The 57,671-nt window shown below is 46.7% G+C and carries 60 protein-coding genes (2 of these 60 only partly in view); 42 read left to right on the forward strand and 18 right to left on the reverse strand.

The genetic code is table 11. The features are described 5' to 3' along the window. The 11 genes from murJ to QTP81_RS03885 all read left to right on the forward strand — a co-directional run. Positions 1-1,204 carry the 3' portion of a murein biosynthesis integral membrane protein MurJ gene (gene murJ, locus QTP81_RS03835; protein WP_289363829.1) on the forward strand. Its footprint begins 356 nt before the window's first position, so the window shows 1,204 of its 1,560 coding nt (coding positions 357-1,560); the start codon falls outside the window, past its left edge; the stop codon is at positions 1,202-1,204. Between the two features lie 86 nt (positions 1,205-1,290). Then, the gene (ribF, locus tag QTP81_RS03840) at positions 1,291-2,223 is read left to right on the forward strand and encodes a bifunctional riboflavin kinase/FAD synthetase (protein ID WP_289363830.1); all 933 of its coding nucleotides are present in this window, start codon (positions 1,291-1,293) and stop codon (positions 2,221-2,223) included. 18 nt (positions 2,224-2,241) lie between these two features. After that, positions 2,242-5,052, forward strand: coding sequence for an isoleucine--tRNA ligase (gene ileS / locus QTP81_RS03845; RefSeq protein ID WP_289363831.1), 2,811 nt, complete (start codon positions 2,242-2,244; stop codon positions 5,050-5,052). Further along, on the forward strand, positions 5,045-5,551 hold the full coding sequence (gene lspA / locus QTP81_RS03850) for a signal peptidase II (RefSeq protein WP_289363832.1): 507 nt from the start codon (positions 5,045-5,047) through the stop codon (positions 5,549-5,551). The genes ileS and lspA overlap by 8 nt, the downstream gene beginning before the upstream one ends. Beyond that, positions 5,548-6,003 carry an FKBP-type peptidyl-prolyl cis-trans isomerase gene (gene fkpB, locus QTP81_RS03855; protein WP_289363834.1) on the forward strand — a complete coding sequence of 152 codons (456 nt, stop codon included), beginning with the start codon at positions 5,548-5,550 and terminating at the stop codon, positions 6,001-6,003. Before lspA ends, fkpB begins: the two co-directional genes overlap by 4 nt. A 12-nt stretch (positions 6,004-6,015) precedes the next feature. Further along, positions 6,016-6,960, forward strand: a complete 945-nt coding sequence (ispH, locus tag QTP81_RS03860; protein ID WP_289363836.1) for a 4-hydroxy-3-methylbut-2-enyl diphosphate reductase — start codon at positions 6,016-6,018, stop codon at positions 6,958-6,960. A gap of 159 nt (positions 6,961-7,119) precedes the next feature. Continuing rightward, entirely contained in the window at positions 7,120-7,773 is a 654-nt protein-coding gene (gene pilV / locus QTP81_RS03865) for a type IV pilus modification protein PilV (RefSeq protein ID WP_289363838.1), read from the forward strand. Beyond that, positions 7,770-8,636 carry a PilW family protein gene (locus QTP81_RS03870; RefSeq protein ID WP_289363839.1) on the forward strand — a complete coding sequence of 289 codons (867 nt, stop codon included), beginning with the start codon at positions 7,770-7,772 and terminating at the stop codon, positions 8,634-8,636. Before pilV ends, QTP81_RS03870 begins: the two co-directional genes overlap by 4 nt. After that, the gene (locus tag QTP81_RS03875) at positions 8,633-9,196 is read left to right on the forward strand and encodes a PilX N-terminal domain-containing pilus assembly protein (RefSeq protein ID WP_289363840.1); all 564 of its coding nucleotides are present in this window, start codon (positions 8,633-8,635) and stop codon (positions 9,194-9,196) included. The genes QTP81_RS03870 and QTP81_RS03875 overlap by 4 nt, the downstream gene beginning before the upstream one ends. A gap of 15 nt (positions 9,197-9,211) precedes the next feature. Further along, complete coding sequence (locus QTP81_RS03880; protein WP_289363841.1) at positions 9,212-13,306, forward strand: PilC/PilY family type IV pilus protein; 4,095 nt, start codon at positions 9,212-9,214, stop codon at positions 13,304-13,306. Beyond that, on the forward strand, positions 13,293-13,784 hold the full coding sequence (locus QTP81_RS03885) for a type IV pilin protein (protein WP_289363842.1): 492 nt from the start codon (positions 13,293-13,295) through the stop codon (positions 13,782-13,784). The genes QTP81_RS03880 and QTP81_RS03885 overlap by 14 nt, the downstream gene beginning before the upstream one ends. A 38-nt stretch (positions 13,785-13,822) precedes the next feature. Here QTP81_RS03885 and QTP81_RS03890 read toward each other — a convergent pair whose 3' ends face one another. Both QTP81_RS03890 and nadE read right to left on the reverse strand, forming a co-directional pair. Continuing rightward, entirely contained in the window at positions 13,823-14,161 is a 339-nt protein-coding gene (locus QTP81_RS03890; protein ID WP_289363843.1) for a P-II family nitrogen regulator, read from the reverse strand. Next, positions 14,162-15,010: an NAD(+) synthase gene (gene nadE / locus QTP81_RS03895; protein WP_289363845.1), complete on the reverse strand. Its 849-nt coding sequence runs from the start codon at positions 15,008-15,010 to the stop codon at positions 14,162-14,164. It lies immediately after the preceding gene. A 43-nt stretch (positions 15,011-15,053) separates the two neighbouring features. On the opposite strand from nadE, the gene QTP81_RS03900 reads away from it, so the two are divergent. Then, positions 15,054-15,692, forward strand: a complete 639-nt coding sequence (locus QTP81_RS03900) for a GspH/FimT family pseudopilin (protein WP_289363846.1) — start codon at positions 15,054-15,056, stop codon at positions 15,690-15,692. Here QTP81_RS03900 and QTP81_RS03905 read toward each other — a convergent pair. Next, a complete protein-coding gene (locus QTP81_RS03905; protein ID WP_289363847.1) occupies positions 15,689-16,171 on the reverse strand; it encodes an FKBP-type peptidyl-prolyl cis-trans isomerase in 483 nt (160 codons plus the stop codon). The genes QTP81_RS03900 and QTP81_RS03905 overlap by 4 nt on opposite strands. 13 nt (positions 16,172-16,184) lie before the next feature. Next, on the reverse strand, positions 16,185-17,144 hold the full coding sequence (gene ygfZ / locus QTP81_RS03910; protein WP_289363848.1) for a tRNA-modifying protein YgfZ: 960 nt from the start codon (positions 17,142-17,144) through the stop codon (positions 16,185-16,187). 183 nt (positions 17,145-17,327) lie between these two features. Between ygfZ and QTP81_RS03915 the strand changes: the two genes are divergently transcribed. Genes QTP81_RS03915 through QTP81_RS03925 form a run of 3 tightly spaced genes read left to right on the forward strand, consistent with a single transcriptional unit; the run spans position 17,328 to position 18,871 of the window. Next, positions 17,328-17,579, forward strand: a complete 252-nt coding sequence (locus QTP81_RS03915) for an FAD assembly factor SdhE (protein WP_289363926.1) — start codon at positions 17,328-17,330, stop codon at positions 17,577-17,579. After that, positions 17,566-17,985 carry a hypothetical protein gene (locus tag QTP81_RS03920; RefSeq protein WP_289363849.1) on the forward strand — a complete coding sequence of 140 codons (420 nt, stop codon included), beginning with the start codon at positions 17,566-17,568 and terminating at the stop codon, positions 17,983-17,985. The genes QTP81_RS03915 and QTP81_RS03920 overlap by 14 nt, the downstream gene beginning before the upstream one ends. A 7-nt stretch (positions 17,986-17,992) precedes the next feature. Continuing rightward, positions 17,993-18,871, forward strand: coding sequence for a MaoC family dehydratase (locus tag QTP81_RS03925; protein ID WP_289363850.1), 879 nt, complete (start codon positions 17,993-17,995; stop codon positions 18,869-18,871). 10 nt (positions 18,872-18,881) lie between these two features. Here the strand turns inward: QTP81_RS03925 and nadB are convergent, their stop codons facing one another. Further along, entirely contained in the window at positions 18,882-20,558 is a 1,677-nt protein-coding gene (nadB, locus tag QTP81_RS03930; protein ID WP_289363852.1) for an L-aspartate oxidase, read from the reverse strand. A gap of 184 nt (positions 20,559-20,742) precedes the next feature. Between nadB and rpoE the strand changes: the two genes are divergently transcribed. The 10 genes from rpoE to QTP81_RS03980 all read left to right on the forward strand — a co-directional run bounded on the left by rpoE (position 20,743) and on the right by QTP81_RS03980 (position 29,304). Continuing rightward, a complete protein-coding gene (rpoE, locus tag QTP81_RS03935) occupies positions 20,743-21,321 on the forward strand; it encodes an RNA polymerase sigma factor RpoE (RefSeq protein ID WP_289363853.1) in 579 nt (192 codons plus the stop codon). Positions 21,322-21,374: 53 nt separating this feature from the next. Then, positions 21,375-21,980: a sigma-E factor negative regulatory protein gene (locus QTP81_RS03940; protein WP_289363854.1), complete on the forward strand. Its 606-nt coding sequence runs from the start codon at positions 21,375-21,377 to the stop codon at positions 21,978-21,980. Positions 21,981-21,987: 7 nt separating this feature from the next. Next, positions 21,988-23,001, forward strand: coding sequence for a MucB/RseB C-terminal domain-containing protein (locus tag QTP81_RS03945; protein WP_289363856.1), 1,014 nt, complete (start codon positions 21,988-21,990; stop codon positions 22,999-23,001). A 5-nt stretch (positions 23,002-23,006) separates the two neighbouring features. After that, positions 23,007-23,492 (forward strand): SoxR reducing system RseC family protein, encoded by a 486-nt coding sequence (locus tag QTP81_RS03950; protein WP_289363857.1) that lies wholly within the window; start codon positions 23,007-23,009, stop codon positions 23,490-23,492. 85 nt (positions 23,493-23,577) lie between these two features. After that, complete coding sequence (gene lepA, locus QTP81_RS03955) at positions 23,578-25,374, forward strand: translation elongation factor 4 (protein ID WP_289363859.1); 1,797 nt, start codon at positions 23,578-23,580, stop codon at positions 25,372-25,374. Continuing rightward, a complete protein-coding gene (gene lepB / locus QTP81_RS03960) occupies positions 25,374-26,282 on the forward strand; it encodes a signal peptidase I (protein WP_289363860.1) in 909 nt (302 codons plus the stop codon). Before lepA ends, lepB begins: the two co-directional genes overlap by 1 nt. 13 nt (positions 26,283-26,295) lie before the next feature. Beyond that, positions 26,296-26,988 (forward strand): ribonuclease III, encoded by a 693-nt coding sequence (gene rnc / locus QTP81_RS03965; protein ID WP_289363928.1) that lies wholly within the window; start codon positions 26,296-26,298, stop codon positions 26,986-26,988. Beyond that, positions 26,985-27,887 carry a GTPase Era gene (gene era, locus QTP81_RS03970; RefSeq protein WP_289363862.1) on the forward strand — a complete coding sequence of 301 codons (903 nt, stop codon included), beginning with the start codon at positions 26,985-26,987 and terminating at the stop codon, positions 27,885-27,887. Before rnc ends, era begins: the two co-directional genes overlap by 4 nt. A gap of 11 nt (positions 27,888-27,898) precedes the next feature. Further along, on the forward strand, positions 27,899-28,540 hold the full coding sequence (gene pdxH / locus QTP81_RS03975) for a pyridoxamine 5'-phosphate oxidase (protein WP_289363863.1): 642 nt from the start codon (positions 27,899-27,901) through the stop codon (positions 28,538-28,540). Further along, positions 28,513-29,304: a TatD family hydrolase gene (locus QTP81_RS03980; protein WP_289363865.1), complete on the forward strand. Its 792-nt coding sequence runs from the start codon at positions 28,513-28,515 to the stop codon at positions 29,302-29,304. Before pdxH ends, QTP81_RS03980 begins: the two co-directional genes overlap by 28 nt. Here the strand turns inward: QTP81_RS03980 and QTP81_RS03985 are convergent. Beyond that, entirely contained in the window at positions 29,287-29,931 is a 645-nt protein-coding gene (locus tag QTP81_RS03985) for a hypothetical protein (protein ID WP_289363867.1), read from the reverse strand. The two genes, QTP81_RS03980 and QTP81_RS03985, sit on opposite strands and share 18 nt — an antisense overlap. Before the next feature lie 127 nt (positions 29,932-30,058). Between QTP81_RS03985 and serB the strand changes: the two genes are divergently transcribed. Next, positions 30,059-31,093 (forward strand): phosphoserine phosphatase SerB, encoded by a 1,035-nt coding sequence (gene serB / locus QTP81_RS03990; protein WP_289363869.1) that lies wholly within the window; start codon positions 30,059-30,061, stop codon positions 31,091-31,093. Between the two features lie 22 nt (positions 31,094-31,115). Here serB and QTP81_RS03995 read toward each other — a convergent pair whose 3' ends face one another. Beyond that, the gene (locus tag QTP81_RS03995; protein ID WP_289363870.1) at positions 31,116-33,629 is read right to left on the reverse strand and encodes a PilZ domain-containing protein; all 2,514 of its coding nucleotides are present in this window, start codon (positions 33,627-33,629) and stop codon (positions 31,116-31,118) included. A gap of 198 nt (positions 33,630-33,827) precedes the next feature. Between QTP81_RS03995 and radA the strand changes: the two genes are divergently transcribed. Then, positions 33,828-35,195 carry a DNA repair protein RadA gene (gene radA, locus QTP81_RS04000; RefSeq protein WP_289363872.1) on the forward strand — a complete coding sequence of 456 codons (1,368 nt, stop codon included), beginning with the start codon at positions 33,828-33,830 and terminating at the stop codon, positions 35,193-35,195. On the opposite strand, the gene QTP81_RS04005 is transcribed toward radA, so the two are convergent. Then, positions 35,188-35,940, reverse strand: a complete 753-nt coding sequence (locus tag QTP81_RS04005; RefSeq protein WP_289363873.1) for a helix-turn-helix transcriptional regulator — start codon at positions 35,938-35,940, stop codon at positions 35,188-35,190. The two genes, radA and QTP81_RS04005, sit on opposite strands and share 8 nt — an antisense overlap. A gap of 119 nt (positions 35,941-36,059) precedes the next feature. On the opposite strand from QTP81_RS04005, the gene QTP81_RS04010 reads away from it, so the two are divergent. Then, a complete protein-coding gene (locus tag QTP81_RS04010; protein WP_289363929.1) occupies positions 36,060-36,446 on the forward strand; it encodes a VOC family protein in 387 nt (128 codons plus the stop codon). A gap of 43 nt (positions 36,447-36,489) precedes the next feature. Here the strand turns inward: QTP81_RS04010 and ettA are convergent, their stop codons facing one another. Continuing rightward, positions 36,490-38,157 carry an energy-dependent translational throttle protein EttA gene (gene ettA, locus QTP81_RS04015; protein WP_289363875.1) on the reverse strand — a complete coding sequence of 556 codons (1,668 nt, stop codon included), beginning with the start codon at positions 38,155-38,157 and terminating at the stop codon, positions 36,490-36,492. 126 nt (positions 38,158-38,283) lie between these two features. Between ettA and lpxD the strand changes: the two genes are divergently transcribed. The 10 genes from lpxD (at position 38,284) to QTP81_RS04065 (ending at position 46,565) form a co-directional block, all read left to right on the forward strand. Continuing rightward, positions 38,284-39,309, forward strand: a complete 1,026-nt coding sequence (gene lpxD / locus QTP81_RS04020) for a UDP-3-O-(3-hydroxymyristoyl)glucosamine N-acyltransferase (RefSeq protein WP_289363876.1) — start codon at positions 38,284-38,286, stop codon at positions 39,307-39,309. A gap of 137 nt (positions 39,310-39,446) precedes the next feature. Next, the gene (glyA, locus tag QTP81_RS04025) at positions 39,447-40,706 is read left to right on the forward strand and encodes a serine hydroxymethyltransferase (RefSeq protein ID WP_289363877.1); all 1,260 of its coding nucleotides are present in this window, start codon (positions 39,447-39,449) and stop codon (positions 40,704-40,706) included. Between the two features lie 7 nt (positions 40,707-40,713). Next, positions 40,714-41,163, forward strand: a complete 450-nt coding sequence (gene nrdR, locus QTP81_RS04030) for a transcriptional regulator NrdR (RefSeq protein ID WP_289363878.1) — start codon at positions 40,714-40,716, stop codon at positions 41,161-41,163. A 10-nt stretch (positions 41,164-41,173) separates the two neighbouring features. Further along, positions 41,174-42,310: a bifunctional diaminohydroxyphosphoribosylaminopyrimidine deaminase/5-amino-6-(5-phosphoribosylamino)uracil reductase RibD gene (gene ribD, locus QTP81_RS04035; RefSeq protein WP_289363879.1), complete on the forward strand. Its 1,137-nt coding sequence runs from the start codon at positions 41,174-41,176 to the stop codon at positions 42,308-42,310. A gap of 27 nt (positions 42,311-42,337) precedes the next feature. Further along, positions 42,338-43,000, forward strand: a complete 663-nt coding sequence (locus QTP81_RS04040; protein WP_289363880.1) for a riboflavin synthase — start codon at positions 42,338-42,340, stop codon at positions 42,998-43,000. Between the two features lie 36 nt (positions 43,001-43,036). Continuing rightward, on the forward strand, positions 43,037-44,137 hold the full coding sequence (gene ribBA / locus QTP81_RS04045; protein ID WP_289363881.1) for a bifunctional 3,4-dihydroxy-2-butanone-4-phosphate synthase/GTP cyclohydrolase II: 1,101 nt from the start codon (positions 43,037-43,039) through the stop codon (positions 44,135-44,137). Positions 44,138-44,208: 71 nt separating this feature from the next. Then, a complete protein-coding gene (ribH, locus tag QTP81_RS04050) occupies positions 44,209-44,691 on the forward strand; it encodes a 6,7-dimethyl-8-ribityllumazine synthase (RefSeq protein ID WP_289363882.1) in 483 nt (160 codons plus the stop codon). A gap of 1 nt (position 44,692) precedes the next feature. Continuing rightward, a complete protein-coding gene (gene nusB / locus QTP81_RS04055; RefSeq protein WP_289363883.1) occupies positions 44,693-45,115 on the forward strand; it encodes a transcription antitermination factor NusB in 423 nt (140 codons plus the stop codon). A gap of 3 nt (positions 45,116-45,118) precedes the next feature. Beyond that, positions 45,119-46,090, forward strand: coding sequence for a thiamine-phosphate kinase (thiL, locus tag QTP81_RS04060; protein WP_289363884.1), 972 nt, complete (start codon positions 45,119-45,121; stop codon positions 46,088-46,090). Next, the gene (locus tag QTP81_RS04065; RefSeq protein WP_289363930.1) at positions 46,080-46,565 is read left to right on the forward strand and encodes a phosphatidylglycerophosphatase A family protein; all 486 of its coding nucleotides are present in this window, start codon (positions 46,080-46,082) and stop codon (positions 46,563-46,565) included. The genes thiL and QTP81_RS04065 overlap by 11 nt, the downstream gene beginning before the upstream one ends. Here QTP81_RS04065 and dxs read toward each other — a convergent pair. Genes dxs through xseB form a run of 3 tightly spaced genes read right to left on the reverse strand, consistent with a single transcriptional unit; the run spans position 46,562 to position 49,558 of the window. Next, positions 46,562-48,418 (reverse strand): 1-deoxy-D-xylulose-5-phosphate synthase, encoded by a 1,857-nt coding sequence (gene dxs / locus QTP81_RS04070; RefSeq protein ID WP_289363885.1) that lies wholly within the window; start codon positions 48,416-48,418, stop codon positions 46,562-46,564. The genes QTP81_RS04065 and dxs overlap by 4 nt on opposite strands. Positions 48,419-48,423: 5 nt before the next feature. After that, positions 48,424-49,323, reverse strand: a complete 900-nt coding sequence (locus QTP81_RS04075) for a farnesyl diphosphate synthase (RefSeq protein WP_289363887.1) — start codon at positions 49,321-49,323, stop codon at positions 48,424-48,426. Next, a complete protein-coding gene (gene xseB / locus QTP81_RS04080) occupies positions 49,316-49,558 on the reverse strand; it encodes an exodeoxyribonuclease VII small subunit (protein WP_289363889.1) in 243 nt (80 codons plus the stop codon). The genes QTP81_RS04075 and xseB overlap by 8 nt, the downstream gene beginning before the upstream one ends. A gap of 204 nt (positions 49,559-49,762) precedes the next feature. On the opposite strand from xseB, the gene pomA reads away from it, so the two are divergent. Together pomA and QTP81_RS04090 are read left to right on the forward strand one after the other, a co-directional pair. Continuing rightward, positions 49,763-50,527, forward strand: a complete 765-nt coding sequence (gene pomA, locus QTP81_RS04085; protein WP_289363890.1) for a flagellar motor protein PomA — start codon at positions 49,763-49,765, stop codon at positions 50,525-50,527. A 1-nt stretch (position 50,528) separates the two neighbouring features. After that, positions 50,529-51,473, forward strand: coding sequence for a flagellar motor protein MotB (locus QTP81_RS04090; RefSeq protein ID WP_289363892.1), 945 nt, complete (start codon positions 50,529-50,531; stop codon positions 51,471-51,473). Here the strand turns inward: QTP81_RS04090 and QTP81_RS04095 are convergent. Genes QTP81_RS04095 through QTP81_RS04120 form a run of 6 tightly spaced genes read right to left on the reverse strand, consistent with a single transcriptional unit; the run spans position 51,470 to position 56,382 of the window. After that, complete coding sequence (locus tag QTP81_RS04095) at positions 51,470-51,946, reverse strand: EVE domain-containing protein (protein ID WP_289363893.1); 477 nt, start codon at positions 51,944-51,946, stop codon at positions 51,470-51,472. The two genes, QTP81_RS04090 and QTP81_RS04095, sit on opposite strands and share 4 nt — an antisense overlap. A 15-nt stretch (positions 51,947-51,961) precedes the next feature. After that, a complete protein-coding gene (locus QTP81_RS04100) occupies positions 51,962-53,215 on the reverse strand; it encodes an SAM-dependent methyltransferase (protein WP_289363894.1) in 1,254 nt (417 codons plus the stop codon). Between the two features lie 2 nt (positions 53,216-53,217). Next, entirely contained in the window at positions 53,218-53,949 is a 732-nt protein-coding gene (locus tag QTP81_RS04105; RefSeq protein WP_289363931.1) for a DUF1365 domain-containing protein, read from the reverse strand. A gap of 11 nt (positions 53,950-53,960) precedes the next feature. Beyond that, positions 53,961-55,223: an NAD(P)/FAD-dependent oxidoreductase gene (locus QTP81_RS04110; protein WP_289363895.1), complete on the reverse strand. Its 1,263-nt coding sequence runs from the start codon at positions 55,221-55,223 to the stop codon at positions 53,961-53,963. Further along, entirely contained in the window at positions 55,220-55,963 is a 744-nt protein-coding gene (locus tag QTP81_RS04115; protein WP_289363896.1) for an SDR family NAD(P)-dependent oxidoreductase, read from the reverse strand. Before QTP81_RS04115 ends, QTP81_RS04110 begins: the two co-directional genes overlap by 4 nt. After that, positions 55,960-56,382: a nuclear transport factor 2 family protein gene (locus tag QTP81_RS04120; RefSeq protein ID WP_289363897.1), complete on the reverse strand. Its 423-nt coding sequence runs from the start codon at positions 56,380-56,382 to the stop codon at positions 55,960-55,962. The genes QTP81_RS04115 and QTP81_RS04120 overlap by 4 nt, the downstream gene beginning before the upstream one ends. Positions 56,383-56,533: 151 nt before the next feature. On the opposite strand from QTP81_RS04120, the gene QTP81_RS04125 reads away from it, so the two are divergent. Together QTP81_RS04125 and QTP81_RS04130 are read left to right on the forward strand one after the other, a co-directional pair. Then, entirely contained in the window at positions 56,534-57,103 is a 570-nt protein-coding gene (locus QTP81_RS04125; protein ID WP_289363898.1) for an LON peptidase substrate-binding domain-containing protein, read from the forward strand. Positions 57,104-57,162: 59 nt separating this feature from the next. Then, positions 57,163-57,671, forward strand: the 5' portion of a protein-coding gene (locus QTP81_RS04130) for a sigma-70 family RNA polymerase sigma factor (RefSeq protein WP_289363899.1). Its footprint extends 106 nt past the window's final position; the window shows 509 of its 615 coding nt (coding positions 1-509); its start codon is at positions 57,163-57,165; its stop codon lies beyond the right edge, outside the window.

A 57,671-nucleotide genomic window follows, 5' to 3' on the forward strand; every position in this document is an offset into this window, starting at 1 on the left:
GTTTATCGATTATCTCAATGATCAACCCGCGGGTGAGAAGTATGAGCTCGCGTCATTGATGTTAAAGATTACCTTTCCCTATATTGCGTTTATATCGATGGTTGGCGTTGCCGGCGCAGTATTAAATACACTGAATAAGTTTGCGGTTGCGGCTTTTACGCCGGTTTTGTTAAACCTTACAATTATAGGTTGTGCCGTGTGGATGACCCCCTATCTGTCTGAGCCGGCATTTGCATTGGCATGGGGGGTTTTTATTGGCGGTATCGTTCAACTATTGTTCCAGCTGCCGTTTTTATGGCGTGCAGGTTGTTTAGTCAGGCCGCGTTGGGGTTGGTCAGATCCGAATGTAAGCAGAGTTAGAAAGTTAATGATACCGGCGCTGTTTGGAGTCAGTGTCAGTCAGATTAACCTTTTATTGGATACCTTTATCGCAAGCTTTTTAGTCACCGGTTCTATTAGCTGGCTTTACTATTCGGACCGCTTGCTTGAGTTTCCTTTGGGTCTGTTTGGTATCGCTATAGCAACAGTTATTCTGCCAACGCTGTCGCGTGATCACGTGGCGAAAAATACGGCCAATTTTGCGGGTAATATGGACTGGGCCATACGCATGGTTTGCGTGCTTGGTATTCCCGCTGCAGTGGGTCTGTTCGTGTTGGCAGAGCCCATTCTTACAGTTATTTTTGAGCGCGGAGCCTTTACCGCAGAGACTGCCTACAAAGCGTCATTAAGTCTAATGGCATATTCGTTGGGCTTATTGAGTTTTATGTTGGTCAAGGTCCTCGCACCAGGCTTTTTCAGCCGCCAAGATACTAAAACACCGGTCAAGTTCGGGATCTGGTGTATGGCAGCAAATATGGTGTTTAACCTTATTTTGGCATTCCCCTTCGGTTATATTGGGTTGGCATTGGCCACCTCTCTGTCAGCGACTATGAATGCTGCATTATTGTACTACGCGCTGGCCAAGCAAGGGGTGTATCGCATTTCTAAAGACACGTTTTGGTTTGTTATTCGCGTACTAATAGCGGCGCTTTGTATGGCGCTTTTCGTATCTTTTTTACCGCAGTTAGCATGGGCAGATATGGCCGAGCTCGAACGCGCTCTGGCATTGTTTAAGCAAATCTTTATGGCGGGCGCGTTCTTTGTGATGACGTTGTTGCTAATGGGTATTCGACCGCGGCATCTTAAACACGCAAATCACGGTTAAAATTAATCCTTGAGTAATTGGTATTCACCGCAAGGTCGTTTATAATCGCGAGCTTTGCAATTTGCCGGCTTAAATGAGGGTTATACGTGGAGTTGGTGCACGGTTTACACAATCTGCGCGATAAACACAAAGGTTGTGTGTTAACCATAGGCAAGTTTGACGGTGTTCACCTTGGCCATCAAGCCGTTCTAGCGCAGCTCATTAAGCAAGCTAAACAACGTCAATTGCCGGCCTCGGTAATGGTTTTCGAACCTCAACCCGAAGAAGTCTTTATGCCGCATTCGGCACCTGCGCGCTTGAGTACCTTGCGCGACAAGTATGAAGCGTTGGAAGCTTTGGGTATCGACCGACTCATCTGTGTTAAATTCAATGCAAAATTTGCTAGCCAGTCAGCGCAGACGTTTGTGCAGGATCTGTTGATTAAACAGTTGGGCGTTGAGTTTCTAGTGGTGGGTGATGACTTCCGCTTCGGCAAAGCTCGCCAAGGTGACTTTGACATGTTAGTCGATGCGGGAAAACGCAATGGCTTCTCGGTTGTCAATACGCAGAGTTTGCGCATGGCTGACTGCCGAGTTAGCTCGACAGCGATTCGGGAGGCTCTCGAATCAGGCGACTTTGTTCAGGCTGAAAACATGTTGGGTCGACCTTTTTGTATCACCGGCAAAGTGGTACATGGTGAGAAAAGAGGGCGAACCATAGGTTTTCCTACTGCAAATGTATTGTTAAAGCGCATGAATACCCCCATAGCAGGTGTGTTCGCAGTGCAAGTAACAGTGGGCGCCAAAATGTATGGCGGAGTAGCTAACATTGGTCATCGACCCACAGTTAACGGCACGCGTTCGCAGTTAGAGGTACACATGTTTGATTTCGCTGAGGACGTGTATGGCAAGCGCATCGCTGTTATGCCAATAGCAAAAATACGTGACGAACAAAAATTTGAATCTTTTGAGCGCTTAAAGCAGCAAATCGAACTCGATGCTGAATTAGCCAAACAGCGCTTGGCAACGAAAACATTATAAAATTGGATTGAACAACGCATGAGTGACTACAAAGCCACACTAAACTTACCTGATACCGCTTTTCCAATGCGCGGTAACTTGGCTCAGCGCGAGCCACAGATGCTAAAAACTTGGCAGCAGAAAGAGCTCTACAAGCAAATTCGCACGGCTAAGGCAGGTAAGAAGCCGTTTATTTTGCACGATGGTCCTCCTTATGCGAACGGTAATATTCACATTGGCCACGCCGTCAATAAAATCCTTAAAGACATAATTGTTAAATCTAAGACCTTGGCTGATTTTGATGCCCCTTATGTGCCGGGATGGGACTGTCATGGGTTGCCCATTGAATTAATGGTTGAAAAGAAAGTTGGCAAACCCGGCCATAAAGTCACTGCTGCCGAATTTCGAGAAAAGTGCCGTGCATATGCACAGCGGCAGGTCGATGGTCAACTAAAGGATTTTGTGCGTTTAGGGGTTCTTGGCGATTGGGATAATCCGTATAAAACTATGGATTTCACTTCCGAAGCTAATATTATCCGTGCCTTGGCGAAGATCGTTGAAAATGATCATGTGCAAAAAGGCTTCAAGCCTGTGCATTGGTGTACGGATTGTGGCTCCGCCTTAGCTGAAGCTGAAGTTGAGTATAAGGATAAGGTGTCACCAGCCATCGATGTCGCTTTCCCAGTGGCCGATGCATCGGCCTTTGCAGCCGCATTTGACGTTGACGAATCGTCAGTGGCGGCGGCCGCTGTTGTTATTTGGACAACTACGCCATGGACCATTCCTGCTAACCGAGCGATTTCACTCCATCCAGAGCTCAACTATGCACTTGTGGAGATGCCGTTAGACAGTGGTGCGCGCACATTAATTGTTGCTGAAGACTTAGTCACAAGTTGTGCTGAGCGCTATGGTGCGCAAGACGCCAAAGTGTTGGCGAGAGCAACGGGTGCGAAGTTGGAACTATTAAAGGTTAAGCATCCATTATTGACCCTTGAAGTGCCGCTAATTTTAGGTGAGCACGTCACAACAGAGTCAGGTACCGGCTGTGTACATACCGCACCTGCTCACGGTGTTGACGACTTCAATGTGGGTAAGCAGTACAACCTAGAGGTATACAATCCAGTTGGTAGCAATGGTGTTTACGTAGATGGTACGCCAGAATTTGCAGGTCAACACGTATTTAAAGCGAATGACACCATTATTGAGGCGTTGTCTAACAGCGGTAATTTGATTCTTAACGTTAAATATAATCACAGTTACCCGCATTGTTGGCGACATAAAACACCGATCATTTTCCGTGCAACCCCGCAGTGGTTTATCAGCATGGATAAGAAAGGTTTGCGCGCCGACTCAATCAATGAGATCCATAAGACCGAATGGATCCCAGGCTGGGGTGAAAGTCGCATTGAAAGCATGGTTGAAGGTAGACCTGATTGGTGTATCTCGCGTCAGCGTACATGGGGCGTGCCCATTCCGCTTTTCATTCACAAAGTATCTGGTGAAATTCATCCTAAATCCGTTGAAATCATGGAATCTGTTGCTCAAGCGGTTGAAAAAAGCGGCATTCAAGCATGGTGGGATCTGAGCGATGCTGAATTACTGGGTGACGATGCCAATGACTATGAGAAAGTCACCGACACATTAGATGTCTGGTTTGACTCAGGCGTGACCCACCACTTTGTGGTTGATTGTCGCGACGATATGCCTGCCGCAGCCGATCTATATCTCGAAGGTTCGGATCAACATCGCGGTTGGTTTATGTCATCGTTGATGTCATCAGTGGCGATGCACGGTCATGCGCCCTACAAGCAAGTGTTGACCCACGGCTTTACCGTCGATGCTGAGGGCAAGAAAATGTCCAAGTCGCTGGGTAACGTGGTGGCGCCACAAGATGTAACAAACAAGCTGGGTGCCGACATTCTGCGTTTGTGGGTAGCCTCTACCGATTATCGCAGCGAAATCGCCGTGTCAGATGAAATTCTTAAACGATCAGCTGATGCCTATCGCCGGATCCGCAATACGGCGCGCTTCCTGTTAGCAAACCTCAATGGCTTTAATCCTGCAACAGACTTAGTTGCCGTAGAAGATATGGTGGCACTTGATCAATGGGCGGTGCAGCGCGCGTTAGATGTTCAAACCCAGATCACAGCGGCTTATGACAAGTATGATTTACTGGCTGTAACACAAGCCTTGATGCAGTTCTGTTCGATAGAGATGGGGAGCTTTTACCTCGATATTATTAAGGATCGACAATACACCGCCAAGGCGGATAGTCACGCACGTCGCTCTTGCCAATCAGCGCTTTATCACATTGTTGAGGCGCTGGTGCGCTGGATGGCGCCAATAATGAGTTTCACCGCGCAAGAAGTGTGGCAAGAGCTACCCGGAGAACATGGCGAGTTTGTGTTCACCGAAACTTGGTATGACGGGCTGAAGCCTGCGACATCATCGCTTGATAATGATTTCTGGCAACAGGTCATGGCGGTTAAGACTGCAGTGAATCGCTGCTTGGAAAATGCGCGCAAAGAATCGGTTTTAGGTGGTTCACTTGAAGCCAAAGTGACGCTGTATGTTGATGACAAGACCGAATCATTACTTAGCCAATTAGGCGATGAATTGCGTTTCGTGTTGATTTGTTCTGAAGTATCGCTGCAGAAGGGCCAACACGGCAGCGCAACCGAGACCGACGTTGCGGGCTTGAGTGTACTAGTCGAAAAAACTCAAGGGCACAAATGTGTGCGGTGCTGGCACTATACGGACGATGTTGGTTCACATTCTGAGCACTCCGAATTGTGTGGTCGTTGTGTGACTAACGTGGATGGTGATGGCGAGGCACGCCAATATGCCTAATATTATTGCCAACACGGGGTTACGCTTTGTGTGGATCTCAGTTGTAGTTTTGGTACTTGACCAATGGACTAAATTTGCGATTGTCGATTCGATGCGATTGTACGAATCAATTCAGGTCACTGGTTTTTTTAATTTGACCTACGTGCATAACTACGGCGCTGCCTTCAGTTTTTTGCATGATGCGGGTGGTTGGCAACGTTGGTTCTTCACTGCAATCGCCGTTGTAGTCAGTGCGTTGTTACTTTATTGGTTAAAACAAGCACCGAAACAACAGCTGCGATTGCCGATTGCGTTTAGTTTTATTTTAGGTGGTGCGATTGGTAATGTTTATGATCGCTTAGTGCACGGTTACGTAATAGATTTCCTAGATTTCTATTACCAGCAGTGGCATTGGCCTGCATTCAATGTTGCCGACAGCGCAATATTTATTGGCGCAGCCTTGTTGATAATCGATATGTTGTTTAGCAAAGAAAGCGAAGAGAACCGAGAATCTAAATGAGCGATGATGTAATTACAGGCGCAAGCGAAGTGTTAATGCACTTCGATTTGAAACTGGAAGATGGCAGTGCTGCAGATAGCACCAGAGTGAATAATAAGCCTGCGAAACTGGTGATGGGCGATGGTAGTTTAACTGATAATTTTGAACGCTGTTTATTGGGGTTAAAGGAAGGCGACAAAAAGTCGTTTACCCTGGCACCAGAAGATGCGTTTGGTATGCCCAATCCAGACAATATCTATCACCTTGAACGCAGCCGCTTCGAACTCGAAGAGGGCGTACAAGAAGGGATGATTATTGGGTTTTCACAGCCTGACGGCAGCGAATTACCCGGCATTATTCGCAGCGTCGCTGGAGATTCAGTCACTGTGGACTTTAATCATCCATTAGCCGGACAGACCGTAATTTTTGACGTTGAAATTTTGGCGGTGAGAAATTCGCCAACCGTTCATTGAGGAACTGAATAGATGCAAATTCATTTAGCCAACCCGCGTGGATTTTGTGCCGGTGTCGATCGCGCAATCACGATTGTTGAGCGCGCGCTCGAGCTTTTTCAACCGCCGATTTATGTGCGTCATGAAGTGGTTCACAATCGTTTCGTCGTTGATGGTTTAAAGCAGCGTGGCGCGGTGTTTGTCGATGAAATTGCGGAAGTTCCCGATGACAGTATTGTGATATTCAGTGCCCACGGGGTATCGCAGAAAGTACGCCGGCAAGCTGATGAGCGCGGGCTGAAAGTCTTTGATGCAACCTGTCCGTTGGTTACAAAGGTGCATATGGAAGTCACCCGAGCCAGTAAGCGTGGTACAGAATGTATTCTTATTGGCCACCAAGGTCACCCTGAAGTGGAAGGAACCATGGGGCAATATCACAATGAAGAGGGTGGTATTTATCTTGTCGAATCGTGTGCTGATGTTGCGTCACTAGAGGTCAAAGATCCGAGAAATTTATATTACTGCAGCCAAACAACCCTTTCGGTTGATGATACAGCCGAAGTGATTGATGCACTGCGTGAGCGTTTTCCTGATATTGAAGGGCCGCGTAAGGATGATATTTGCTACGCCACGCAAAATCGACAAGACGCGGTGCGCGAACTTTCAGCCGATTGCGATGTTGTACTTGTTGTTGGAGCACAGAATAGCTCTAATTCTAACCGCTTACGGGAACTCGCGGAGAAGATTGGTGCAAAAGCTTATTTGATCGCAGGGGCAGATTGTATTCAGCGAGAATGGTTAGAGAATGCTAATCACATCGGTGTTACCGCTGGCGCATCGGCGCCGGAGGTATTGGTACAAGCGGTAATCGCTCAATTGAAAGAATGGGGAGCGGTTAGCGCCACTGAGCGTCAAGGACGCGAAGAAAATGTTGAGTTCGCAGTGCCTAAGGAATTACGCATCAAGCATATCAGTTAGTGTTTATACCTGCACACAGGGAGTGTTTAAGTGCAGGTACGCTGTTTTTATACTTATCCCCACGTCACAATAACATTTCCTAAGTAAATTTGCGTTAACGTATACCCACTTCGTATGCGGCGCTTGCGTGTCGCAATACGAAAAAGCGATTTTAATGGAATGATTGATAGCACGGTGAGCGAAGTAACACTACCTAGCACAGGACCTACGCAGAAACAGGCAGGCGTGGGAATGATTGAAGTGCTAGTAACCTTATTTATTTTATCGGTCGGCTTGCTCGGCGTAGCATCTTTGCAATTTATTGGTTCCTTTTCTAACGCCGATGCACTCAGCCGAACCCAGGCCGTTTTAGTCGCTCAGCAAATGAGCGAGCGCTTGCGTGCCAGCGCGGTGTCATCCACACAAGGTGATGGCGTGGTAGTGAATAATGATTATTTTGATGCCAATCTTTATAACTTTACCAATTTGTCGTGTAATTCTGGCGCACAACCTTACGACTGTTTCTGCCAAGCACATCCTGCAACAATCCCAAATTGCTCACAAAATAGTTGTACTGCGGCGGAATTTGCTGCATTTGATGCCTACGAAATGTCTTGCGCCGCAGTAAATACTAATCCACTTATCGAACTCGAACTCACCTGTGTTGATAACAACGCTCTTGATACTGATGCATGTAGCGTCGGCTCCAGACATCGTATCATTTTGGCGTGGCCGGTAGAGCAGTGGCAAGGCAATAGTCGAGCACTGAATACCGATTGTTTAGTGGGGCGATCTGGCGATCACGATTGCGTGATCCTGGAGGTAACTCTGTGAATACCAGACGTACCAGCGGGTTTACGCTAATAGAAATTATGATAACTCTGGCATTGGGTTTATTGATTTCCGGAGCGATTATACAAGTGATGGTCTCAAACTCAGTCGCAGATCGTCTGAACCGCGCGATTGCCTCGGCACAAGAAAGTGGCCGATTTATCGTTAACCGGTTACGCAGTGATGTCATTATGGCGGGCCGGTACGACCTTCTAGATGGCAACCTAAACCGTGCAGTTGATGTGGTTGAAGAAGCGGCATTTGTGCAAAATCACCCTATTCCGTTACCCGGCGACTTTGCTGTCCGTCCTGTCCTTGGCGCTATTGAAGGTCCCAATACGGGGGATAGTGACGTACTGGTGATTAGCTTGCAAACCGATAGAGATTGTCGGGGGTACACTCTAGGTTATAACAACAACGATCAGTTTTATGTCGTCAATGAGTACTTCTTGGATGGTTCTCAGCTAAAGTGTCGGGGTTTTGATGGCCGTTATTTACGCGGTCAAAAGCCAGCCGCCGGTCACAATGGCCATGCCGCGTTTACGTTGCTTGATGACGTCGAAAGTTTCCAAGTGCTATATGGAGTGGCCAACCCTCTTATTGCTGGCGACGATTCAGCGCGTCCAGTCCAGTACATTCCTGCGGATCAACTTTTAGGGGCAATAGCAGCGAATGGTCAAGTCGTCGCGGTGCGAATTGGTGTGTTGGTCAAAGGCGATGGGCAAGTCAAAATTTCTCAGTCAGCCAGTTTTGTGTTGTTAAATGAGGATCCCATATCGCCTGGGTCAGATCACATTTACAAACAGTTTGAAGTGACTATTGCATTGCGCAATATGAAAAATTTCGTACGGAGTGTCAGCTTGTGAAGCAACGTGGTTTGGTGATGGTGTTTGCACTGCTTATTTTACTTTCTTTAACCGTATTAGGTGTCGCTTCGGTATCAAGCGGCTTAATGCAAAATAAAATGGCAACATCGATGGAGCAAAGTAGCCTCGCGTTTGATGCCGCAGAAGCGGCCATTGCAGGTGTTGTTTTTGAATCTGAAGATGAAACGTTATTAACCAATCCCAACTTGAGTGATCCCCTTTCAGACGCACGTCAAGGCAATATCTTCGACCCCACGGCTGACACATTGAGTTGTTTTGATGTAAATGGCTGGACTAATCGTACCATGACGCAAGCGGGGTTGACGGTTGGTCAAAATCACAACAACGCAGGTAGTTATGACAACAACCCACCCGTAAATAGCTGGTCTCGTACTGCTTTTATGCGCGAACAACCCTGCCGTGGTTCGAGTAATGTGATTGGGGGCAGCAACATCAATTGTCACGTTTTTGTCGTGCGCGGATGCGGTCAGGTTAGTGGTAAAAGTTACGTGGTTGCGAATAGCCTTACCGCAGCAGTTTTTGCTCCGGCATCGCAATAAACAGAGGTTCTAAACATGAATTGGCGGGCTAAAATCAAAAGCAGTATCGTTGTTACCAGTATGATACTTAGTGCCATGATCAGTGCTACAGCCATGGGTGATGATCTAGATATATACATCGGTTCAGGAAGCACGGCTGTTACCTATAACCCTAACGTAATGTTTATCATGGATACCTCCGGTAGCATGTCGAATAAAGACGGTACAACTGAGTCGCGTATGCTGCGCGTGCAAAATGCACTAAAAGACGCGTTGCGTGAAGCCACTAATATTAACGCGGGGTTGATGCGTTTTTCTGATTTTGGTGGACCGGTTTTATACCCTGTGCGTGATATCGACCAACCCGTACAGCCAGAGATTATTACGTCAATCGCCGAGGGCGACGACGATGCATCGGAGAGCAACAGTGGCATAATATCAGTCAGTAATAACCAGCTAGCGCTTACACAAGGTACTGGTAAAGTATACACGGGACTACGCTATCAGAACTTGAATATTCCTCAAGGTGCGAAAATTACCAATGCGTTTTTGCGCTTTACCTCGTCGCAGTTAAATACCAGCGCTTCCACTATTACCATTCGAGCTGAAAGCGTCGCCGATGCAGCACCCTTTACTACAACCCCCAATGATATCAGTGGCCGACCAATGACTTCATCGAACGTAGAATGGAGCCTCGAGAATGATTTTCCATTAAGCGGTGAAACCATTGTTACCCCCAGCATTGTCGATGTCGTACAGGAAGTTGTAAATCAAAATGGTTGGTGTGGCGGTAATAACTTAAATATCCTGTTAGAGGGTACCAGTAGCGATGCGACAAGTGCTCGCTTGGCTTATGCTAATGAAGAAGGTACTGGGCGATCGCCGCAACTGGTTGTTAGTTACGATGACTCAACAGCTACAGGCTGTGTGAATGGTCGTTTGACGTACCAAGTGAGCTCCAACAATAACAATGCGGAAGAACGCAGCGACGGTTATCAGTCAACCGGTAGCGAGTTGACGTTTAGCAGTTCAAGCAATGCCTATATTGGTACGCGATTTAGGAATATAAATATTCCACAGGGCGCTACCATAACCAATGCCTATTTAGAGTTTACTGCCTATCAAACCAATACAGGTGGTGGCGCAAGTATGACTATTTCGGCTGCGAATGTGGGTAGCTCTAAAGGTTTTAATAACTACAAACGCTTTACCTTACGCGATACACCGAAAACAGCTGGGATCACTTGGTCAAATATTCCTGATTTTTATAAAAACAGCGTTTATCAATCGCCTCCGGTAACTTCGCTAGTGCAACAGATTGTCAATCGAGGTGATTGGCAGCCCAATAATAACATGACGTTTATTTACTCGAATTTTACCGGCAAACGCGGAGCGTATACATATCGCGGTAAACCGTCAGGCTCGGTAGTCTTAGTCATTGAATATCAGGGCAATGCAGTGCCAGGAACCACAGCGACAGTGCGTCAACACTTAGTGAGTCAGGTGGATGACTTGAGTGCTAGTGGCTATACGCCAATTGTTGATACCCTTTATGAAGCAACGCAGTACTTCGGCGGTCGAGATGTATATTATGGTCTAGAAAGGGGCACAAGCTCAGTAAGCAGCACAGTACGCCGGAATACCCGCGTGAGTCATCGTGCCTCCTACATTGGCCAAGCATCTGTGCGACCACCGGGTTGTACAGACGACAATTTAAGTAGCTCGAACTGTATTGGCGAATATATTCCTTCTGGAGCGGTATACCAATCACCGATCGTCGACTTGCAGTGCCAAACAAACAACCACATTGTATTACTGTCTGATGGTCAGGCGAACAACAATCACAGCGTTGATGAGATTCAATTATTATTGGGAACGACGTGCACTGGGTCCGGCGGTGAAAAATGCGGGATTGATTTAGTCAAAAACTTAAGCCGAGCCAATCAATCTAAAATAGATGCACGCATTATTACCCATACTATTGGATTTGCTGCGAATGCAACGGCCAACAATTTCTTAAACCAACTAGCCTTGCAAAGCGGTGGTGGATTCTACACCGCTAACAATAGTGCTGATTTGGTTGAGGCCTTCCAAACGATATTGCGCTCGGTAAAAGATGTTAACGCGACATTCGTTTCACCCGGGGTAGCCGTTAACCAGTTAAACCGTCTAACTCACCGCGACGAGCTTTATTTTGCGTTGTTTAAACCTTCTGAGGGTACTATATGGCCGGGTAACCTGAAAAAATATCGTATCGACGGTGATAAGATCATTGATAAAAATGGTTTAGATGCCGTAGATACGATCACGGGATTCTTTGCTGAAAACAGTCATTCCTATTGGTCAGTACTCGCTGATGGTAACGACGTTCGCGAGGGTGGCGCAGCCAGTCAAGTATCTGCTTCTCGCAACATTTATACCTTTAATTCACCGGGTACTATTGCATCGTCAAGTAATAGTTTGAATGAATCGAATTCGTTGATCACAGCAGAGATGTTAGGGATAGACAACGAACCAACCCCTGCCATATTGCGTGATACCGTGCTGAAATGGGCGCGAGGCGTTGACGTGCGAGATGACGACGGTGATGGCTCAACTTCAGATGTGCGCTATCAAATGGGTGACCCGATCCACAGCCAGCCAGTGATTGTTAATTATTCGCAATCTGACAGCGCTATCTTTGTTGCCACGAACCATGGTTTCTTGCATTCGATAGATTCAGATACTGGGCTGGAAAACTTTGCAATTATTCCCGAAGAGTTACTGAGTAACTTACATCCAATTTATCGCAACACCTCAACCTTTAATCATATTTACGGGTTGGACGGCGATATGGTTTTACGCACGGTAGGCAACAAGACCTATCTGTATGTTGGTATGCGTCGCGGAGGGAGAAACTATTATGTCTTCGATGTAACTAGCAAAACCTCGCCGCGCTTGGTGTTTAAAGTGGAAGGCGGCAGTGTGGGCTTTGAAGAGCTTGGGCAGACCTGGTCACGCCCTACCATTACCAAGATCAAGTTTGGAGGTATGAGCAAAAATGTAATGATCTTTGGTGGTGGTTATGACGAGGATCAGGACGCCAAAACAGTGCGCTCGCCTGACGCCTTAGGCAATGCAGTTTATATCATTGATGCGGATAGTGGACAGCTATTATGGAAGGCAAGTAAAGCCGATGCCGACCTAAACTTAACAGATATGCAATACAGCATCCCTGCTCGTATTTCAGTGATTGATCGCAACAACGACGGCTATGCCGATCATATGTACGTTGCTGATATGGGCGGCCAGTTGTTCCGTTTTGACATATACAATGGTGAGACGGGTAATGATTTGATTAAGGGCAAGCTGATGGCTGACTTTGCCGGTAATACTACTGCTGACAATCGTCGCTTCTATTACGGGCCTGATGTGTCAGAGGTTAGCCTCGGTGATGATTTGTATTATGCGGTAGCCGTAGGTTCAGGCTTCCGGGCGGGTCCATTGGATACGCAAATTGAAGACCGTTTTTACATGATCAAAGACGAAGGCGTTTTCAATCTTGACGAAAATGGCCTTTACAAGTTACCGGGCGTACCGGTTATAGAAGGGGACTTGTACGATGCGACCGATCATTTATTAACTTCTAGTGATGAAACAACGCGCGGTATCGCCAGCAACAAGCTACAACAAACGCAAGGCTGGGTGTTGCGTTTGACCACTGGTGGTGAAAAGGTGTTATCTTCGCCTTTAATCTTAGACTACAAAATTTTCTATACAACTTATGTGCCGGCAAGTTCGAGTAACAGTACTTGTGCGCCACCGACAGGTAACAGTCGAGCGTATTTAGTTAATTTGTTTAATGCCAACGCTGTCGATGATTTAAATGAAACAGGGGAATTGGATAGTGGTGATCGGTTTGCGCAATTGAAACAAACTGGGATAGCGCCCGATACTAAAATTCTGATTGAAGACATTGTCCAGCCAGTCGTTTGTTTAGGCACAGAATGTGTGTCAGCGGTGATTAAAGTTGATAATAACGGCAACCAGCAGGCATGTAATTCTGACTTTGAATGTTTAGCTCAAAACATTTACGGTCGATTTGAGCGGGTTCAACGCAGCAGTTGGGAGACAGAAATTGAAAGACAGTAAATCACATATTGATGCAAAGCGACGCTTTCAAGGCTTCACCTTGATTGAGTTAATGATTGTAGTGGCAATTGTCGGCATCATAACTGCGATCGCTTACCCATCCTATCAAGGCATGCTCAAAGGCAGTAATCGCAGCACTGCGCAAGCTGATTTGATGGCTTTTGCAGCCGCAATGGAGCGTCACAAAGCGGCAAACTTCACATACCAAGGTGCCGCTGATGGTGGAGGAAGTACGGGTACGCCGGGTGTTTTTCAAACGCATTCACCGGCATCTGAACCCGCCGCTAACAAGCGCTATGATCTTACGATAGATACAGTGTCAGCCAATGGTATTAGTTACCGTATTAAAGCCACACCGGTCAGCGGCAGCGTGCAAGCGGACGACGGTGCCCTTTATGTATTCAGTGATGGTCGTAAAGCGTGGGATCAAGACAATAACGGTAGTCTGGCGCAGTCTGAATATTGTTGGAACTGTTAGAATAATTGGCGGCAGAATTGACTGCCGCCAGCTTTGCTTTAGATTGCCTCTTCGTCTTCTTCTCCGGTCCTGATCCGGATTGCCCGCGCAACGTCTGTGACAAATACTTTCCCATCGCCTATTTTGCCGGTCTTGGCAGCCGCAATTAACGACTCTACAACCTGATCAACTAAATTTTCAGCGACAACCATTTCCAGCTTCATTTTGGGTAAAAAATCCACCTGATATTCGGCTCCCCGATACATTTCAGTATGGCCTTTTTGGCGTCCAAAGCCTTTAACTTCAGTAACGGTAAGGCCTGTTACACCAATTGTAGAAAGGGCCTCGCGAACATCATCGAGCTTGAAGGGTTTTATGATGGCTTCTACTTTTTTCATTTATTCACCGTCGTAAATTGTAGGGATAGGAACGCGTTTGTGCTGCGTTTTAGTATAGATATACAACAGTTTTTCGGAAACCGCATCAGCAACTTCTTTACCTTCGAGGAAATCGTCAATCTGGTCATAAGTGAGACCAAGTGCCGCTTCATCCGCTTTTTGCGGTTCAAGCGATTCTAAATCAGCGGTTGGAGCTTTGAGAATAATTTTATCCGGGGCGCCAAGGTGCTTAGCGATTTGTCGAACTTGCCGTTTACTCAAGCCAAATAATGGCACTAAGTCACAGGCCCCATCGCCGTATTTGGTATAGAAACCAGTAATATTTTCTGCCGAGTGGTCAGTACCCAAAACTAAACCGTCAACCATTCCAGCGATCTCATATTGAACAACCATTCGTGTCCGTGCTTTGACATTGCCTTTCACAAAGTCGCGTTTTCCAGAGTCGTTCGGTAACAGTTCAGAGGCCGCTAAGGCTGCTGTGGTTTCTTCATCAATAGCATCAGCACCAGGTTTAACATTTACGGTTACGGCTTTTGATGGCTGAATAAAATCGATTGACGCTTGCGCGTCGTCTTCATCGGCCTGAGTATCATAAGGCAAGCGTACAGCGATAAATTGATAATGCTCTTGATGTTCTTCATTTAGCTCATTCACCGCTAACTGAGCTAATCGACCAAGGGTACAAGAGTCGATACCGCCACTTATTCCCAGCACCAAACTATTAAGCCCAGATTGGCGTAGTTGAGTTTTTATAAAGTTTACGCGTCGTGTTACTTCATAGTTGACATCAATCTGCGGTAGAACTCGCATTTCATCAATGACAGACTGTTTTATAGTGGCATTAACCATAGGTGATTTATCCCGTATTCCCTAAACTAAACAATGGTGTGGTATGGATACTACTAAGCGAGCGTGGTTTGCGATACCCAAAACCGACAAAATTTGTGTATGTTACGCTTACGATATTACCATTGAGAGAGTTCAAATGCGTTGCCAAAACGGTGTCACATTACTAGAAATGATGATCACCGTCGCGATTGTGGCTATTGTTCTGACAACGGTTGCGCCAAGTATTCAAAGCATTTTAGTGCAAAACCGCATAATCGGTGAAATTAATGAATTAAGCGGAATCATTCAATTTGCGCGTCACTCTGCTATTGACGAGCAAACTAATACCGTAGTGTGCCCCACCGAAGATTATACCAACTGTACCAATAATTGGGATAACGCCAAGATGGTCTTTATGGATCTAGATGCCAATGGTATGCGTGGCGCAAACGAAGTGCTTCTAGTCGCCTCTAGTGTTATTAATCGCGTTAATGACATGACTGGCCCGGCAGGTGGTTTTGCTTTTTTGCCAAGTGGCGCAGCCAGCGCCAACGCCACCATTCTGCTTTGTCATCAAAACAACAACAATGAGTATGCTCGTGCCCTAACGATCAGTTTACAGGGCAGGGTAAAAATGAGTGCGGATAACAACAATGACGGTATTCACGAAGATACCAATGGTACCGCCTTAGATTGTTCTTAATGACTGTGTTGGCATCCACCGGCAGTATGTACATGACCGTGGTCAATTTCTTCAGCTGTTGCATCGCGCAATGCAATCACTTCCACATCAAATACAAGGTCTACTCCGGCAAGCGGGTGATTACCATCAACTACAACTTCATCATCAGTTACATCAATAATGATAACTGATTGATCACCGTCATCAGTAGTCGCACGAAACGACATACCGACTTCAACATCCATACCTTCGAACATATTTTTTGGCACGGCTTGGACTAAATTGTCGTGACGAATACCGTAGGCTTTTTCAGCTGGCACCGTTACGGTAAAAGTGTCGTTAGCTTGCTTGCCTGCCAAAGCTTCTTCTAAGCCCGGTACTAAAAAGCCGTGACCGTAAAGAAACTCAAGCGGTTGGCCACCCCTTGATGAATCTATCTCAACAGACTCAGTATTGCTGACGGAATAATGGATGGTTACAACGCTATTTGGTTTAATCATTAGGATCTCTGAATTAATCGATTGAATAAGGCAATTCACTAATAGTGAGTTGCGTATCAGGGGCTTCTTTTAATCGCAATATTTCACCGACGCGACTGTCGTTGCTTAACACGGCCAATAGCCAAACTTGATTATCGGTGAAGCCTACGTGTAACACACTGCCACCACGACGCCAATTATCATCAATTGCTTTTTCAAGTATATCACCCGGAGCAATTGTTAGGGCTTGTTCATTGTTCTTTACTGTACCGGTTAGCAAATATGCTGCACGTTTATTCTTCCCTAAGTATTTGGTTCGAGCAACAACCTCTTGACCCATATAACACCCTTTGTTGAAGTCAATTGCGCCAAGGGCTTGCATATTCAGCATTTGCGGAACGAATTCATTACTAGTTTGACTGTGAATCGCAGCAATGCCTGCAACTGCGTCTAGGCAGTTCCAACTGCTTTGAGGCTCATTTGCCAAAGAGGCCACACAATCGTCTGGTAGTGGCATGGTCGCCGGCGTTGCTACGATAAAGCGCGATCCGGTGGGGCCTTTCAGGGTAAGTACCCACCGATTCTCTGTGGCAGTGACAGCCATGTGATCATCGTTAAGTTCGCCAAAGGCCCTCTCGAGTTGTTTCTTTGCTTGCGGGCCATAAAACCCCCAAAGTCGGATATCGTTAGACGCGTCAACTATATCGACTTTGGAAAACACGCCGTATTTATTGAGCTCGGCCAAACTCTTGCCTAGCGCACTTTGCTGAGCGGTGAAATAAAGGGTTTCGCTGTGCTTGACAAGCCAGCCACTATTCCACATTTTGCCTTTGAAATCACAATGACAAGCGAGCATGCCTTGTGTCTCACTCAGTAATTGCACGTTGGTGGTGATTTGACCCTGCAAGTACTCTTCTTTTTGTTCACCGGTTAGTGCTATAAGGCCCAGGTTAGTTAACTCTACAACAAAGTTCTCGGGAAGCTGAAGATGCATGTTTACCGCCATATCAATTGTGAATAGTTCAGTAGTATGTGGTCGATTGCACAGATCGCAAGTTAACCCTAGTGGATTTTCTCAACTGAGCAATTTACTAGTCATCCAATAAGGCGAGAGTACAGTAAACAATCGCAACTGTGCATGATATATTGAGAGGATGACGCAAGAATGAGTATGACTATGTTTTCTGAAAAACGCTATGCGAGACTTAAATGGGCATGCAGACGGGGGATGCTAGAGCTCGACGTGCTGCTTATGCCTTTTGTTGAATCGGGGTTTCACGAATTAAATGACGGTGAGCAGGAGGAGTTTGAGCGCTTGTTGACCTGTGATGATCCCGATTTGTTTGCATGGTTTATGGGCCATCAGACCTGTGAAGACCCAAGTCTAAATAAAATGGTTCAGCACATTTTGTCGCGTGTTAAAGTCTAACATTACCTACACTACGGGGTTTGAGCGTCTACAGGCCGCCGGTTTTGCCGGCGCAGTTTTTGTCATTAACCTATCTCTCCTGCTAGCAGTTAAGGAGCCCTCCAGCATAGTTCTCTGGATAGCAATTGTTGCCCTTGCTGCGGTTGCATGGCGTATTTTTGTGGTCTTGAACGAGCAAACATTAATTCGTTTTGTATTTGATGATGTCGATCAGTGCAGTGTAGATGGTGGTGAATATGGTGCTATTAGTCGCAAAACTCGCATCAGTCCATGGTGGGTCTGGTTAGTTATCGATGTTCCCAATATTAAATGCCAACACTACACGCTTTGTACTTGGAAACTCAGCACTGCCTGTGTGCGAAGCCTAAATTTTCGCATTCTTCGTGGGCTTCACAAAAGTTCGTAGTGGTTAAATGAACATTGGCATTATCCTAAGAGGCTTAGTAAAAAGCGCGGATTTAGGCCGCTTGGAGGGGCTGGCTAGCGGCCAAATCGCCAATGATAATCCAATCTTTCAACAGCAAGTGAAAGTGTGCGATATACAAACCACAGTTCAAAATTATCACGCTTACCACCAGTGGCAACACTCACATTGGCACCCTTGTATTGCGCAAGTATTATCACTTAATCTACAAATGCGCTGCCTAACTCAGTCGCAATCAGGCGTTCCTCTGATTGGATTGGTTCACGTTGCCAACCGAATCCTGTGGTTAGCACCGCTTACCGAGCAAGAGACTGAGATTGAATGTCAGATTTCAGGGTATAGATTACATCGAAGAGGCGTCGTTCTGACGTTGAGAACCCGATTAAAGCAAGCCGATCAGATCGCAATCATTGCTGATAGTGAGTATTTGTATCGTTGTAAACTACGCGCCAACGACTCAACGGAAACAGAACCGTTTGGATACGCTGAAGCAGAGGGCCGAGCTGTATTCAACTCAATCGCACTCAATAATGACGTAGGACGCCGATATGCGCAGCTAAGTGGCGATTACAATCCCATTCACTTGTGGCCTTTAACGGCAAAGTTGTTCGGATTTAAGCGCCCTATAGCGCATGGTATGCATACGCTCGCCTTGTGCATATCAGCGCGTTACCAGTCGGCAGATAAGTGGCAAGGCGAAACTCAGCTTGATGCTTTCTTCAAAGCTCCTGCTATGCTGCCGTGTAAGCTTGAAATGGCAACAAATGAACAACGAACTATTGCCAGTGCGTCTGTTCTCGGTCTTTACAACCCTGATGCACCGGACGGCCAGCGTGAGATACTTCAGCTTCGCATAAGTCGTCTATAGCACGGGTCAATTAACCCGTGGCTAGACTACCGGCTTCAGTTATCGGTTTCACCCGGGGTGGCAACACCGTTGGCCCTGCGTTTTCAGCCATATTGGGGTAATCGAGATTGTAGTGCAAACCTCGACTCTCTTTGCGGGCAATGGCGCAGCGAACAATTAATTCAGCAACTGTTACAAGGTTGCGGAGTTCGAGTAAATTGTTGCTGATCCGGAAGTTTGCATAGTATTCATCAATCTCTTGTTCCAACAATTGGATCCGACGAAATGCACGCTCTAATCGTTTGTTGGTGCGGACAATGCCCACATAGTCCCACATAAACAATCGCAGCTCGTGCCAGTTGTGCTGAATAATAACTTCTTCATCTGAGTTGGTAACGCGGCTTTCATCCCAAGGAGCAATTTCGCAAGGTGGCGACACCTCATTGAGGCGCTGTTGAATGTGTTCTGCTGCGGAGTGGGCAAATACAATACATTCCAATAACGAGTTACTTGCCATGCGGTTAGCACCGTGCAAACCCGTGTATGCGACTTCGCCAATGGCATATACATTGTGTAAATCGGTTTGGGCATTTAAGTCTGTAACCACACCACCACAACTGTAGTGTGCTGCGGGTACTACCGGAATGGGTTGGCGCGTTATATCTATTCCTAGTGAACGACATTTACGGTAAATATTGGGGAAGTGTTTAACGATAAAATCGGCAGGCTTGTGGCTGATATCGAGATACATGCAGTCGGCACCCAAGCGCTTCATTTCAAAGTCTATCGCTCGTGCGACAATATCCCGCGGCGCCAAATCGGCGCGTTCATCAAACTTGTGCATAAAGCGAGTGCCGTCGGCATGACACAAAAATGCACCTTCGCCACGCAATGCTTCAGTGATCAAAAAATTACCCGCCTCAGGGTGATACAGGCAAGTTGGATGGAATTGATTAAATTCCATGTTAGCGACGCGACAGCCTGCGCGCCAAGCTAAAGCGATACCGTCACCACTTGAGACATCTGGATTAGAGGTGTATTGGTACACCTTACTCGCACCACCTGAAGCCATTGCAGCAAACCGACAACTAATGACCTCAACGTGTTCATTATTCCGTGACCAAACATAGGCGCCAATACACAGTTTAGGATCGTTTTTATCCATAATCAGGTCGATAGCATTGTAGCGTTCAAACAAATGGATATTAGGGTGCTGACTCGCAGCCTCGTTTAGGGTCAATTGCACTGCTTGGCCAGTAGCGTCAGCCGCATGCAGTATGCGTCGATGGCTATGGCCCCCCTCACGCGTGAGGTGATAGCGAGTATCGCCATTTTCGTCTGTTTCGGTGTCAAATGGCATGCCGAAATTGATCAGCCATTGCATGCACGCCTTACCGCGCTCGGCGGTGAAACGTACCACCGCTTCGTCACACAAACCGGCACCGGCGTCCAAGGTATCCTCAACATGCGCCTGAATACTATCCGCTTCGTCGAATACCGCAGCGATTCCGCCTTGGGCATAACGCGTCGCACCCTCGTTGCGGTCACTTTTGCTTAATACAATCACATTGCAATAATCAGCGAGCTTCAGTGCTAAACTGAGCCCTGCAGCGCCACTGCCGATGATAAGCACGTCACATTGATGCTGAATAGTGTTGGTAGTCGCTGCATCAGCTTGCGCAGAAGCACAGTTTTCAGATTGAGGCATAGTATCTCTGGTCAGTTTATTCGCAATACCGCTATAAAAAAGGCGCACTGAGCGCTATCATTTATGCGTAAATTGAATTTTTCGTTCATTTTTTTTAAATATTATCGAACTTTCGGCAAACACCAAAGTCTATTAAGTTGCTTGCATGGGCCGTGCAGTGATGTAGTAAGGAGAATTGGCTCGAATGAGTGAGCAAATAACTGACCAACAATTGGTCGAGAAAGTACAACGTGGCGACAAGAATGCCTTTAATTTGTTGGTGGTCAGGTATCAACACAAAGTGATGCATTTAGTTGGGCGTTACGTTAAAAGTTCGGGAGATGTGGCCGATGTTACGCAGGAAGCGTTCATTAAAGCCTATCGAGCGTTACCCAGCTTTAGAGGGGATAGTGCGTTTTACACCTGGCTGTATCGCATTGCTGTTAACACAGCAAAAAATTATTTGGTGTCGCAAGGTCGAAAACCGCCCGGCAGTGATATAGACGCTCAAGAAGCGGATTATTACGATGGTGGAGAAGCGTTGCACGATAACAGTACGCCCGAGCGTTCGCTGTTGTCCAACGAAATCGAAGCGACATTGTTTAGAGTAGTTGAAAAGCTACCTGATGATTTGCGGATGGCAATAACATTGCGTGAAATGGAAGGGCTTAGCTATGAAGAAATTGCGGCAGTGATGGATTGTCCAGTCGGTACGGTTCGGTCGCGAATCTTCAGAGCTCGGGAAGCCATAGACAAAGTCATTCAACCATTAATGCAGAATTGATGATTGAAACAGTAACAGTTAGTATACAAACGCGAGTCAATTAAGAGAGTTTTATGACGCAAGAGCAAGAAAATTTGTCAGCATTTGTTGATGGTGAGTACCAAGGCGATGATTCTGCGTTGGTTAGTGCCCTCAAGCAAGATACTGAATTGCAGGATAAATGGCGCCGCTACCACACCATTAGAGATGGTTTGCGCGGCGAGTTACCAGCGGATTCGAGTATCGATATTGCCAATAGCATAGCCGCAGCAATCGCTGATGAGCCTGCGATAGTCGCTCCTAAACGCCGGTTGCGTGACCTCCCCGTTGTTGGTAGCGTAATCCCGTTAGTCAAACAATCAGGCCAATTCTTAGTTGCAGCATCTGTTGCCGCCGTCGCTATCCTGGGCGTGCAAAATTACAACACTACCCCTGAAATTGATGAGCCGTTGATGACTGCACCACCTATTGCAGGTCGTCCACAAGGCGGACTTGCGCCAGTGAGCTTGGAGCAAACTCGGCCGGTCGAAAGAACCGATATGGCGACTTTGCTTGAGCAGCGTCGGCAGATTAATGCATTAATCGCTGATCACGAGCGTCAGCTCCAGTTAAAGCAGGCACAGATGCAAGATTCAACTGCTCAAGAGCAGGCAGCGGAGCAAGATCAGCAACCGGAATAGGATATTCATGCTAAACCTCTCGCTTAGATTTAAAGCCGCCGCGACGCTTATGCTAGCGGCGGTTTTGTTTAGTCCATTATGTGTCGCACAGGAACCTGAGGGCGATGTTGACAGCCCTGAAGCTGCCGTTGAAAAGTTAAGTGGCGCACAATGGTTGTTGAAGATGTCACAGGCCGTAAGTCAAACGAATTATCAAATGTCTTTAGTCGAGCAACGACCAGGCTCCGATACAGTCCCTTACTTGTGGCGTCATGGCGTGTTTGAAAATGGCATAACCATGGAGCAACTCAGTATGCTCAATGGTCCGGGTAAAGAATTTATTCGCGTCAATCGTCAAGTCAGCGTGTTTGAACCCAACGTCGCTCCGTTTAGCTTATCGGGTCGAATTATTGATGGACCATTTCCATCCGATTTATTGCTCAATCCACTAGATTTGCAATCGGCTTATACTTTTATCGCCATTGGTCGCGGTCGCGTCTCCGGACGAGCGGCACAGCAAATTCGCATAGTAAGTCGCGATAACTCACGCTATGCGTATCAATTGTGGGTTGATGAAGAAACCGGCATGCCGTTGAAAATGAATATGCTTGACCAATCCGGTCAATTGATAAAGCAGATTCAAGTTACTCAGTTTACCACCAGTGCTGAACCACACGAGTTTTTTAGTCGAATTAACCACGAAGCGTTACCGACAATCACTGCGGTTCCTTTGAGCTATCACCAGCACAATTGGCAAATTGCGTATATGCCAATAGGTATGACCGAAGTGAAACGCAACACTCATAGGTTAAGCGTTACTGACCAAGTGGTTGAGTATGCAATGTTGAGTGATGGCATGGTCGAAGTTTCTGTATATGTTATGCCAATCAGTGCCAGTGGCCCGCAAAATAACGTTTACCGGCATGAATCTAAAACCCTCCTCAACCGAACAGAAGGTGGTATGCAAATATCGGTGATCGGCGAGATCCCCCCGCAAACAGCTAATAAGATAGCAACATCATTAGTCGCCAGAGTTGAGTAGACCCGATGATCGAAGAAGTAGGCAAAGTTATTGCGGTTGAGCGCGACGAAATCATAGTGGAAACTGAGATAAAAACCACATGCGGTAGTTGTGAAGCTCAGCAAAATTGCGGTACTGGGACTATTGCTAAAGCGCTTGCACCGCGCCGTGAAACCTTGCGGTTCTCTACTGAGCTACCGGTTCAAGTGGGCAGTAAGGTTCGTTTAGGTATTCCCGAGACGGCGTTATTGAAAGCGTCAATCTGGCTTTACGTTATACCGTTACTTGGATTGATTGTGGGTGGGGCACTGTTCAGTTGGGTTTTACCGATCTTTGGCCTGGTTCACGAAGGCTGGGTTATTGCAAGTACCATACTGGCTGCACTGGCGGCGTTTGTTTGGGTTTCTGCAACCGTCAAACAGCGAGAGCTACAACAGTATCAACCGCGCCTTCTGGGTGTGATCTTGGATAGTTCTGAACCCGTAAAAGTATCAATAGCAAACCCACGCTAGCTTTCCGCGTCGGTAACGAGTAAAATTCAGCCGTTTTTGCGCTTCGCAATTTTCTTTTCACTTTTTTCAGGTAGTTTCTAACGCAATGCAACACAAGCATATACGTAATTTCAGCATCATCGCCCACATCGACCACGGTAAATCCACCCTTTCAGATCGATTGATTCAGCACTGCGGAGGGTTAAGTGATCGCGAAATGGCTGCGCAAGTACTCGATTCAATGGATCTTGAGCGCGAACGCGGGATTACTATCAAGGCACAGAGCGTTACACTGAACTACGAAGCCAAAGACGGTGAAACATACCAGCTCAACTTTATCGACACGCCAGGGCACGTTGACTTTACATATGAAGTCTCTCGTTCATTAGCCGCTTGTGAGGGGGCATTGTTGGTTGTTGATGCGGGCCAGGGGGTTGAAGCACAAACACTAGCAAACTGCTACACCGCGATTGATATGGACATGGAAGTTGTGCCAATCCTGAATAAAATTGACCTGCCACAAGCAGAGCCCGAACGCGTCGCTGAAGAGATTGAAGATATCGTCGGTATCGACGCAATTGACGCGGTTAAATGTTCGGCTAAAACTGGCTTGGGTATAGAAGATGTACTTGAAGAGATTGTGCATAAAATACCGCCACCCGAGGGCGACAGAGAGGCTCCATTAAAAGCATTGATCGTTGACTCATGGTTTGACAATTATCAAGGCGTTGTTTCTTTGGTGCGTATTGTCGAGGGTTCTCTGAGCGTCAAAGACAAGATTCAGATAATGTCTAATGGTCAAGTACACCAAGTCGACAAAATCGGGGTGTTTACCCCTAAAGCACTGGAAACCGGTGTTTTAAAGGCCGGAGAAGTAGGTTTTATCATTGCCGGTATTAAAGAGATTCACGGTGCTCCTGTAGGGGATACCATCACGCTCGCGCGTCAGCCTGCTGAAGAGCCTCTGCCAGGTTTCCAAAAAATCAAGCCGCAGGTTTACGCGGGCTTGTTCCCAGTCAGTTCAGACGACTATGAAGATTTTCGTGACGCATTAGCCAAACTCAGTTTGAACGACGCTTCACTGTTTTATGAGCCAGAAAGCTCAGCGGCTTTGGGCTTTGGATTCAGGATAGGTTTCTTGGGCATGCTGCACATGGAGATCATCCAAGAGCGTTTGGAGCGCGAGTATGACCTTGACCTGATAACTACAGCACCGACCGTAGTGTATGAAGTTGTTACGACAAAAGGTGAAACACTCCAAGTTGACAATCCATCTAAATTGCCAGCGGTGAACGATATTGATGAAATTCGCGAACCGATTGTAGAGGCTAATATCTTAGTACCACAAGACTACTTGGGTAATGTCATCACTTTATGTGTGGAGAAGCGTGGAACCCAGACCAACATGGCTTACCACGGCAAGCAAGTCGCGTTGACTTATGAGCTTCCCATGGCGGAGGTGGTTCTCGACTTCTTCGACCGTTTAAAGTCTACCAGTCGCGGCTTTGCATCCTTGGACTATAACTTTAAACACTTTAATGCAGCAGATATGGTGCGACTCGACATTTTGATTAATGGCGAGCGCGTGGATGCATTGGCGGTCATCACTCACCGCGACAATGCACAATCTCGTGGACGTGAATTGGTAGAAAAGTTGCGCGAGTTGATCCCAAGACAGATGTTTGACATCGCCATTCAAGCGGCGATTGGTAACCACGTCATCGCACGTAGTACTGTTAAGCAGTTGCGTAAAAACGTTATCGCGAAGTGTTATGGTGGTGATGTAAGCCGGAAGAAGAAACTATTGCAGAAACAGAAAGAAGGTAAGAAGCGCATGAAGCAGGTGGGGAATGTTGAATTGCCTCAAGATGCGTTTTTGGCCGTGCTTAAAGTGGGCAAATAATGGCGAATTATTTTTCTTTGTTGTTGGTTGTTCTGACAGCAGTAACCGGCTTGGTTTGGTTAATCGATCATTTCTTTTTTGCGCAGAAGCGACGCCAGCAAGCTGTTCTTAACAGCGATGCATTGGCACAAGGTGATTCTGTCGAAGTTGACGTACCCGACCCTTATTGGGTTGACACATCCAAACAAATATTTCCGGTAATCGCATTTGTGTTGGTACTGCGTTCGTTTATCTATGAACCGTTTCAGATCCCATCGGGCTCAATGATGCCTACACTACTGGTTGGAGACTTTATCTTAGTTGAGAAGTTTGCCTATGGACTGAAGGACCCAGTTACTCGGACGAAGTGGGTCGAAACAGGTAAGCCCGAACGCGGCGATGTAGTGGTTTTTAAGTATCCTGTTGACGGGCGTACAGACTACATCAAACGGGTAGTTGGTTTGCCGGGGGATACTGTGATCTACCGTGACAAACAGATTCATATCAAGCCAGCGTGTGAATCAAACACTGATTGTCCAGCTTCATATGTAGTGCCGTTGTCTTTTGTTAGCAACGATGAGTTTGCTCAAGGCATGGTGAGACTAGAGCGTTACACCGAATCACTGGGTGACGTGGCGCACGATATCCTTAAGAATCCAGGCCGACCAATGCAAATGTCCCGTTATGCGCAGCAGCCAGGTACGCGTTATAATGAATGGATAGTGCCAGCTGAATCTTACTTCGTAATGGGTGATAACCGCGATAATAGTACCGATAGTCGTTTTTGGGGGTTTGTCGAAGATGAGCATTTGGTCGGCAAAGCTGTAGCAATCTGGATTAGTTTTGAATTTGAACGGACTGACGAAGACGCGCTACCCACTTGGATACCAACTGGCGTTCGCTTCAACCGCGTCGGTGGGATTGATTAGGCTCCCTTCTGTGATTGACATTAATGCTGCTGCACGTCATATAAAAAAGTCATTTGGGTATCAGTTTTCCAATCTAGAACTGCTGGATTTAGCTCTTACTCACCGAAGTGCGGCAAAAGCGCATAACGAACGTCTCGAGTTCCTCGGTGACGCTGTGCTGGGTATGGTTGTGGCTAAAACACTGTATACCCGCTACCCCAATGTACCGGAGGGTAAGCTAACCCGTATGCGTGCTTCGCTGGTAAAAGGCGAGACTCTTGCTGGTGTTGCCAAAGATGCACAACTCGGTGAATGGCTAAAGCTCGGCTCGGGCGAGCTTAAAAGTGGTGGCAAACGCCGTGCATCCATTCTTGCAGATGTTACTGAGGCCTTATTTGGTGCGATATATCTAGACGCTGATGTTGATGTCTGTGAACGCGTGATATTGAAGCTGCTTGAGTCGCGAATCGCCAAGCTTGATCCCAACGCTCATCCCAAGGATTTCAAAACCCAGTTACAGGAGTTTTTGCAATCGCGTAAACAGGCGTTACCACACTATGAAATCAAAGATATACAAGGCAAAGAGCACGATCAAACCTTTACCGTTGCTTGCCAATGCGCAGCAGCAAGTGAGCCTACAATAGGAGTCGGCCCCAGTCGACGCCGGGCTGAGCAGCACGCAGCCCAACAAATGTTAGAAATTATTAATCAGCGAGCTAAATCATGAGTGACTTACAAACCCGTTGCGGCATGGTCGCAATTGTGGGGCGGCCCAATGTAGGTAAATCGACAATTCTCAATCAACTGCTCGAGCAAAAAGTCAGTATCACGTCGCGCAAGCCGCAGACAACTCGGCATCGAATTCTAGGCATCGATACGCGCGACAATTGCCAAACGATATACGTCGATACTCCTGGGCTTCACAGTGAAGAAAAACGCGCCATCAATCGGGTCATGAATCGCGCTGCGTCGAGTTCATTAGGGGAAGTCAATCTAGTCTTGTTTGTGGTTGAAGGCACGCGCTGGACTGATGATGACGAAATGGTGCTAAATAAGATCAAAGCTTCGCGGCTACCGTGCTGGTTAGTGGTGAATAAAATTGACAAAATCAGTGAGCAAGAGGATCTTATTGACCAACTTAAATGGCTCAGTAAACAGTATGCTTTTGCTGAAACCATACCCGTTTGTGCCAAGACGGGTAAAAACATAGACACTTTGCGCAGCTTGGTGATGGATGCGCAACCAGTTAGTGAGTTTTACTTCCCAGAGGATTATATTACCGATCGTTCCAGCCGTTTTATGGCCGCTGAAATTATTCGCGAGAAACTGATGCGCTTTACCGGTGACGAATTACCTTACTCCGTAACGGTAGAAATTGAACAATTCTTACAAACTGAAACCGGTATGTTGCGTATTGGTGGTCTGATTTTGGTCGAGAGAGAAACCCAGAAACGCATGGTGATCGGAAAGGCCGGTTCGCACTTAAAGAAGATAGGCGCCGAAGCGCGCAAAGATATGGAAAACTTGTTCGATAATAAGGTTTTTCTCGAGCTTTGGGTAAAAGTGAAAAGTGGCTGGGCCGATGATGAACGCGCGCTGCGGTCACTCGGTTACTCTGATCAATAAGCGGGGGTTATATGTCTGAATTGGCTGACTTACGGCGCAGTTACACAAAAGGCCGACTGAGTGAGAGCGATCTAACCGAGTCTCCATTCGATTTGTTTGACCGATGGCTAAAACAGGTCATCGATTCAGGCTTACCCGATCCAACCGCTATGACGGTCGCAACAGTTGACGCAGATGGTCAGCCGTCGCAACGTATTGTGTTACTCAAAGATGTATCACCAGAAGGTTTTGTATTTTTTACCAATCTCGGCAGTCGCAAAGCGAGTGAATTAGCCAGTAATCCCAAGGTATCATTACATTTCCCATGGTATGTGTTAGAGCGTCAAGTGAGAGTCTGTGGTGCAGCACAGCCACTGAGCCGAGCAGCCGTAGCCAAGTACTTCTTATCGCGTCCAAAAGAGAGTCAGCTTGCCGCCTGGGCATCGCAACAAAGCAAACCCATTTCAACCCGAGAATTATTGATGACTCAGTTTTCGCAGCTCAAGCAGAAATTCGCAAAAGGCGAAGTCCCTGTACCAGATTTTTGGGGCGGTTATTTGGTAAAACCTCATCAGATTGAATTTTGGCAAGGTGGTGAGCACCGCATGCATGACCGGTTTGAGTACAATCTTACGGATAACGGGCAGTGGCAAACACAGCGCCTTATGCCCTAATTGATAGTCACTGTCATTTAGACTTATCTGCGTTTGCGCATGATTTCAACGCGGTGGTTGCCAGTGCCAAGTCATTGGGTGTGACACGATTTCATATACCCGGCACCACTGCAAAGCGCTGGCAGCCATTAACGCATTTGGCGGCGCGTGACGATATTGACGTCTCGCTAGGGTTGCATCCGTATTTTTTATCAGAGCAACCTAAATCGCAGTTAGAGCGTTCTTTGGATGAATTAGACACGCAATTAGACAAGCATTTACCTGGTGTTGTGGCTGTCGGTGAGTGTGGCTTGGACACAGTGATAGACGTCGACTTGCAGCTACAGGAAACGATCTTTGCACGCCAATTAGACTTAGCTAAACAGCACCGCTATCCACTAGTCTTACATGCGCGCAAAAGCCACCACTTGATTCATCAACACCTATCTGCGCAGCGCTTTGCACATGGCGGCGTCATTCATGCTTTTAGCGGCAGTGTCGATGTTGCCAAGCAGTATGTGGACCGTAATTTTGTGTTGGGTATAGGTGGTACCATAACGTACCCTCGTGGATATAGAACGCGTGAAGCGGTTAAAGCGGTGGGGTTGGCACATGTCGTGTTGGAAACAGACTCACCCGATATGCCAATCAACGGCTATCAAGGGCAGCGAAATACGCCTGAGCGGCTACCTCTGGTGATGCATACTTTAGCTGAGTTGTTCGATATCGAGCCTGCTGAGGTTGCGCGCGTTACCAGCGCAAACTATTTACGACTGTTTCATTAATCGTTGTTTGGCCCGCAAGCGCCGTTGCATGCGAAAGCGCAATTTATAAAACGCGCGCGTAACATACAGCGCTCCCAACGCCGCTAACAGCATAAACACTAGGAGCTGTTGTGCCAGTTGTTGTTGAAACTTGTCGTGATGTGCCATCACCGCATTGGCAGAGAGCTGTAGCTTTACATAGCCCACTACTTGCTGCTGAATCATCCTCTCTTCGCCGTCACTTGCAGTGGCTGGTTGTGTGCGAATAATATCAGCAACAAACACCAATCGTTCATCACGCTGAGTCTGAAGTGATGTGAGAAAGTCACCGTCGAGCCCTTGGCTGGCCAACCGGCGGCCACGAAAATCGTAGACTGCGCCAGCAACAACGTGTTTATCAGTTAACACTTGGGCAAGAGCGCGTTCAATTGCAGCAGTATCATCGCTGGTTACTGGCGCGATTAGATCCATTGCTTTTTGCTCGGTAAGGCTGCGGCCTAACTGCTGTGCTTGCGTGGTATACCACAGTTGCGTTTGCTGCTTGTTTACCCACCACAAATTCACGCTGATCGCGATGCCGATCAAGATTAAGATCAGGTTGGCGATGCGCTTATATACGGTATAGGTACTATGAGTTTTAACTGCCACGCAATAACAAGAGCTTGCTGAAAACCTAAACCTTAAGTCAATCGCGATTAATTGCCAAGAGTTGTTTCAAGTTTACGGCGCATTCGGTAGACTCACGCCATCGAGTACAACGAGTTAAGTATAAGCTGTGAAGTTACCCCCTTTTTCGACTGACGATGCCAATAGTTACGCCGTTTTTCGTGCCCTAGTAGACCAACCTATACATGCGGATAAAGCCATCGTCTTTCGGCATTATGATGGCGTTTGGGAGTACACTACTGAAGTCGATGTTGAGCACTACGCAGTACTGCTGCATATTGCTATTCAAGCGCCGACGATGAATTTGCTAGAGCGGATTCTCGCGGCTATCTCACCCTACGGCATCGAGCCGCAGTTTTTCTTGCATCCATTAAGTGATCTCGACAATGCCACCATTGGTTTGCTGTTGCCATTGAACTGTTTACCGGATGAAGAAAATAAGGCCGCAATCACTGAGCAATTGAGTCGTTTTGAACTCGAATACGGTTTCACCGAACACGCGCCACAAATTTCTCAACCGGGTTTGCTGGTGATGGATATGGACAGTACGGTCATCGCGTGTGAGTGTATCGACGAAATTGCTGTACATGCCGGTGTGGGCGATGAAGTGGCGGCAGTCACGGAGCGTGCAATGCAAGGCGAACTCGACTTTGCGCAGAGCCTTTCTTCACGTGTAGCGTGCTTAAAAGGCTTAGATGTAACAGCGCTTGAGCAGGTCAAACAGCAACTCCCCTTAATGCCTGGGCTTACTCGTTTGATTGCAACGTTACATCACTACCAATGGCGAATAGCCATTGCGTCTGGAGGCTTTACCTTCTTTGCTGAGCATTTACAACAGCGTTTGGGGCTGGATGCTGCCGTGGCGAATGAGCTGGCCGTAGTTGATGGCCAACTTACTGGTGAAGTGGTAGGTGACATTGTCGATGCCCAGACTAAAGCGAAAACAGTCGTTGAGCTTGCAGAACAATGGCAGCTCAGTCATTCACAAACAGTTGCGATGGGCGATGGGGCTAACGATTTGGTGATGATGTCCGCTGCGCAACTCGGCATAGCGTTTCATGCTAAACCCGTTGTACAGGCTAAGGCCGACGTGGCGATACGCCGACAAGGGTTGGACGCGGCTTTGTTATTGATGCGTTTTTAACTCACTGGGGCACGTGGTGCTGTTACTGGCGCAATAGAGCCTCAATGTTGTCTGTACCGACAACTAATGAACTCGGCGTGCTATGGTTGTGTGCAATTTGTTCCTGACTAAAGTTGTAACGGGTCATAACTTCGTCAGTAATGTCAATTAGATTACCCATTGCCGCAATATTCCACAATTGTTCTTCAAGCTCTTTAGCCCGATGTATGGCGTAAACACTGACATAATTAAATTCCGATTGGAGAAGCTCTAAATCCGGCCTACCGGTAAGCGACATATAAACGTGAATGGCAATGAATTGACCATTGGCCATAGCTTCTTCAATGAATTTCTGGCGCTGCTGGTGATCGAGAAATTGCTCAGTAAAGCGGGGGATAATTGCCTCGCCAATTTCCGTCTTAGTTGGATCAAAGGCGATATACAATTCGCGATGCAATGGATTTGGTTCAATGCGCAATTGCGTTATTGCTTCATGGATAAAAGAGTACTCTTTACTTCTATCCCGATACAAAAACTCTAAGTTAAATTGCCCGGGTTCAGCAAATTGCTGACCTAACTTAGCAATACGCGTATTTTGCCCATGGTTAATTACCATGTCCGGAATAAACTTGCCTTGCTCTTTGCGAACAAAAAATGCGATGTTCTCAACGTTCTGTGCATAGATACATCGCAAGGCGTGGCCGATACCCGGTATCTCTTCTTCGTCGGAAAAGGCCTTTAAACGATTCTTATTATGTTTTATCAAATCTTCAAAAAACTGACGTGCCACATTGCCTTCTTCATTGATTACCTTTAAATGCAGCACATTCCGTTCGGCATTAATGTTAATCACTCGATATTGCAAGTTCACTAATTTGTACTTCTTAGTGATTTTTTGCAGTGCCGGAAATGCGAGTGAAACGCGACTGTTTACCGCGCCATGGAAAAATGAATCTAATTCAATCCGTAAGCCATTCACTGACGCGTCTTCGCTAATGCCCTCCAATTCGATGTCGTCAAATTTTAGTTCGACTTTCGAACGCAATTGATAGCGACTCTCCACGCGCTGTTCCAAATATTTAAATCGGAAAACTTTAATGTCACTGGGTGGTTTATTACGCGGATGACCGAAAAGTTTAAGCTTGGCCAACTCGCTGCGTTTAATTTTGTGTTGTTCGTAGCACTGCTGGCCAACATCACTGGTTATATCGGTAATCAATAAACAGTGACTGAGATTTTTAAGGCGTGCCATTAAACGCGGTGCGGGTGGATTGTTTTGCCGTTTGACAGTTTCAGATACGGAATCAGGGATCGACAGCGGGACATGTGCTTGGTCCGGAGAAATGTCAGACATTTGCAATTTAAAGACTCGCCAACTGACTTTACGTGCACCAAAGCCTAAAAATACAGAATGTAAATTTGGGTGCGCGTTAAGTTCGTTAAGACTTGCCGAATAAAAATAGACTTTACCGTCTTTCACGTGAGTGAAAACGTAAATGTACATAACCCGTAACTCGGGTGTTTGCTCTGCCAACTCAGCGATTCGTTGATGATTACACATAAAACCCAAACGCAAATTGTTGGCCTCGTCAGTCCAAAAATCCAGTATGTTGCGATTGCTGTCATTCATCATCGCAAAGCGAGGGATGTACTTGTTATCGATGCAGTCAACAAAGACGGGGAGGGATGGAAAGCGCGGTGTAAAGTACTGTTCACAGGTCTTGCTGCGAATCGCGTCAAGTGTATTATCCATGTTGACTTTGTAACGCCGCTTGTTGCCGTGTATGAAGCGGTTTAAAAATTCATCAAATGCACTATTTTTATCTTCGTCCAGTCGCTGTAAGCGCAAGCGCTGCTCTTTTTGGGTCCGTTCGATTTCAATGATTTGATAGCCAATTCCATGCTTCTTGTCCAATGCAAACTCCGCTTCCATGCCGCGAAAATACACCGACAATTTTTCATTCGGCTTGAACAAATAATCCGAGTTGAGTTTTACCCGCATGCCCTCAGTAGATATATCGATACTAGTGGCTAGAACACTGTTGTTGTGTTCGGTGAATAACTCCAAGGCAACGGCGTAGTTCATCCGTTCATTGTTGCGCTTGGGATAGTTCATTAGCGTTGTTGTGGGCGCAATGTATTGGCTTAATGGGTCAGAATCTTCAGGCTCAAGTGGTGCGTTGAGTTCAGCATTGAGTGCTTCTTCACGCATCAATTTGAGATTATTCTCCGTGCGGTGTACCGCTTCGTACACGCCTAACGTATATTCCCCGAAAATCCGCACCTGTTGTTCAAAGGTTTCAATCGCGATGTCGTCCAGGTAGTGTTGACGCCCACCGTGTTCATATATCTGGCACTCACCATCAACTTTTCCGCGCAAATCAATCACGCGGATACACGGTCTAGCTAACCGTTTTAACTCCATTTTTAACAAGAAGCGTTTGTCACGAGTTAAATTGCCTGCAACTTGAGCCAGCACCTGATTAAATTCAGGCTCGTTAACCATTGGCTTAAGGCGTTCAATTAAGTCGCTGTATTCGCTGATTTCTGGGGTCATTATTAACTAATTAATCGCTTTGTTATTATCCGTGATGGAGCTGTTATACCGAATGATGTTATCTTTATCGGCAAATTTACATTCAACACAAGGGCTTATCGATGTTTGCGGTCGAAAATTTTCACAGTAAACTTCAACACGCCGTTGTGACATAGCGAAATGCTTTTCGCTATGCAATATACCTGAACAAGAGAATTAATGGCAAAACGTAAAACCGCCTTTGTTTGCTCAGACTGTGGCGCTGAGTATCCGCGCTGGCAAGGTCAATGCAACGATTGTGGCGAATGGAACACTATTTCAGAGATCACCTTAGCACCGGCAACGCGTGCCGGGCAGCGTAATCTCAGCGGCTATGCTGGACAGACTCAAGCGCAAATCACCACACTCGATGAAATTGTTCTGACTGACTTACCGCGCTTTTCATCGACCTTTTCTGAACTAGACCGGGTTCTCGGTGGTGGCATAGTGCCTGGTGCGGCGATGCTTATCGGTGGCTCTCCCGGTGCCGGTAAAAGTACGCTGCTTCTACAAGTCATGTGCGCGTTAGCACAACAAACCACGACTTTATATGTGACGGGCGAAGAATCGTTGCAACAAGTTGCGCTGCGAGCCGATCGTTTGGGCTTGCCGAATGACAAGTTGAGTTTGCTTTCGGAAACCAACGTCGAAACTATTTGTGATTTAGCGCTCAAGCACAAGCCGCAAGTCATGGTGATAGACTCAATTCAAGTTATGCATGTGGCCGAGGTGCAATCCGCACCCGGCAGCGTTTCGCAAGTGCGCGAAAGCGCAGCGTATTTGACCCGTTTTGCGAAACAAAATCACATCGCCATGTTTATTGTCGGTCATGTCACCAAAGAAGGTCATCTGGCGGGTCCTAAGGTTCTTGAGCACTGTATCGATAGCTCGATGATGCTCGATGGCGATAGTGATAATCGCTACCGCACGTTACGCAGCCACAAGAACCGATTCGGTGCGGTCAATGAATTAGGCGTATTTGCGATGACTGACAAGGGGCTAAAGGAAGTCAAAAACCCATCAGCGATTTTTCTCAATCGTCATGATACGGAATCGCCAGGTAGCAGCGTTATGGTTGTTTGGGAAGGCACGCGCCCGTTATTAGTTGAGTTGCAGGCCTTGGTCGACTACACCCAGTTAAACAATCCCAAACGCGTTGCCGTTGGGTTGGAGCAAAACCGATTGGCCATGTTGCTGGCAGTATTGCACCGCCATGGCAATATTCAAATGAATGATCAAGATGTATTCGCCAATGTCGTTGGTGGTGTTCGAGTCAGTGAAACTGGCGCTGATTTAGCCTTGCTGACTGCTATGGTTTCTAGTTTTCGCAATCGCCCTTTACCGCGCGATCTTATCGTCTTTGGCGAAGTCGGGTTGGCAGGGGAAATTAGACCTGTACCCAATGGAACTGAGCGATTGTCTGAGGCGGCGAAACACGGATTTAAGCGGGCAATTGTGCCGCTTGCGAATAAGCCCAAAACCCCGATTAACGGTATTGAGGTGATCGGGGTTAAGCGATTGGAAGAGGCGTTAGAAGCGCTTAGTTAATGCGGTTAACTTTCGTTGTCATCTGCTGAGCGGCTGGGCAGTCGGCATCAGCATGCGCAAGTCGCTCTTGTTGTACTGTCTTTAAGTAAGCGGCTAGACTTTTGTCTTTTTCATCCTTAAAGCGCTGACCAAGCAATTTGAAATTACTGATTCGGTCAATCCGAAAATTGCGGAATGCACAACGCAATTCACACCAACCGGTAAGCAGCCACACAGGACTGAACGAGGTGAGGGCTAGAGGGCGTATGGTACGCTGGGTGATAGTGTCATCGAGTGCTTGATAATCAAATTGGATTAATTGTTTGCTGCGAATGCATTCGCGGATTTCAGTAAAATCCACTTGCCAAGGGATTTTATAGTGACTCGGTGCTGAGAATGTGGTGATTTGGGCTAACTCTTGCAGCATCTCTGGTGACAATGTCGCTTGAATCTTTTGATAAGCACTCTGTGCCTTTTGCGCAAAGTTATCGTCGGTCCAGTTGCTCACTAAACTTATCCCCAAGGCAATGGCTTCAACTTCGTCAGCGTCGAACATGATGGGCGGTAGATGGTAGCTTTTATCAATCAAATATCCTACCCCAGCTTCACCAACAATAGGTACGCCACTGTCTTGTAAATCTTGTATGTCGCGATACAAAGTTCTCACACTGACTTCAAATTGTTCCGCCAATACTTCTGCCGTCACTGCCTGATGCATGCGTCGCAAATAATGAACGATTTGGTTAAGTCGGTCAGATTTTCGCATCGTTGTTTACTCAGTATTTCTGCTGGCATTAAAGATTAGTCGAACACTACTGACATTAGATGTCAGTAGTCAACGTCTATTATGCATTCACCGTCATTCACACCACAGGAGAAAAGGACATGATTGGTTATGTAACATTAGGAACTGCAGATTTAGAACGCGCAGGTGCATACTACGACGAACTGTTGGCAACTATCGGCGCGACGCGCTTTATGGAAGAAGATAACTACTTTATTGCATGGTCACGCAACCAAGAAGAATGTGCCCTATCAGTAACGCTGCCATTTGATAAGCAACCCGCCACTGTTGGCAACGGGACTATGGTGGCTATTGCTTTAGGAACACCGGCGCAAGTGGATGCTTTATATACTAAGGCATTGGCATTAGGCGGCAGTTGTGAAGGGAAACCAGGCTTTCGCCCAGAAGATGCAACCAAAGGCTTCTATGCCGGCTATTTTCGCGATCTCGATGGCAATAAACTCAATGCCTTTTGCGTGGTTGATTAATACGTAAAAAAGAGCCGAACATTGAGTTCGGCTCTGAGTTTGATTATTTGCTGATCTTTTTGTATTTCAAGCGATGCGGCTCAACCACATCGTGACCAAAGTTTTCTTTCAGCCAGTTTTCATACTCTGAGTAGTTACCTTCGAAGAAATTGGTTTTACCTTCGTCGCGGTAGTCGAGAATATGCGTGGCTACCCGGTCTAAGAACCAGCGGTCGTGCGAGATAACCATGGCACAGCCTGGGAATTCCAAGAGTGCATTTTCCAATGCTCGTAAGGTTTCAACGTCTAGGTCATTGGTTGGTTCGTCGAGGAGTAGTACGTTACCGCCAGCTTTTAATAGCTTCGCTAGGTGGACGCGGTTGCGCTCACCACCGGATAGGTCTTTGATAAATTTCTGCTGATCTGTGCCTTTGAAATTAAATCGGCTGCAGTATGCGCGGCTATTGATTTCAAAGTTGCCGATGCGAATGATGTCTTGATCATCGGAAATTTCTTTCCACACGGTGTTATTGCCATCCATGTGATCGCGGAACTGTTCAACACTGGCTATTTGTACCGTATCGCCCAAAACGATTTCACCTGCATCAGGCTGCTCTTGGCCAGTGATCATGCGGAACAAGGTAGATTTACCCGCACCATTCGGACCGATAATGCCGACAATAGCGCCTTTGGGCACTTGCATGCTCATATCGTCAATCAGTAGACGGTCGCCATAAGATTTTCGTAATCCATTGACTTCGATGACTTTGTCACCCAATCGCTCGCCCGGTGGAATAAACAATTCGTTGGTTTCGTTGCGCTTTTGGTATTCACCGGTGTTAAGCTCTTCAAAGCGCGCCATACGGGCTTTGCTTTTCGCTTGTCTGCCTTTGGGATTTGAACGCACCCATTCAAGTTCTTGTTTAATCGATTTCTGACGTGCAGATTCGGCGCGCTCTTCCTGCTCTAAGCGCGCTTCTTTTTGCTCTAACCAAGAGGAGTAGTTACCTTCCCAAGGAATACCTTCACCGCGGTCAAGCTCTAGGATCCACCCAGCAACGTTGTCGAGGAAGTAACGATCGTGGGTAATAGCAACCACGGTACCTTCGTAATCGTGCAAAAAGCGCTCTAACCACGCAACAGATTCGGCGTCTAAGTGGTTAGTGGGTTCGTCGAGCAATAACATATCTGGCTTTTCCAGCAGCAAACGGCAAAGCGCAACGCGACGACGTTCACCACCTGATAGTTTGCTTACATCGGCATCCCATGGCGGTAAGCGCAGGGCATCGGCCGCACGCTCTAGGGCATTCTCAAGATTGTGACCATCTTTAGCTTGAATTATCGCTTCAAGTTCACCTTGCTCTTTTGCCAATGCATCAAAGTCTGCACCTTCTTCAGCGTACGCTGCATAGACTTCATCTAAGCGTGTTAACGCATGGGCAACATCGGCGACGGCCTCTTCAATATTGCCACGCACGTCTTTGCTTTCATCCAGTTGTGGTTCCTGGGGCAGGTAACCAATATTGATGCCCGGCTGGGGACGCGCTTCACCTTCAATTTCGGTGTCAACGCCAGCCATAATGCGAAGCAGGGTAGATTTACCGGCACCGTTAAGGCCTAGCACTCCAATTTTGGCGCCAGGAAAAAAACTCAACGATATATTTTTTAAGATGTGACGGTTCGGCGGTACGATTTTACCGACCCGGTGCATGCTATAAACGTACTGGGACATTTATGTTCTCTTTCTCAGTGTAAATTGCCGCTATTGTAATTAATTCCTTACCTAATTGACCAGTTCATTAGCACCTTTTATCGAATTACCCTAAAATCCCCCTGTAAATTTTTATCAGGAACACCAATGCAGCAATTTACTATCGATGAACTTGCCTTACATGTCGGCGCAGAAGTCACTCTTGATCCGGCATTTGGCCAACAAGTGATCACCGGCGTAAATACGCTAGATGCCGCCTCACAACAGCAACTGTCGTTTTTTACCAATACCAAATACAAAGCCAGCTTATTAGAGACCAACGCAGGTGTCGTTCTAGTTAGCGAAAAGCATGCAGATATGGTCTCGGGTAAAGCGCTGGTGGTAAGTAATCCACACGTTGCATTCGCTAAAGTAGCGCAATTATTTGATACTACGCCCGCGGTAGCTAAAGGCATTGCACCGAGTGCGGTCATCGCGTCTAGCGCAAGGTTAGGGGAGAATGTGAGTGTTGGGGCTAATGCCGTAATTGGTGAGCATGTCGTGTTAGGTGATAACGTGCAGGTTGGCCCAGGTACGGTTATTGGCGAATACACTGAAGTCGGTGCTGGTAGCGTTATTCACGCCAACGTCACTTTATACCATCGCTTGCAGATTGGTGAAAATGTGACAGTCCGCAGTCAGACGATTATCGGTTCCGATGGTTTTGGCTTTGCCAATGAGCGCGGTGAGTGGCTACCGATCCCGCAAACTGGCACTGTGGTTGTCGGTGATCGCACCAGTATTGGGGCAGGCTGCACTATTGACCGTGGCGCGTTAGAGAACACGATTATTGGTACTAACGTCATCATTGATGATCAGGTTCACATCGCTCACAACTGTCAAATCGGTGATCACAGCTGTATCTGTGGCAATACCGGCATGGCCGGCAGTTGTATCATCGGAAAATACGTGGTCATTGCTGGACAATGCGCAATCAATGGTCACTTGCGTATTGCCGATCAAGTACAAATCACCGGATTCTCGATGGTCACAGGTAGTATCAACGAGCCGGGTGTTTACTCTGGGCAGCCCGTTCAGCCGAATAAAGACTGGCGCAAAAATACCGTACGTGCGCGTCAATTAGACGAGTTATTTGCACGCGTTAAACAATTGGAAAAGCAGTTGCAAGAATAATTGCCACTGATTGTTAATCAATCGAATAAAACCGGTATACTTAACGCGCAAAATGACTAGAATATGCGCTCGTGATTTTCTCAAGAGCGCTTGCAGTTAAAACGCGCCCATTCGTATCTTGTTGTTAAGGAGCCGCTATGCTTTCTCGTAATATGACCATTGCCGAATTCGATCCCGAACTGGCACAGGCCATCCAAAATGAACATACTCGTCAAGAGCATCATATTGAATTGATTGCTTCTGAGAACTATTGCAGTCCACGAGTATTAGAAGCGCAAGGATCGCAGCTGACTAACAAGTATGCCGAGGGCTATCCGGGCAAGCGTTATTACGGCGGTTGTGAGTATGTCGACATCGCTGAAGATTTAGCCATTGAGCGAGCTAAACAATTATTTGGCGCAGACTACGCTAACGTCCAGCCGCACAGTGGGTCGCAGGCAAACACCGCGGTGTTTATGGCATTGCTTGACGCGAATGACACGGTCTTGGGTATGAGCTTGGCCGATGGTGGTCACTTGACCCACGGTAGCCACGTAAACTTCTCAGGTAAAACCTACAAAGCAGTACAATATGGCTTGAACGAAGAAACTGGCGAAATCGATTACGATCAGGTACAGGCGCTAGCACTTGAGCACAAGCCCAAAATGATTATCGGTGGCTTTTCGGCCTACTCAGGCATCGTTGACTGGCAGCGTTTCCGCGCAATTGCCGACCAAGTAGGCGCGTACTTATTGGTTGATATGGCTCACGTTGCAGGATTAGTCGCTGCGGGCTTGTATCCGAATCCATTACCACACGCTCATGTTGTAACCACAACAACTCACAAAACGCTTGCGGGTCCGCGCGGCGGTTTGATTTTGTCATCTTGTGGTGATGAGACTTTATACAAGAAGTTTAATAGCTCAGTATTCCCTGGTAACCAAGGTGGTCCATTGTGTCACGTGATTGCAGCGAAAGCGGTTGCTTTTAAAGAAGCACTCGAGCCCGAATTCAAAGAATACCAAGCGCAAGTACTGGCTAATGCCAAAGCGATGGTAGCAGTCATGCAACAACGCGGTTATAAGATTGTCTCAAATGGCACTGATAACCACTTGTTCTTGCTTGATTTAATCGATAAAGACATCACTGGTAAAGATGCTGATGCTGCACTTGGTCGTGCAAATATTACTGTTAATAAAAACTCTGTGCCTAAAGATCCGCGCTCACCGTTTGTTACCAGTGGCTTGCGTATTGGAACGCCGGCAATCACGCGTCGCGGTTTTAAGCAAGCCGAAGCTGAGCAAGTAGCTACGTGGATTTGTGATGTGTTAGACAACATGGGTGATGAGTCCGTAGTCGAGCGCGTGCAAGGTGAAGTTGTAGAGCTTTGCAACCGCTTCCCGGTATACGCAGGATAAGCTGAACATGCATTGTCCCTTTTGTAGTGCTCAAGACACTAAGGTTATCGACTCTCGGTTGGTAGCCGAAGGTCATCAAATTCGTCGTCGTCGGGAGTGCAATGCTTGCCATGAGCGCTTCACGACATTTGAATTAGCTGAACTGGTGTTACCCCGAGTGATCAAGAGGGACGGCTCGCGTGAACCTTTCAACGAAGATAAATTGCGCGCGGGTATGCTGCGCGCGCTCGAAAAACGTCCGGTGAGCACTGAACAAATAGAGCAGTGCATCGTTAAAATTAAATCAGCCCTGAGGGGTACTGGTGAGCGCGAAGTTGCCAGTGAGTTGGTTGGTAGCCTGATCATGGATGCATTAAAAGAGCTGGATAAGGTTGCCTATGTGAGATTTGCATCCGTTTATCGCTCATTTGAAGATATCCGTGAGTTTGGCGAAGAAATTGCCAAACTCGGCGACTGAGCCACAATAAATGCCAGTGACAGCTACGGCAGTTATCGACCAAGCCTATATGCAGCGAGCGCTAAAGCTCGCGTCACTGGGCAAATACACCACCACACCTAATCCCAATGTCGGCTGCGTTATTGTCGATGACAACTCGCAAATTGTCGGCGAAGGTTTTCATCAGCTAGCCGGAACACCGCACGCCGAAGTGCATGCAATGCGTCAAGCAGGCGATAAAACACGCGGTGCAACGGTTTATGTAACCCTTGAGCCTTGCAGCCATCACGGCCGCACTGGCCCATGCGCTGATGCATTGATTGAAGCGGGAGCAAAGCGCGTTGTTGTCGCCATGCAAGACCCCAACCCACGAGTGGCAGGCAATGGAATTCAACGCTTACGCGATGCGGGTATAGCGGTCGATGTTGGCTGTTGTGAGGCCGATGCTCGAGCACTTAATCGCGGCTTTTTGCGGCGGATGGAAACTGGGCGTCCGTTTGTGACCCTCAAATTGGCAGCAACCTTGGACGGGCGCACAGCATTGGCCAACGGTGCCAGCCAGTGGATTACCGGCGCGGATGCTCGACGCGATGTGCATCGTCTGCGAGCTACAAGCTGCGCCATACTTACAGGTGCCGATACCGTTCTCGTTGATGATCCGCAACTTAACGTGCGGATTGATAAATCAGCCGTTTATCCCCATCAAGTTAGTGAACTGGAAGTACGTCAACCAATCCGCGTGATCGTTGATGGCAAGAACCGATTAAGGCCAGAGCTGCAAATATTTCAATCAGGAAATCCCGTAATCGTGGCGAATTTGACTGCCAATCCGGTGTTAGTTGAGTCAACGCCGGTGGCACCACAACAATGGCAAGTCGTCAGTGCGTCGGGTTATGTCGATTTGGCTGAGTTGTTATCTCGGCTGGGTGAGCACGAGATTAATTCTGTTTGGGTTGAAGCGGGCGCAACCTTAGCCGGAGCGCTGCTTAACCAGAAGCTGGTTGATGAAGTGATTCTTTATCAGGCACCGAAGGTCATGGGGCAGTATGCTCAGGCATTGTTTAACATCGCTGAGCAGACAGATATGAATGAACTTCCTCAGTTTAGCTACGTATCCGTAGAACGCGTGGGCGAAGACGTTAAACTGGTATTGGTGCCGAAATACTGAGAATGACCAATTTAAATTAGGATAGTTATGTTTACAGGCATTATTACAGCGGTAGGTAAGATTGCACAACTCAAGAGACGTGGTGATGATATGCGTGTCACTGTTGACGTGGGTAAACTCGACATGAGTGACGTGCAACTCGGGGACAGTATTGCGACCAACGGTGTGTGTTTAACAGTTGTTGATTTTGACAGTCACTCCTACAGCGCTGATGTATCAGCAGAGACCCTAAAATTGACCGGTTTTGGTGATTATCAAGTCGGCAGTCCAGTGAATTTAGAAAAAGCGCTGGCGGTTAATGACCGCTTAGGTGGTCATATTGTCAGTGGTCACATAGACGGTATTGGCACGGTTTCCCGCATCAATAAGCACAGTAAATATGTCGAAATCTGGGTCAAAGCACCCGATGAACTGGCCAAATATATTGCTCACAAAGGCTCAATCACCACCGATGGTGTAAGCTTAACCGTAAACGAAGTTAACGGCGCAGAGTTTATGTTGTGGGTTATTCCACATACGCTGCAAGAAACCGTTTTAGGCCATTACTCGGTTGGCACTAAGATTAACTTAGAAGTCGATTTGATTGCGCGCTATTTAGAGCGCTTGCTACTGGGCGACAAAGCTGCTGAAAGTAGCAAAAGTAATCTAGATTTAGCATTTTTAGCTGAGCACGGATTTTTAAAAAAATAACGCACCTAAGACGTTACCCTACACATAGAGAGAAATATGGCACTACATACCCCACAAGAGATAATCGAAGATATTCGGCTGGGAAAAATGGTCATCCTGATGGACGATGAGGATCGCGAAAACGAAGGTGATCTGATCATGGCGGCCGAGCATGTAACGCCAGAAGCAATTAATTTTATGGTCACTCATGCACGCGGATTAGTGTGCTTGCCGATGACGGCAGAGCGATGCAGACGGCTTAACTTACCGTTGATGGTAAACAACAATGGTGCTCAGTTTTCGACTAACTTTACGGTTTCGATCGAAGCCGCTGAAGGTGTCACGACGGGTATATCGGCTGCCGATAGAGCACGGACAATCCTCGCTGCAGTAGCACCCGATGCCAAAGCTGCGGATATTGTTCAGCCCGGCCACATTTTTCCATTGATCGCTAAACAAGGTGGCGTGTTAAATCGCGCCGGTCACACTGAAGCTGGCGTTGACTTAGCGCGTCTTGCCGGATGTGAACCCGCGGCAGTTATCGTTGAGATCCTCAATGAAGATGGCTCTATGGCAAGGCGCCCTGAACTAGAGGCCTTTGCAGCAAAGCACAATCTGAAAATGGGCACCATTGCTGACCTTATTGAATATCGCAATATCAACGAAACCACTATCGAATCAGTGGCGCAATGTAAGCTACCCACGCAGTACGGTGATTTTGAGCTACATACCTTTCGTGACGTGATAGACAACCAATTACACTTCGCATTGAAGAAAGGCGATATCGTTGAAGGCCAGCCTACCTTAGTTCGCGTGCATCTACACAATACATTTTCTGACTTGCTCGGCTCTACTCGCTCAGTCAATCGCTCTATGACATTGCCGCAGGCGATGTCGCGTATCGCTGAAGAGGGCGGTGTGCTTGTGTTGCTGGGCAAAGAAGAAGATATCGCTCAACAGGTATCTCAGTTTGCGATGGAAGACCGCGGCGAAACACCTGCAGCAGCAGATTGGAAGGGCTCGTCGCGCACCGTTGGCGTTGGTAGCCAAATCCTGGCCAGTCTTGGTGTGCATAAAATGCGACTGCTAAGTAAGCCGATCAAATATCACGCTTTGTCTGGGTATGGCCTAGAAGTCGTGGAATATATCCACGAATAAACCGATAACTTAGCGCAGTTTGCCGGAAAAGTATGCTATACTGCGCGCCGAATTTTTTAAGGGTAACCGCTATGAATGTAATTGAAGGCAATGTTCGAGCTACGGGCAAGCGCTTTGGTGTCGTTGTTTCACGCTTCAACAGCTTTGTTGTGGAAAGTCTGTTAGAAGGCGCATTGGACACACTTGACCGCTTTGGTGAAGTCAGTGAAGGTGATATCACTGTTGTACGTGTACCGGGTGCTTATGAGCTTCCAATTGCAGCGAAAAAGATGGCTGCAAGCGGCAAATTTGACGCAATCATTGCCTTGGGTGCGGTTATTCGTGGTGGCACGCCACACTTCGACTTTGTTGCTGGCGAATGCAATAAAGGCTTGGCACAAGTTTCATTAGACTACACGCTGCCTGTATCTTTTGGCGTAATCACTACTGACAGCATCGAGCAGGCTATCGAGCGCTCTGGTACTAAAGCCGGTAATAAAGGCGCTGAAGCGGCGATGGGGGCTCTAGAGATGGTTAATGTGATGTCCGCAATCGATAATGAATTAGGTGCTTAAGGTGAAAGTAGCTCCTCGTCATTTGGCACGAGAGTTAGCGCTACAAGGCGTCTATTCTTGGCAACTTAGCAATAATCCAGTAGAGCAGGTAGAGCTCATGTTAGCGACCAGTAATGATATGAGTAAGGTTGACATGGCCTTCTTTCAATCGTTACTGCGCGGCAGCACAAGTCGTCACGCTGAGCTGGATGAGCAAATTAAACCTTATTTAGGCCGCTTGCCTGAAGAACTCGATCCGATTGAAAAAGCCATTTTACGCATCGCAACCTTTGAGTTAGTGCAGTGTTTAGAAACCCCCTACAAAGTCGTTATCAATGAAGCCATCGAACTTGCGAAGAGTTTTGGTGCCCAAGATAGTCACAAGTTCATCAATGGTGTACTCGATAAAGCCGTTAAAACATTGCGCAAACACGAACGTAGCTAGACAGTGAAAGAATTTGATCTCATCGACCGCTTTTTTAAACATGGCGGTCATCAGCGTAAGGATGTCTTGGTCGGTATTGGCGACGATGCTGCGTTGACTAAAGTAGCAAGTAATCAGTGTTTAGCGACGACAACAGATACCCTAGTCAGTGGCGTTCATTTTTTACCTGATACGCCACCGCGAGCTGTTGCTTATAAGGCGGTTGCTGCAAACCTCAGTGATTTGGCCGCAATGGGCGCCGAACCCGCTTGGATTAGCTTGTCGCTATCTTTACCTGACACTGATGAAAGCTGGTTAGCTGAGTTCACCAAAGGTTTATACGACCTATCACAATACTTTTCGGTCCAGCTCATCGGTGGTGATACGGTTGCAGGTCCTCTGGCTTTGACAATCACTGCGCAAGGTTTTGTACCAGAGCAGTCGGCTTTGACACGCAGTGGCGCAAAGCCAGGTGATTGGATTTATGTGACTGGTACTGTAGGCGATGCAGGCGCCGGATTGGATATTCTCAAGGGTGATTTAGCTGCGGCTGGTGAAAGCGCAGACTACTTAATTAAACGCCATCAATTTCCATCACCACGCGTAGTAGCTGGCACCATGCTGCGCCGCGCAGCCAGTGCCTGTATAGACATTAGTGACGGCCTGTTAGCCGATTTGCATCATATTTTGGAGGCTTCAGAATGTGGCGCAATGTTACACGTAGACCGGTTGCCGATTTCTGAAGCGTTAACAGAATTGGTTGAAGAGCAGCAATGCTTCCAATACGGCCTTACCGCAGGCGATGACTATGAGTTGTTGTTTACTATTGGCGAAGAGTATAAGAGTCAGGTAGAAACGGCGTTTAGCAGTTTCAACATTCGCGCTACATGTATAGGCCAAGTTACCGGCGTTGCCGGTAAAACCGACCTTCGTCTGAACGACAAACCGTTTAAGCACTCTGGCAAACAGGGATTTGAGCACTTTAATGCATCCTGACTTGCGTAAAAAGGTTTCGTTAGCAAATCCCTATCATTTCCTTGGTCTTGGCTTTGGCAGTGGTTTGATTCCGTTTATGCCCGGTACTATGGGGTCCTTAGCTGCAATGCCACTGTTGCTATTGATGCTCCCCCTAGCGGCTGAGTTTTATGTATTGATTACTCTACTTTCGATCGCCATCGGTGTGGTTATTTGTGAGCGCACAGCGAGGGATCTGGGCGTCCATGATCACGGTTCAATCGTGTGGGATGAAGTGGCGGGAATGCTAGTGACCTTTTTATTGGTCCCGATAAGCATTACGAGTTTAGTTTTAGGCTTTCTGTTATTCCGTATTTTTGATATTTGGAAACCTTGGCCAATCAGCTTTCTCGACAAGCACGTACATGGCGGCCTTGGGATTATGTTAGACGATATTGTCGCAGGCCTAATGGCCTGCGCCGTACTGCATATCGCACTTTATTATTTGCCTGTTTAGCAGCGTTCGATAGCTGCTAATATACCCGCTGTATCAAGGCCGAGTTCGGCGTACATTTCCTGCTGTGTGCCCTGCAGTATAAAACTATCAGGTAACCCAAGCTTAATCAGGCGGTTGGTGTAACCACAGTCTTGCATGTACTCTCCAACAGCACTGCCTGCTCCCCCCATGACTGCGCCATCTTCTAATGTAATGATGGCATCGTGAGTCGCAACGATTTTATCAATAATCGCTGTATCAAGCGGTTTCACAAAGCGCATGTCAATCAATGTTGTGTCTTTGCTATCTGCCGCTTCTTGGGCGTAACCGATTAATGTACCGAAGTTTAATATGGCGATCTTACGGCCTTCTCGCACGGTACGTGATTTACCTATGGGTAGCTCCGTCATCGTTTCTTCAAGCGCAGTACCAATACCGGTGCCTCGCGGATAACGCACCGCAGCGGGGACTTGCGCTTTGTGACCGGTATACAGCATTTGGCGGCACTCATTCTCATCACTCGGTGTCATGATGACCATGTTAGGAATACAGCGCATGTAACAAATATCGAAAGCGCCTTGGTGTGTAGGCCCGTCTGCACCCACGATGCCCGCACGATCGATAGCGAATAAGACGGGAAGATTCTGTATTGCAACGTCGTGGATCAACTGATCATATGCACGTTGCAGGAAAGTAGAGTAAATCGCTACGACTGCATTTAAACCATCACGAGCCATGCCTGCCGCAAAAGTTACTGAATGTTGTTCGGCAATGGCCACATCGAAGTATTGCTCCGGGAATTGTTGTGAAAACTTAACCATTCCCGAGCCTTCACGCATAGCCGGTGTTACTGCCACTAATTTAGGGTCGGCAGCAGCCATATCGCACAACCAATCGCCAAAGACTTTAGAAAACGTAGGTCCACTGGGCTTACTTGCAGGCAATTCATTATCTGCGGGATTGAACTTTGGTACCGCGTGATACTTAATCGGATCTTGCTCGGCAACATCGTAACCTTTGCCTTTGCGCGTTACGACGTGCAGAATTTGTGGCCCTTTCATATTGCGCATATTGCGCATAGTATCGACCATGCCATTTACGTCGTGCCCATCAATTGGGCCAATATATTTGAAGCCTAACTCTTCGAATATAGTCCCAGGAACAACCATACCCTTGATATGCTCTTCTGCTCGACTAGCGAATTCTTTAATCGGCGGCACATTACTCAATAGTTTTTTACCGCCATCACGAATTGAGTTAAATAGATTACCGGTTAGAAGACGAGCCAGGTGACTATTAAGTGCGCCGACGTTTTCTGAGATTGACATCTCATTGTCGTTTAGCACGACGACTAAATCTTTATCTATATCACCGCCGTGATTTAACGCCTCAAATGCCATTCCTGCCGTCATTGCGCCATCACCTATAACGGCAACCACTTTGCGATCGCGTTGTTCTTTCTCGGCGGCGATAGCCATACCTAAAGCTGCACTGATCGAGGTCGATGAATGGCCCACTGCGAAGGTGTCATAATCGCTCTCTGGTGGCCAGGGAAATGGATGTAAACCATTTTTTTGGCGTATTGTCGGCATCCTGTCGCGCCGTTCAGTCAGAATCTTATGTGGATACGCTTGGTGACCGACATCCCATACTAGGCGGTCAAAAGGGGTATTGTAGACATAATGCAATGCAACAGTAAGCTCAACTGTGCCTAAACCCGATGCAAAGTGTCCGCTACTTGTACTCACGCAAGCCAAAAGATATTGGCGCAACTCATCGGCCAATGCTGTTAATTTATCCTGTGGCAGCTGACGCAGTGCCTTGGGATTCTCGATACCCGCGAGTGTCGGATACTGACTAATATCTAGGGTCATTATTGTTAGTGTGTTCTATTTAACATCAAATCGGCAAACTGCCGCAAAAGCTGGGTATTGTAAGGCAATCTGTCCAATGCTTGAAGCGCTTCTGCATGATAATTCTGTAGTTGTTCACGGGCTGCTTGCAATCCAAGTAAAGCTGGATACGTTGATTTATTCGCTTTTTGATCAGAACCTGAAGGTTTTCCTAAGACTTCACTACTAGCCGTGACATCCAAAATGTCGTCTTGAACTTGAAAAGCTAGACCTATTGATTGCGCATAAGTGAGAAAGTTCGCTACGTCACACTCTGCAATATTAGGTGTCATAAGAGTTGCTGTTTCCACACAAGCGGTCAGCAAGGCACCCGTTTTCAGCTGGTGCAACTGAGTCAAACGCTCAAGTGAAATGCGTTGATTTGTGGCTGCTAGGTCGATTGCCTGGCCACCACACATACCGCTGTAGCCAGAAGCTTTGGCGATGCAAGTGATTAATTTGACCTTAGTCTCGTGACTGAGTTGTTTAGAGCTGGTATCGGCAATTATTTCAAACGCCAATGTTTGCAACGCATCACCTGCGAGTATCGCGGTGGCTTCATCGTATTTGATATGACACGTAGCTTGCCCTCTTCGCAAGTCGTCATCGTCCATTGCTGGTAGATCGTCATGAACTAGCGAATATGCGTGGATGCATTCAATCGCAGCCGCTACAGGTAGACTGTCTAGGTAGCTAATTCCCAATGTCTCAGCAGTAATTCGATGCAGTAGTGGGCGCATGCGTTTACCACCGACTAACAAGGCATACTGCATGGCCTCTTTTAAATCTATAGCATGCTCGGGTAATCGTTGTATGTAGTTAGTAAGGTAGGCATCAATAGTGTTTTTTGTCTCAGCCTGAATGTCTGCAAGTGTCGCCTCAGTCATCGTCTGGTGCCATGTCCTCGAGTTGGGTCTGACCATCTTTGTTGGTCAGTATTTGGACCTTTTGTTCGGCGGCTTGTAATAGAGCCTGACCGTGTTTGGTAAGTTGCACGCCACGTTCAAACTTTTCTAGCGCATCTTGGAGAGGGAGGTCGCCGTTCTCCATGGCGCTAACGATTTCTTCCAACTCTTCAAGGGTCTTCTCAAAATTTGCTGAATCCGACGCTTTTTGGCTCAAAACAATCACTCATATGCTATTAATAATAAAGTATCGCGCACATTACCTAAGCCCCTGCAGAGGGTCAATGACTTTGTCGTTGAATTGGCTCAGCGTGAGAGTGAATGTGCATAATCGCTTGAGGGGTATAGAAATTATTATTGTGGTCGATACAATGGCTAACAAAGGTCCTTACAGAATTAGCTGCAAAAATAGGAGAGGCGTGTGGATTTAGCAACCGTCATAGGCATCATTGGCGCGATAGGTTTTGTCGTAATGGCCATGGTGTTGGGCGGCGACATGGGTATGTTTATCAACGTTCCATCGCTGTTAATCGTATTTGGTGGCACTATTTTCGTTGTGCTTTCACAATTTACCCTCGGCCAATTTTTCGGTGCAGGTAAAATTGCTGCTAAGGCGTTTATGTTCAAGATCGAAGCGCCCGAAGACCTTATCCAAAAGATTGTTGAAATGGCTGATGCAGCCAGAAAAGGTGGATTTTTAGCCCTCGAAGAAGCAGAAATTGAAAATAGTTTTATGCAGAAAGGGGTCGACATGTTGGTGGATGGACATGATATTGACGTAGTGCGCGAAACTCTGGCGAAGGATATCAGCATGACCACGCAGCGGCATGAATTTGGTGGCAAAATATTCAAAGGCATGGGGGATGTGGCACCCGCTATGGGGATGATTGGGACTTTGATTGGTTTGGTTGCTATGTTGTCAAACATGGATGACCCTAAAGCTATTGGTCCGGCAATGGCCGTGGCATTGTTAACAACGCTCTATGGTGCGTTCTTCGCTAACGTCATATGTTTGCCGATCGCAATAAAGCTCGGAAACCGCATGGAAGAGGAAAAGCTCAATCAGTCACTGGTGTTAGACGGCATTGTTGGCATTGCAGATGGTCAGAACCCCCGTGTTATTGAAGGTATTTTGAAAAGCTATCTCGCCGCCAGCAAGCGCGCTGAGGTAACGGAAGAAGATTAGCATGTCACAACAGCAAGAAGAATGTCCTAAATGTCCCCCCGAAGGCCTGCCGCCATGGATGGGGACTTTTGCTGATTTAATGTCACTGCTGATGTGCTTTTTTGTATTGTTGTTAGCATTTTCGGAAATGGACGTGTTGAAATTCAAGCAGATCGCTGGGTCCATGAAGTTTGCATTTGGCGTGCAAAATAAAATTGAAGTCAAAGATATTCCCAAAGGAACTAGTGTTATTGCGATGGAGTTCCGTCCCGGTCGACCCGATCCAACCCCGATTGAAAACATCCAGCAGCAGACCATAGAAATGACGCAGCAAATGCTGGAGTTCCAAGCGGGTGATGAAGATTCAGCGGGTGGGCGTCAGAAACAGCGAGGCACTCAGCGGGGCGGGCAAGCGCAGCAAACCGCAACTGATCAGTCAGCGGCAACGCAAACACAGTCGGCGGCGCAAGAGCAAGTTAACGAGTTAATTAAGAAAGTTGCCCAACAGCTTGAAAAGCAGATTGTTGATGGCTCAATAGAGATGGAATCATTGGGCCAGCAAATTACCATTCGCATTCGTGAAAACGGCTCATTTTCGGCTGGCTCTGCGTTTTTACAGCCACAATTTATTCCCATTATTCGTACTATTGGAGAGTTATTATCGGAGATGCCTGGCGAGATTGAGGTGTCAGGACACAGTGACAGCCAGCAAATATCGAATGAGTTGTATCGCTCTAACTGGGATTTATCGGCTCAGCGAGCGGTAGCGGTTGCAGAGGAGCTACGCCGTGCACCAGGTTTTGATGAGTCGCGTATGTCGGTAGTCGGCAAAGCTGATACTGCGCCGTTACTCGATGGTGAAGAAGCCGATATTCGTGCCAGAAATAGGCGTGTAGAAATCGTTATCAATCAAGGCAAGCCCATATTATCTAATCCGATTTCCGTGATTGAGAATAGCGGCGGTTAATCGACATCACTGGCACGTGCGGCAGCAACAAGTACGTCAAATTCGTCATCGCCAACGGGCATTATCGATAATCGATGTCCCTTTTTAACCAAAGGGAGGTTAACGACACCAGGCATCGTCTTGATTCTCTTCAAACTGAGAACCTCGGGAAAGGTTTCGACGTGTCTTATTTTAACCCCAAACCAACGCGGTAGGTCAGGTGACGATTTGGGGTCAAAGTATTTGGATTCTGGATCGAATTGCGTAGGATCGGCACTTGCACTCGCAACTACAGTTGCCAGCCCAGCAATACCAACGTTTTTGCAGCTGCTGTGATATAAAAGAACATCATCACCCACTGCGACTTCATCACGTAAAAAGTTTCTCGCTTGGTAATTGCGAACGCCGTCCCAAAACTCTGATTGCTCTGGCCTGCTAACTAAATCGTCTATACCAAAGGCATCGGGTTCGGTTTTAAAAAGCCAATGAGCCATAGGTAAGTGCGCCTTTTAGCGTGTGATAGGGGCCTTAAATCCGGGTTTAGAGATTATCAGTTGTACGGTACTGATTGTTCGTTCTAAAAAGCCACCTTCACAATAGTTTAAGTAGTATTGCCACATTCGCGCAAACCGCTCGTCATAACCATCTTTGGTTAGTGCTTCACGACTTTGCTGAAATGCGATATACCAATCATTTAATGTACGTGCATAGTCTAAGCCGATATCGTGTAAATCGCGAATCATCATGTCTGTGTGTTCCTTAAGCGTCTTATTCATGATTAATTGCGAAGGTAAGAATCCGCCTGGGAATATGTGTTTTTGGATAAAATCTACCCCTTTGGAGTAGGTTTCATAGCGTCTATCGTCGATGGTAATGGCTTGAATCACCATTAAACCACTTTGCTTGAGTAACGATGAGCACTTGCTGAAAAAGTTAGCCATATATTCTTTGCCAACGGCCTCTATCATTTCTATCGACACCAGTTTGTCATAGCTGCCTTCAAGTAATCGATAATCTTTCTTCAACAGAGTGATTCTCGATTCCAGTCCTTCACGCTTTACCCAGTCTTTAGCAAAGGCAAATTGCTCTTCTGAAATAGTAGTCGTTGTTACTTTACAACCGTAATGCTTGGCAGCAAATACGGCTAATCCACCCCAGCCTGTACCAATTTCTAACAAATGGTCGTTGGCATTCAATTGCAGTTTGTCACAGATGCTCTTCAGTTTGTGAATTTGTGCATCTGCAAGTGAAGAATTAACGTCAGGGTATATCGCTGACGAATACATCATGCTTTCATCGAGAAAACGAGTGTATAGCTTATTGCCCAAATCGTAATGAGCGGAGATATTCTTTTTCGCCTGCTCTTGAGAGTTACGACGCATTAAATGACGAATCTTTTCGACCGGCATCGATAGCCACTTAAACTTGGCTTCCCATTGATCCAAGGTATCAAGGTTACGTGCAAATATTCGGATCACATTAGTCAAATTTGGCGTCGTCCATAAACCGTCGGTATAGGTCTCACCTGAGGCTACGCTGCCGCCAACTAGTAAGTGCTTGTATGCGACGGGAGATTGAATGTCGACTTCGGCTTTTAGGTCACTGTTGGCATCGCCGTATGCGGCAACTAAGGTGCCTCTTTCTTTAATGGTGATTTGTCCGTGAGGTAGCGTTGATAGCACGTTAAGGAATATGGCTTTACAGGTTCGATTAACCCAATTGAGCTCTTCTTCAAACGCGATAGCGTGTTCACCATGCGACATGATTAATGTTCCTTGTTGTTGCTGGGGTAGGAATAAAACGGGACGCGTTTAAAGAATAACTTAAGCGCTTGCCAGTATATCCCAACCACAGTTTTGATCGTCATACTTGGTATAGATAACATTACGCGTCTTAGCGTAGTTGAGTTCAATGACATTTTTGTCATGTTCAGCGCCGCAGTAAAATGTCGCTGCTTTTGGTAGCAAGACAGCGTGAGACGCAAATGTTGATTAGGTTGCTGTACCGACCACTGATAGATCATATCCATCGGATTAAAAGGCGATACATGAAACATTTTTTGGGTAGGCGATTGTTTGTTTAAATCCACTAAATAGTGGTGGCGTTTGTTCCAGGGCGTGTTACTGACTTCCGCTAGCATATGCGTATATACGCCATTCGCAGCACGCACAAAATAAAAGTTTACAGGGCTAAAGTACAGACCAAAAACGCGCAGCTGTCCCAGCATGAATACCTCTCCATGGACAGGCTCCTCACTCAGTTGATTGCAGCGTTCTAGTACTGCTTGCTCTAAATCGATATTTTCGCTACCGAGAAAGTCACTGCGTTTAAATCTCGCAGGAGCAAAGCGTTGACTGGAAAAACCACTAACACTTTGATTTAGCGTATCGATCTCTGAAAGTTTGAGCCAAAACAAGAAAATCTTATAAGTGAATTGATGGTTTTTTGGCACAACCCGCTGATGAAAAACTTCACCCGTATATAGCGCACTTTCAATCGCTACCTCGTTCACAGAGACTCTCCGAAATAGTCACATACATCTAACGCACTGCGGACACCATCTTCATGAAATCCGTTATACCAGTATGCGCCACAGAAATGGAAGTTGTCTACTCCGCTGATTTCAGTGCGACGCGCTTGTGCGTCAACCATCGCTAAGTTGTACTGTGGATGGGCGTAACGATATTGTCCGAGGATTTTTTCTGGGGCAATTTGCGCAGTATTATTCAACGTTACACAAAACGTGTGCGGTGCTTCTAAGCGTTGTAAAATATTCATATTATACGTGACTGATGCAGGCCGTTGTTGTTCGCCAGGCTCACCCTTGATCAGATAATTCCAGCTCGCCCAGGCCAGCGGACGTTTGGGCAGTATCGTCGTATCAGTATGCAAAACAACGTCATTCATGGCGTAGGGAATTGCGCTTAGCACTTCTTGTTGTGCATCGGTGGGTGAGCCCAACATAGCGAGCGCTTGATCACTGTGACACGCAAAAATAACTTCATCGAACACTTCGACAGAGCCGGTAGCAGTCGTAAGCACTATTTCATCGTTCTGCTTGATAACTTTAGAGACTGGGGTATTTAAGCGTATCCGGTCGATAAAACCGGCTGTCAAAGGTGTAATATACTGCTTTGAACCGCCGATAATGGTGTACCACTGCGGTCGGTCAGAAATATTCAATAATCCGTGATTATTGAAAAACTGTAAAAAGAAACGCAAAGGAAATCCTTTTGTGTCTTCTACCGAAGATGACCAAATAGCTGCACACATTGGCAAAATGTAGTTTTGGATGAATGCTTCACTTAAACCGAGTTGTCGAATAAACCCAATCAGCGTTTGTTCGCGGTCTACATCAGCGGTGTTTAAACTCTTACACGCTTTGTTAAAGGTGAGAATGTCGCGAATAAGGCGTATGAATTTGGGCCGCACAATGTTGCGACGTTGAGCGAATAAACTGTTTAAGTTGTTGCCGTTGTACTCGAGGTTTTCAGACGTGTTTTTGACACTAAAACTCATTTCAGTGGGCTGGCTTTTGACGCCGATTTGTTCCATTAATTTGATGAAATTGGGGTATGTCCAATCATTGAAGACAATAAATCCCGTATCGATGGCGTATTGGTGACCAGCAAGCTCAATGTCTTTTGTGGCAGTATGTCCGCCGATATAATCGTTACTCTCAAAAATCGTTATATCGTGCTTTTTGTGCAGCAAATACGCACAGGTTAAGCCTGAAATACCTGATCCTATGATCGCTATTCTTTTTTTCATTGAGATCTTTTTCCGCGTTTCATGGAGCGTTTCATCGAAACACACATGCGTTTTTGCAAAGTGCTGGGTAGCAAATTCAACAGCCTCAAGATCAAACTGAAGCGCGTTGGAAAGTAAATAGAGCTCGATTTCCGCTCTATGCCTGCCAACATATCTTCAACGGCTTCTTGCACCGAGATTTTCATTGGCATTTCAAAATCGTTTTTGACAGTAAGAGGGGTCACTACAAAACCGGGGGATACGCTCTGCACAATGACGTCTTTGTGCGCTAAATCAACTTCAATACTTTTGGTAAAATAGTGCAGTGCTGCTTTGCTGGCACCATAAGCTTGACTGCGAGTAAAAGGCAGGAGTCGCGCGAGAGAGTCGACGATTACGATCTGATCACCCGCCATCAGTTGCGGCGTCAATGCACTAACGCAATTAACCACACCAAAAAAGTTGGGCTCGAATACACGTTTGAACATGTCTGGTTCGATCGCGTCAATGTCGACATATTCACATGTGCCCGCATTCAAAACCGCTATATCACAGTTTATATCGGCAAGAGCCGCGGTCGTTGCTTGAGCGTCTGTAACATCAAACTGCAGTATTTCGATACCGTTAGTTTGCGCGAGTTCTGCAAGTTTTTCGGCATTTCTACCGCACGCAATAACTCGATAACCGCGGCTCGCTGCAAGTTTGGCTAACGCTTCACCAATGCCAGACGTTGCTCCAGTAATCAGTATGCTCTTACTCATTGTAGTTGTCCTTTCACTCGCTTAACGAAGAAACTAAGAATTGGTATGTTTTCGTACACTAACTGCCCCATGTCATAGTAATCGCGGTGATAAATGACTTTGTCTGCATTTGTTTTCAGCACCGTTATACCGTCCACCACAATTGGCTCGGCACGCTTTAGTTTTTTAGATTCGAAACGCATGACCCACTCGACAGTATGTTCAGTGTCACTCGAGGAGCGGACTTTACGAATGTCAAAATCGCACCACCGCGTTCCTTTCAGCAATTTATCAAAGTAGCGCTGCACTACTTCGATACCTTGATGGGTGGCAATTGGATCGATAAATTCGATGTTTGTATCGTAAACATCAGTAATTCCGCTAATGTCACGATCTTTAAGTTGTTGATAAAAGTGGGTAAATTTCTCTATTGCGGTCATAGTGTTGGATTTAAAATTGATTTATAAGTTTTACCCTAGAAACAGCTAAGCAGATCAAGAGGTTAAAAACTTTTAATTCAACGCATAATTCGATCCGTTAGTCGTGTTCCACCGTAATCCTTATTATTGTTAAGAAACCGGAAAAAGTACGTTGCAGAGATTGTCTTTGTTTCCATTATCCGCACACCTGCTACCAGGTGGTCGCATGTCATTGCGGATTTTCGAACCACGCTATGTGCGGATGGTCAAAGAAGTGTGTGCCAGTGATTCAGTGTTCGTTGTTTGTATGCTCAATTCAGAAGGGGACAAAGAAATAAATACACATATCCATCCGCTTGGCACTGTGGGCAAAGTTATCGACTTTGACGTGTTGGAAGACGGGCTGCTTGGTGTCACTGTGGAAGGTCAACACTGTGTTAAAGTTTCGTCTATTGAGACCGAGTCTGATGGACTGAGAGTGGGGCAATGTGAGGAAGTGGACGGCTGGACTTGCGATATCAGTCAAACAGACATTGCGCCAATGAATATGCGTTTGAAGGAAATTTTTGAAAAATATCCGGAAGTAAACGCGTTATACGCCGAACCCGCTTTTGACGACCCCATTTGGGTTATTCATCGTTGGTTGGAATTATTGCCGGTGGATGCGTCAAAAAAGCAATACTTTTTAGAGCAAAAAGATTGCGGCAAAGCGCTGCAGTTTTTGCGAGAATTAATCGAATAACTGATCCTTATTAAAGCTCAGCCGTATTTGTTATTATGTGGAAGAGTTAGGATTATACAATGCTAGTTGGGATACCGTTGGAATCGAAAGAAGCGAGACCGTCAAGACCAATCGACTGTGCTGAAGAGATGTCTTCTTATTTAGTAGAGGTGGCATCAGACAGAAGTAAAGTTGCGTTCGCGAAAATTTTTAGTTATTTCGCACCTCGCTTGCGTTCTTACGCGTTAAAGCAAATGGGCAACGAAGCGTTGGCGATGGAGTTGGTGCAAGACACTATGTCAAACGTTTGGCAAAAAGCGCACCTGTTCAACGCTGAGAAAGGCTCACCATCTACTTGGATTTTCACTATCGCCCGAAACATTCGCTTCGATATGTTAAGAAAGTTGCAAAACAGAAAAGAAGATGTGTGTGCCGACGATTTATGGCCGGTTTTGTGTGAGCAAACGGCTGATGCCAACGAAACATCGCTTGAAGAGCAAGTTACGCTAGAGCAACTTGGGCATTTATTTGATGCATTACCTGTAAAACAACGTGTCGTGATTGAAGCGATATACATAGACGGCAAGTC

The organism is Neoalteromonas arenosi, from assembly GCF_030362855.1.
In the GTDB taxonomy this organism is placed as follows: domain Bacteria; phylum Pseudomonadota; class Gammaproteobacteria; order Enterobacterales; family Alteromonadaceae; genus Alteromonas_E; species Alteromonas_E arenosi.

Bases quoted from the DNA above. Each gene is read 5' to 3' on its own strand.
- QTP81_RS03890 (WP_289363843.1), bottom strand. From the start codon at position 14,161: ATGAAAAAAGTAGAAGCCATCATAAAACCCTTCAAGCTCGATGATGTT.
- QTP81_RS03900 (WP_289363846.1), top strand. From the start codon at position 15,054: ATGGATACTACTAAGCGAGCGTGGTTTGCGATACCCAAAACCGACAAA.
- lepA (WP_289363859.1), top strand. From the start codon at position 23,578: ATGCAACACAAGCATATACGTAATTTCAGCATCATCGCCCACATCGAC.
- QTP81_RS03995 (WP_289363870.1), bottom strand. From the start codon at position 33,629: ATGACCCCAGAAATCAGCGAATACAGCGACTTAATTGAACGCCTTAAG.
- QTP81_RS03945 (WP_289363856.1), top strand. From the start codon at position 21,988: ATGCTAAACCTCTCGCTTAGATTTAAAGCCGCCGCGACGCTTATGCTA.
- QTP81_RS04120 (WP_289363897.1), bottom strand. From the start codon at position 56,382: ATGACCGCAATAGAGAAATTTACCCACTTTTATCAACAACTTAAAGAT.
- QTP81_RS03905 (WP_289363847.1), bottom strand. From the start codon at position 16,171: ATGATTAAACCAAATAGCGTTGTAACCATCCATTATTCCGTCAGCAAT.
- QTP81_RS03880 (WP_289363841.1), top strand. From the start codon at position 9,212: ATGAATTGGCGGGCTAAAATCAAAAGCAGTATCGTTGTTACCAGTATG.
- QTP81_RS04075 (WP_289363887.1), bottom strand. From the start codon at position 49,323: ATGACTGAGGCGACACTTGCAGACATTCAGGCTGAGACAAAAAACACT.
- dxs (WP_289363885.1), bottom strand. From the start codon at position 48,418: ATGACCCTAGATATTAGTCAGTATCCGACACTCGCGGGTATCGAGAAT.
- nadB (WP_289363852.1), bottom strand. From the start codon at position 20,558: ATGCCTCAATCTGAAAACTGTGCTTCTGCGCAAGCTGATGCAGCGACT.
- QTP81_RS04065 (WP_289363930.1), top strand. From the start codon at position 46,080: ATGCATCCTGACTTGCGTAAAAAGGTTTCGTTAGCAAATCCCTATCAT.
- QTP81_RS03950 (WP_289363857.1), top strand. From the start codon at position 23,007: ATGATCGAAGAAGTAGGCAAAGTTATTGCGGTTGAGCGCGACGAAATC.
- lspA (WP_289363832.1), top strand. From the start codon at position 5,045: ATGCCTAATATTATTGCCAACACGGGGTTACGCTTTGTGTGGATCTCA.
- ribBA (WP_289363881.1), top strand. From the start codon at position 43,037: ATGGCACTACATACCCCACAAGAGATAATCGAAGATATTCGGCTGGGA.
- QTP81_RS04115 (WP_289363896.1), bottom strand. From the start codon at position 55,963: ATGAGTAAGAGCATACTGATTACTGGAGCAACGTCTGGCATTGGTGAA.
- ribH (WP_289363882.1), top strand. From the start codon at position 44,209: ATGAATGTAATTGAAGGCAATGTTCGAGCTACGGGCAAGCGCTTTGGT.
- QTP81_RS03915 (WP_289363926.1), top strand. From the start codon at position 17,328: ATGTTTTCTGAAAAACGCTATGCGAGACTTAAATGGGCATGCAGACGG.
- ispH (WP_289363836.1), top strand. From the start codon at position 6,016: ATGCAAATTCATTTAGCCAACCCGCGTGGATTTTGTGCCGGTGTCGAT.
- pilV (WP_289363838.1), top strand. From the start codon at position 7,120: ATGATTGATAGCACGGTGAGCGAAGTAACACTACCTAGCACAGGACCT.
- nrdR (WP_289363878.1), top strand. From the start codon at position 40,714: ATGCATTGTCCCTTTTGTAGTGCTCAAGACACTAAGGTTATCGACTCT.
- QTP81_RS04005 (WP_289363873.1), bottom strand. From the start codon at position 35,940: ATGCGAAAATCTGACCGACTTAACCAAATCGTTCATTATTTGCGACGC.
- rpoE (WP_289363853.1), top strand. From the start codon at position 20,743: ATGAGTGAGCAAATAACTGACCAACAATTGGTCGAGAAAGTACAACGT.
- lepB (WP_289363860.1), top strand. From the start codon at position 25,374: ATGGCGAATTATTTTTCTTTGTTGTTGGTTGTTCTGACAGCAGTAACC.
- radA (WP_289363872.1), top strand. From the start codon at position 33,828: ATGGCAAAACGTAAAACCGCCTTTGTTTGCTCAGACTGTGGCGCTGAG.
- QTP81_RS04090 (WP_289363892.1), top strand. From the start codon at position 50,529: ATGTCACAACAGCAAGAAGAATGTCCTAAATGTCCCCCCGAAGGCCTG.
- QTP81_RS04040 (WP_289363880.1), top strand. From the start codon at position 42,338: ATGTTTACAGGCATTATTACAGCGGTAGGTAAGATTGCACAACTCAAG.
- lpxD (WP_289363876.1), top strand. From the start codon at position 38,284: ATGCAGCAATTTACTATCGATGAACTTGCCTTACATGTCGGCGCAGAA.
- QTP81_RS04110 (WP_289363895.1), bottom strand. From the start codon at position 55,223: ATGAAAAAAAGAATAGCGATCATAGGATCAGGTATTTCAGGCTTAACC.
- ygfZ (WP_289363848.1), bottom strand. From the start codon at position 17,144: ATGCATCTTCAGCTTCCCGAGAACTTTGTTGTAGAGTTAACTAACCTG.
- nadE (WP_289363845.1), bottom strand. From the start codon at position 15,010: ATGGTTAATGCCACTATAAAACAGTCTGTCATTGATGAAATGCGAGTT.
- ribD (WP_289363879.1), top strand. From the start codon at position 41,174: ATGCCAGTGACAGCTACGGCAGTTATCGACCAAGCCTATATGCAGCGA.
- QTP81_RS04010 (WP_289363929.1), top strand. From the start codon at position 36,060: ATGATTGGTTATGTAACATTAGGAACTGCAGATTTAGAACGCGCAGGT.
- ileS (WP_289363831.1), top strand. From the start codon at position 2,242: ATGAGTGACTACAAAGCCACACTAAACTTACCTGATACCGCTTTTCCA.
- glyA (WP_289363877.1), top strand. From the start codon at position 39,447: ATGCTTTCTCGTAATATGACCATTGCCGAATTCGATCCCGAACTGGCA.
- QTP81_RS03940 (WP_289363854.1), top strand. From the start codon at position 21,375: ATGACGCAAGAGCAAGAAAATTTGTCAGCATTTGTTGATGGTGAGTAC.
- QTP81_RS04100 (WP_289363894.1), bottom strand. From the start codon at position 53,215: ATGTCGCATGGTGAACACGCTATCGCGTTTGAAGAAGAGCTCAATTGG.
- era (WP_289363862.1), top strand. From the start codon at position 26,985: ATGAGTGACTTACAAACCCGTTGCGGCATGGTCGCAATTGTGGGGCGG.
- QTP81_RS04095 (WP_289363893.1), bottom strand. From the start codon at position 51,946: ATGGCTCATTGGCTTTTTAAAACCGAACCCGATGCCTTTGGTATAGAC.
- QTP81_RS03925 (WP_289363850.1), top strand. From the start codon at position 17,993: ATGAACATTGGCATTATCCTAAGAGGCTTAGTAAAAAGCGCGGATTTA.
- fkpB (WP_289363834.1), top strand. From the start codon at position 5,548: ATGAGCGATGATGTAATTACAGGCGCAAGCGAAGTGTTAATGCACTTC.
- ettA (WP_289363875.1), bottom strand. From the start codon at position 38,157: ATGTCCCAGTACGTTTATAGCATGCACCGGGTCGGTAAAATCGTACCG.
- pdxH (WP_289363863.1), top strand. From the start codon at position 27,899: ATGTCTGAATTGGCTGACTTACGGCGCAGTTACACAAAAGGCCGACTG.